Here is a 57,671-nt window from a genome sequence, read left to right on the forward strand (position 1 = left end):
TTGGTTTGAGTTAAGCAACGAAAATGATGATGAAGAAATAGAAGAAGTCACAGCCGACGACATTGATTGGCTGTGATTTTTATTTTTGCCAAGAAGGCGGTGAGAATGAATGGCGGAAATAGGTTCGTTAGAGGTCAGTCTTAGCCTCAATGCTAGCAATTTTAACGGTACTGTTGCACAAGTTGACCGAAATTTAAAATCTATGGGTAGCGAACTTCAAGTGCTGAAAAGTAAAGGTTCTGATTATGAAAAATCTATTGATGGTATAGCTAAAAAGAAAGATATTTTAGCACGATCAACAGAAGCTGCATCTTTAAAGTTACAAGAGCAACGTAAAAAATATGACGAACTTGTTGCAAGTGGTACAGCAACAGAAGCGCAAATTGAGAGACAAGCAACTGCAGTTAACAAGGCGCAAACTCAATACAACAACTTAGAACGACAGCTTTCAGAAGTAACAAGACAACTACAAGTACAATCTTCTCAATGGACACAGGCGGGGCAACAACTCCAGGATGTAGGCAATAAAATGCAGTCTATAGGTGGTAGCATGACATCTGTTGGTAAGAATTTATCGATGACAGTTACGGCACCTATAGCTGCACTAGGAGCTGGTGCATTTAAAGCAGCAGTTGATTTTGAATCAGCCTTTGCTGGAGTAAGAAAAACTGTAGATGCCTCAGAACAGGAATTTGCAGCACTTGAAAAAGGTATTCGTGATATGGCCAAACAAATGCCTGTTGCTGCAACAGAAATAGCAGTTGTCGCTGAAGCAGCTGGACAGCTTGGGATTAAAAAGGAAAATATTCTTGGGTTTTCGGAAACGATGATTAAGCTTGGAACAGCTACAAATATGAGTAGTGACCAAGCAGCGACAGCATTAGCGAGACTTGCAAATATCACAAAAATGAATCAAGGCGATTTCGATAAACTCGGTAGTGCAATTGTTGCTTTAGGGAATAACTTTGCTACAACTGAATCCGAAATCACTGACATGGCACTACGACTTGCCGGAGCAGGTGCACAAGTTGGGATGAGCGAAGCTGATATTTTAGGTCTATCTGCAGCTCTGACAAGCGTAGGTATTCAAGCTGAAATGGGTGGTAGTGCCTTTTCTAGGGTTATGGTAAACATGCAAATGGCCGTCTCTGGAACTGATAAATTTAAAATGGTGACAGAAGCTACAGGACTGACATTGCGAGAATTACAACTTGCTGCTGGTAGTGGCGGGAAAGCATTTGGTACATTTGCAGAAAGTTTGGGATTAACACGCAAAGAGTTAGGCGACATCATCTCCACACAAGCAGATTTAGAGAACTTCGCAAAAATCTCTGGTATGACGGCTGATGAGTTTAAAAAGGCATTTGCGGAGGATGCAGTAGGAGCTATCGGGGCATTTGTTGACGGTTTAGGTAATGCCGAAGCATCAGGAACTACAGCTATTAACATGCTACAAGAAATGGGCATAACCGAAATACAATTACGTGATGCTTTGTTACGTGCTGGTGGAGCAGCTGAATTATTTGGTGATGCTGTTAAAACATCCAACGAAGGATGGACAGAGAACAATGCATTAAATAACGAAGCTGCTGAACGGTATAAAACAACTGCATCTCAATTAGCTATGATGAAAAATCAGATTGTAGATATAGGTATTACTTTAGGTGGCGTTTTAATTCCAATGGTTATTGATTTATTAAAAACAATAGAACCTTGGATTAAAAAGTTCTCTGAGCTAAGTGAAGGTACTCAAAAATTGATAGTTGTTACAGCTGGTATTGCTGCAGCAATTGGGCCGATCATCGTTATTATAGGGACATTAATCTCTAGCATAGGCACTATCGCTTCTGCAATTGGAGGAGTGGCACTGGCAATTGGAGAAGCAGGTGGTATAGTAGCGTTTCTTACTGCCAATTTAGGCTTTTTAGGTACAGTTTTTACAGCACTTACCGGTCCAATTGGTCTTACGGTAGCAGCATTAGTAGCAGGAGCCGTGTTGATTTTTAAATACTGGGAGCCTATCAGTAATTTCTTTATAGAATTCGGCGCGAAAACGATGTCAGTGTTCAATAGTGTTATAGGTGCTGTTACAGCATTTGGTGCAAAAATGAGTGAAGTACCAAGTATGATGATGTCAACTTGGTCAGGGGCGTTAAGTTCAGTTACAGGATTACTTGGAAACCTAAAAGAAAAGCTATCATTTGTTGCTGATATTTTAAATGTAAGTAGTGCAATGGATGTATTAAAAATAGCGTTGGAGGCAGTTGTATCAGCAGTACTGATGATGTTAGGACCATGGGGCCTTGTAGCTAATGTTATATTAAAAATATTTAATTATACGACATTGCTACAAGATTTGTTTTCGATGCTCAAGGGTGAGATGTCTCTTGACGATGTTGCAAATAATTTTTCAAAATCTATAAGTGGCATTATAGATAATATATCAAAACTTATATCTAGTTTTGTAGAGGTGCTACCTAGCATTATTGATACAGTTGCGATGATAATGCCTCAATTATTACTTTTGGCAGCTGATATTGTCACGAAATTAGCAGATGGAATCACGAAAAATTTACCATTGATTGTAAAAACGATTACTAATTTGATTGAAATACTCACGACAACAATGTCTACTTTAATACCACAACTTGTGGAGGTCGGAATATCAATATTAACGACTCTTATAAACGGTATTGTTACAGCATTGCCAATGATCATAGAAGTAGTGACTCAATTAATAGAGACATTAGTAAGTACTTTGACAACAGTTCTACCTTTATTAATAGAAACAGGTTTAACAATAGTAGAGACATTGCTGAATGGTATTGTAACAGCTTTACCACTAATCATCGAAAGTGCTCTAAATATAATAATGTCTCTTGTGGAAGGCATAACAAATGCTTTACCTCAATTAATTGAAGTTGGTTTATCAGTTATTTCTACTCTCTTAGAAGGGATTGTTGCAGCTTTACCAACAATAATAGAGGCTGCATTAACTGTTATTATCGCATTGGTAGGTGCTTTAATCTTACTTTTACCTAAAATCATAGAGGCCGGAATACAAATTATCAAAGCTTTAGTGGATGGTTTAATAAAGGCTATCCCAGCAATTATAGAGGCAGCATTAACTTTAATTATGGCTCTCGTAAAAGCTTTTATTGATTTACTACCTCAATTAATCGATGCTGGTATAAAAATTGTAGAAGCGCTTGTAGAAGGACTTATGCAAGTTTTACCGCAGCTTTTAGAGGCTGGCATTACACTGATCACTGCATTAGTGAAAGCCATCATTGATTTACTACCGGAATTACTAAGTGCAGGTGCGCAATTAATAGTTGCTTTAGTAAAAGGGGTACTATCGATTTTAGGACAACTTTTAGCAGCAGGCGGTAAATTAATCCTTGGGTTGTTAGGTAAGATTCTAAGTTTTACTGGTCAATTGTTATCTGCAGGTGGCACTCTAATAGGTAAACTGATATCTGGAATAATTTCTTTACTTGGCGATGTTATAGGTGCAGGTGCAAAACTAATCACTGGACTCATTGATAAGATTTTAAGTTTTATAGAAGATTTATCATCTGCTGGTAAATCCTTAATCAATGAATTAATTACAGGCGTGAAAAGCAAAATTACTGATATGTTTAATATTGGTGTAGATATTGTTCAAGGGTTACTTAATGGTATAACTTCTAAGATTAGTGATGTAGGCAAAAAAGCAATAGAACTTGGACAAATCGTAATTGATAAAGTATCTGGTGTCCTTCAACGTCGTTCACCATCTAGGGTGATGATTGCTATTGGTAAGGATGTTGGGCGTGGTTTAGCAATTGGTATTGATTCTACGAAAGATTTAAATGAATCAACTATGAAAGAACTTGGTCAACTTCTAATTGATGTAACAAAGGACAACCAATCAGCTGTAACAGAAATTGCTAATCAAGCAGAGAAGGAACGTACACAAATTCAAAAAGAATCCGCAAGTAAAAAGGCAGAAATTGAAAAGAAATTAGCTAGCGACATTCAAGCTATTGAATCCAAAGCCGCAGCTAAAAAGCGAAAACTAACTGCAGATGAAAACAATCGCATTGTAAAACTAAAAGAAACAGCAAATGATAAGATTTTAAAACTAGAGCAAGAGAACCAAAAGAAATTTGAAAAAATCAATTCCAAAGCTTGGTCCGATATGGTTAAAAAAGAGGAAGAATCGGCAAGTGAACGTTTAAAAGTTGTCAAGCAATATATCGATGATAAGAAGTCTGCAAATGAACTTGATTTAGCAACTGAGGAATACATCTTAGAACAATCTCTGAAGTTATTTAAAGATGGTACAAAAGAGAAAATCGAAGTTCGAAAGATGTATAAAAAGGTTACTGATGAAATCAACAAAGAATCTGAATCGATTAATAAAACTTATGTAGATAACGTCAAGAAACTTAACGATGATTATATCGCTGGTGAACAAAAGCTGACAAAAGAGTATAAGGATGAATTCAATAAACGTAGAAATGTATATTATTCATTTGCCGGATTGTTTGATGAAGTAGTTAAGAAAGATGATGTAACAGGTAGTGGATTGATAAATGCTCTACAATCTCAAATAACGGCTTTTGAGGACTGGCAAAAGAATATTACAGAACTAGCTGCTAAAGGCATTGACCAGGGTCTGCTTGGCGAACTACGCGAGATGGGTCCTAAAGCTGGCGCTGAGATCGCAGCACTAAACACTCTTACAGATGAACAGTTACAACAATATGTAGCACTGTGGAAGGAGAAAAATGAAAAAGCTCGTACTCAAGCTGAAGCAGAGCTTACAGGGCTTAAACAAAATACTGAAAAACAGATAAATGAGTTAAAAACAAAGACTGTAGAGCAACTTAGGATATATCAAAACGAGTGGCGTAATAGCATGATTGCACTTAAAGGTAATGTCAAAAATGAAATGGATGAAATGCCGAATATCGGGCAGTTCGCTGTAAGTGGATTAATTGACGGTATGCTGTCCAAGCAAGGCGAATTAGAAAGTGCAGCAACGATGCTTGCAAATATTGTTTCAAGTGCATTTACATCTGCTTTAGATATTCATAGTCCATCTCGTGTTATGAGAGGATACGGTGTGAATATTGGTGAAGGGCTTATTTTAGGCATCAATGACATGGTTGGTAAAGTTGCTGGAGCTACTAGACGATTAGCCAACGTTGTAGCTGATAGATCAAATAACTCAGTTCCAGGTAATACAACGCCTTCCACAACAACAAATCATACAGAAAACAATTACAACTTAACTGTGAATAGCCCTAAACCACTTGATCCTTATGAGACATCAAGATTAAGTAGAAATGGGTGGAAAGAGATGACGCTTGGAATGCGATAGTGAGGTGAAGACGTGCGTACATCATTCGGCTTTAATGAAAAATTAATATTCCATAATAATAGAGGACAGTCGCTTGAAATATCAGTGACTAGTCCTTTTTTCTTGCAATCAGCAGATGGTATAGATTCTTTAGAAAATGAATTTTATAACGTTAAAAACTACAACGAGGATGGCACAAACGTTAAAGGCTCTAGTATACGTGAAAGAAATATCGTTGTAGGCGGTCAGCTTAGACGACAGGATAAAGAAATGAATCGACAAAAGATAATTCGTTTTTTTAATCCGAAACACCGATTCACTTTAGAGTACACAAATGGTGACATCACTCGCTTTATAAATTGTTATGTCGAGAAATCACCTGTAGTGAGTAAACATATTTGGCCAGAGTTTATGATCTCATTTCTGTGTCCTAATCCATGGTGGTATACCGAAGAACAGAAATATGAAATTGCTATGTGGGTACCATCATTTGAATTTGAGCTTGAAATTGACGCAGATGGTGATGGTATTGAAATGGGCTATCGTGAGCCTAACAATGTAGTCAATGTCTTTAATGATAGTGATACAGCTTCACCTTTACGTATCCAATTTAAAGCGATAGGAAGTGTTGTCAATCCACAAATAGAAGTTGTGGACACAGGTAGGATTGTTAAGATTGAAGCTACTTTAAAAGGTGGGGATATTGTTACCGTCAATACAAAACGCGGTGATGAGTCTGTCATCCTTGAAAGAAATGGTTCTAATATAAATTATTTCAACTACCTATCACACGACTCTGATCTACAACTGAGCGTAGATGTTGGTGACAATTTGATTCGTTATGGTGCGGCGGAATTTGTATCAAATTTAGAGGTGTCTATTTACTTTACACCTCAATTTGTGGGGGTGTAGTAAATGCTATTTGTATGTAATGAGGACTTTGAACGACTGGGGTACGTTGGCAAATTTTCATATCTTCTGTGGAGGAAAAAATACGGACCTTTTGCTGAAGCAGAGTTACATGTTGACGTCACCCATAAAAATATTGAACTACTAAAGAAAGGTAATATCCTATATCGACAAGATGATGATGAGGCAATGTACATCTATTACCGTAATTTTAATGATAGTAATGGTGTTGAACAGCTTGTTGTTAAATGCTTTTCGTTGTTTCGATGGACGGACAGGCGTTCCTTATGGAGGCAATATGACTTTGATACAACCCCTGAAATGATAATGAGACAATTAATAAATGATACGATGATTAATCCAATTGATCCTAATCAAAAAATTGCACAAGTGAAACTAGCTCCTTCAAAGAATTTTGGTGTTAACGTCCAACATCAAATGACATATAAAAATGTGCACGAAAGTATTGAAAAGTTATGCGATACTCATGAGATAGGTGCGCGTTGTATTTTCAATAGCAGTGAATTGTTCTATGACTTCTATGAGGGCGTTAATCGTACAATAAATCAATCTGTTCATCCGCGGATAATATTGTCTAAAAGTCGAGCTAATTTGCTTCAACGTACTTATGAGGACGCGGATAACGACTTAAAGACCACGGCGTTAATAGCTGGAGCTGGTGAAGGTTCTGAACGAAAGCTAGCTAGTTTAGGAACTGAATTTAAAGGTTTAGCTCGACGTGAAATCTTTATTGATGCAAGAGAAGTATCAGACAAAAAAGATGTGAATGGTGAACAAGTGGATATTCCTCCTGAAGAGTATCAGCAATTATTATTAGCTAAAGGTAAAGAAAAACTAAGCGAATACACCGAGTTTATTGGCTTTGAAGCCGAGCTAGACGTTACAAAAGAGAACACAAAATATAATGAAGATTTCTTTTTAGGTGATCTTGTCACGATTAAAGATGACGAGTTAGGAATCTTAATGAATAGTCGTGTGATGCAGGCGGACGAAGTTTTCAAGGAAGACGGCAAATCAATCTTTGTTACTGTTGGAAAATCTGTACCTACCCTTCCACAGGCGATAAAAAGGATGGTGAATTAATAATGTTTAAATTCGGAATGATGAACTCTATAAATGGGGATAGACGATATAAGGCGGAGGATTTCGCTCAGTATTTCGCAACATTCATAGGGAACGGTATTTTCGTTAAACCTTCAGATTGTTTACAAGTAATGGCTGTTACGAATGCCATGAAAGTAGTAATCAGACCAGGTAAAGCATGGATTAATGGATATTATTTAATAAACGATGCTGACCACACACTCAGTATTGATCCATCAGATACTGGATTAAATCGAATTGATCGTATTGTTATACGATTAGATTTCCTACAAAGAAAAATGAGTGTGGAAGTCAAAAAAGGAACACTATCTGCATCCCCAGTTGCACCAACATTAAAACGAGATGCCGATGCTTACGAGTTAGCTCTAGCTGATATTTATATCGCTAAAGGAGTCTTAACAATTACGCAAGCATCTATTACAGATACACGCTTAAATAATAATTTATGCGGATATATGCACAATCCGATTTATCAAGTCGATACAACTTCAATCTTTAATCAATATCAATCTTGGTTTAACAATTACAGTGTAACAAAAGCTACTGAATTCGCTAAATGGCAGACTGATGTAACCACAGCATTAGAAGCTTGGATTGATGGTCAAGAGGCTGATTTTGAAGCATGGATGAATAAAGAACAAGGATTATTCCTCGCTTGGTTTGAAACCATAAGAGGCATTCTTGATGAAGATGCTGCAGGTAATTTATTTAACATGATTGAGGACCATAAAAATGATGCACTACCTCACAAGTTTCTAGATACAACAGACAAAAAAATATATAAATATGGATTTAAGACCAATCAAGCTAAGGATGGTCTTATTTTTGTTTATGAGGAGGTTAAATAATGCCTGAAATAAATTTACCTACTAAGGCAACGCAAGATGCTATAAAAACAAATGTAGATAACGTAAATACGAACGTTACAAGCGTTAAAACTGATGTTGCCACAGTTAAAAGTAATGTCGCTACAGTAGACACAAATGTGAAAACAGTTAATACAAATCTAGGGACTCCTACTTCTTCAGCAAGTAGTTCAACTAGTGGTAATGCTCACGCCAAACTCAACTGGTTAATGAATAACGGAAGTACAAAAACAGTATTAAAAGTAAGTGGACTTGATGCGAACTATGCTAGTCAATCGCTAACTAATCAACTAGGTACTATAGTGCCATATAGTGGGGATGCGAATCTGTATTTAAATGTATATGGTAGTGGACGTTTATTATATTTAATAAATGGTACAAATCATTATGCTCTCTATGTCAAAATAGATGGTAAATCATTTTCGTTAGGCTACGAAGGCATATTTGATATACCGTTCTCTACTAGTTTAAGAATCGAACATGGTGGCAGTCCAGATAATGCACCTAGATTAATATATTACGAACTAAACCAATAATTGAGAAGAGGTGATATTGTGACTATCTTACGCGAATATGAAGAGAATGGTTTTAAAATAACTGAATACACAAGTGATGGAGAGACAGTATCAGCAAGAGTTGAAGAAAAGATATTGAAGGATGATGATATTTTTCCATCAGAACCAGTTGAAGTACAACCAAAGCCTACTTTAGAAGAAATGCAAGCACAAACGCTATTGAATACAGAAGTATTAATTGCAATGAAAAATATCGGAGTATAGGGAGGAACAAACATGAACATTGTTTATCGTGCTGCTGAGTTATTAATCACTAGTCCAGGATGTAATTACGGTGTGATGGCAACAAATTTAAGTTTACTTATGTTAAATAAACAGGTTAGCCAAGATGAATATTCGAAGTTATGTACCTTAATGAACGAACAGCAAAATAAAGTATCAAACAAAACGCAAGCAGAAGCTTAGCGTTATTTTTTATGCTTCATAATAAGGAGTGAATTGCATGGAACACTATGTAAAAGATGCTGATGAATATGTAGATAAAAACTTATTTGGTGATTGTGAGAAAACGTTAGAAAAGCTTGCTGAGAATAGAGTTTTTAACATTCTTTATGTTGAAGAAAAAGAGGTATTTTCACTTTATGAAATGTGTGATGAATATTTCGGTACAAATCTAACTGTTGAAATGTGTGAAGACTTATCAGAACTCTTTGCTAAAATAGCTAGTAAGCTTAAAGAAAGTAATTCAACTAAATGACAATTTGCCTTCCGCAATAATCTGTGGAGGGCTTTTATTATGCAGAAATAAGGAGTGACAATATGGGAGGAATGGATTTGGATTATTTAGAAGTAGCGCATTTATATTTATTTGGTGGAGTGAAATTTCTACACCTATTGTTATTGTTAATGGGGCTAGATATTATTACTGGTATTTTTAAAGCCATTAAAAATGGAAACCTGTGGAGTCGTAAATCACTATTTGGATATGCCCGTAAGTTACTAGTTTTAATCGTTGTAATCACAGCAAATATAATCGATCAAGTATTGTCGTTAAATGGGACACTCACATTTGCGACGGTACTTTTTTATATCGCAAATGAGGCTTTGTCCATTGTAGAGAACATGGCGCAACTTGGAGTATTAGTGCCTCAACAGTTAGCAGAGAAGTTAAAAGTCATTGAGAATCAATCAGAAGAGAAATTTTCGAATGAAGTTCTAAATGAATTAGCTGGTAAAAACGTTGATAAAGAATTAGAAAATAAAAAGGACGGTGAAAAGTAATGGTTAGCGTAACGGAAACATGTCGAGATTTAAGCGAATTAACTGTAGCTGCACAATTAGCATGTAGACTTTTATTCCAAGAGTGTGTGAAAGCCGGAATTGACGATATCTTCATTACAGAAACATATCGCTCGCAAGAACGACAAAACTATTTATATGGACAAGGTCGAACACGTCCAGGTTCCGTTGTTACTTGGACACTTACGAGCAATCATACATCACGAAGAGCGTGGGATATTGCGGTAGCACCTCCGAAAAATCTATATGATATTAAGACTCTTTCTAGAGTAGGGGCAATTGCTAAAAAGTTAGGCATCACATGGGGAGGGTATTGGACAGCAAGTACCTATGATGCACCTCATTTTGAAATACCTACTACTTGGAAAGCACCTTCAGGTTACAAATTAGAAGGTACTGTTATTGTGCCAAGTAATAGCAAAATAAAAGTCCAACTAATCGTTAAAGATAAAGAACAAGCTGTGGAAGGCGTTAATGATGGGAAGTTGTATCGAGTTCAATCAGGAACATATACTACACAAGCTCAAGCGAATGCAGCTAAGCAAGCGTTAGGTAAATACAACATTGCTAAATCTGATTATGTACGAGTTGTTCAGGATGATAACAAGTGGCGATTTATTACTGGCACATATGCTACACAGGCAATTGCCAATAATGCTATCCTCGAAATGAAGCGTCTTGGTATTCTATCGTATGCTGAGCCAATTCAAGAATAATTATAAATCCCAGGTACTCAATTAATTTTGAGCCTGGGCATTTTTTTATTTCCAAAAACTTTTTCTTGCCAAAACACAAACATCTGTTCTAATATAATTACAAACAAACGTTCTTATTTAGAGGAGTGTAGATGATGAAAGAGCAACTGATTAAAGCAATGCAACGCAATCAATTTGTTAATATGATGTATTTGGCTAAGTCGGGCGAAGTATCAAAAAGACGAATCAAAATCATAAAAATTGTGGGCGACACATTCCAAGCATATTGTTTTACAAGGCAAGCCAAGCGTACATTTATGATTGATAGCGTATTGGCAGTTGTTCCAGTCTTCCACAAGGAGCGAGAGGTTGTATGATTAGCTTTGAACAAAGGCGACTAATGCACAAATATGTGGTTTATGATATGGCTGTTCAGTCGTTACAGCGTGATTATAAAGTGATTGAAAACCTTAAATTGAGCAAAGTGTATTTGCCAATCCTTGATAAGCTTTTAGACGACATTTCACAAGAATGTTACAACGCTAAAAGGCTGTTGGCCAAAGATAAAATTAGAGTCGTGAAGTGGGAAAAGAAAGATGAATACTTTAGTGATTTAATTATTGCCACCGCTGGTGAGGACCAAGTGTTTACTTATGCTAATATGGCTCTTAAAACACAGGTAGAGAAATTACTTTTAAGCCATACAAACGAAGGCACTGATTAACATAGTGCCTATTTTTTGTGCAATGAAAAAAGCCACTCGTTTGAGTGACTAAAATTTCATTATTGTTTAATTTGATAATCTTGTTTACCTAATTCTTTACCGCCAAGACCTTGATTCGCTACTAATGTAACTGGTGTTTCTAAATCATCAAGTTCATAAGCAATAGCATTTTCTACAGTTCCATCTTTTTTAATCTTTTCTAATTGTGTATCTCTAAATCTCTCATCAGGTAATGTACCAACTTCCAATTTATTGATAGCATTTGGATTGTTATCTTGAATTACTGTGAAGACAACAAACCATGCATCCGTTGGATCAATACCATCATCAATTAAATTTGTTGCTTCATACCAGATTGCGAATACAGGTTTTTCCCCGTGTTCGTTCCCTTTTTCTCCTGGTTTAATTACTTTTGTTTCAGTGATTTTTATTTTTAAACTCTCTAATTTTGCCTCGTTATCTTTGAAATAAACATCGTCGCTTTTGGCTTCTTTATCTGCTGTTTTATCAGTAGAAGCAGTTGTTTTTGTTTCCTCTTTCGGTTTATCTTCCTTTGATGAATCTGCTCCACAACCAGCCAACCCTAAACTCAATACTAATGCTGCACTAAAAATTAATTTTTTGTTCATATATAAAATCCTCCCTCTATATTTCCATTTTAGGAAATTATGATTGAAAAGTACATACTAAAAAACAGACAACATTATTTAGTTATCTGTTACTTGATCTCAAACATTCCATTCATATCTGTAATTTCAAGGGCTTGTAATACTTTAGTGATGTGTTCGCGATTAATTGAAGTTCTTCGATTAGTTGCAAGTTCGCTAATTACTGTACGCGTTAGTCCTGTCTTTTCTGCTAATTCCACTTGTGACATTCCTCGTTCGTTTAACACTTCTTTTAATTTGACTTTTAGTTCCATGATTTCACCTCTTTAATTATATTCTTCTTAAATTCCATTATACACAAATCCATAAATTTAATAAATAATTTTTATGAAATACTTGAATTATTAAATTTAATAATTTATACTCAAATAAATAAATAATTAAATTATTATATTTATGTATTTTAGGAGGGTTTCAACATGCATATTTACGTAATCCATTTAAACACAAAGAACGGAAACAAAAGTAAAGGTACAGCAATAGTAGTGGACACAGGTTATAAAAATCTAGAACGTGCTCAAAGTGTTTTAAAGAATATTGGATTTGAAATGGTTGATGAAACCAATTTCAAAAAGACGACAGAAACGGGTAGTGAGCAAAAGGCTCAAATTGTTGAAGTTCATTTTTATGACTAGGAACAACAGAAGGTGAGGTGAATAACGGTGGCATTCGAATACTTAGCACAATACACAACATTTAACTCAGTAACAGATATGGATAAGAGTGTGGAAGACCATATAGCAACACGTTACTATGACTTAACAGAATCAGAACGAGCTATCGTTTTCAAACTTGCTTCACACAGTTTAGAGCATCCTGGAGTGTGCCACTTAAAGGCTGCAACTATTGCTACATCATTGGAGATCAGTACAAAAACTGTTTATCGTTCGATGAAAAAATTAGTTGAGTTAGGCATCATCGAAAAGTTACCTGGCACTAAATTAAATGGCATCAAAGGGGCTAGTATTTATCGCATTTTACCTTATGTCCCATCGAGCGTGTCCCAACGAGAGACAGTCGATGAAGCTAGTAATGACGCGGTTTGCAGTCCACAATCAGAAAACCAAGCATCTAAATCTTTTAATCTTTTAAGTTCTAAACAAGAAAATAATAATTTATGTGAATTAGAAAATGAATTGGCTTTGCAAGCTGAAGAGAAAAAAGAATACATGAATGATTATCAAATGATGCTGTTTGATTTTATGCACTCGCTGCCATTAGCAGATAACTTGAAAGAAGAATTGCACAAAGTTGTATTAGCTACTCAGGTTCAAAGTGCACCTGACTTCATTAAAGCTAAGAATGTTCTATTCAAAATTGCTATGGATATTAAAGATGGTGTTCTTACAGTAACAAGTACATTAAGAGCCGTATTTGTAGGGGCTTATAGCAAGGCTATTGGCCGTTTAAATAACAAGTCGGATAAATCACAATCTATAGAAGAAACTCCATCTAAAGAACGTCCAGTACCTTTCTACAATTGGTTAGAGGAACGTGATAGTCTTTCACAATCTAATAGTAGTAGAAGACCTAATTTAGAAAACTGGCTTGAATGGTAGAAGGGAGATAGGAGAAATGCTTTGTTATGTATGCGATAAGAAAATTATTAATGATGGAGAATTTATTATTAAATCTTTTGCTGGTGGAGCTATAAATTATGTTCATACGGAATGTCATTATCAACACTTATTAAATAGTTGTACAGATGAATATTTAGAGTATGAGGATTTTAAGAAGGAGATGGATAAATGACTCATTATGAATATATGGAACAACATGGCCAAATGAATATGTATGATTTTCTTCGGGTCCAAGAATCGGACCATGAAATAAATGTGGACCGATTGCCATCCTCAACTGTTAGGAAAGCTGTTGTTAAAAAGAATTACATTGTACCTCGAAAGGTTGGTTATATTGTTAGGTGATTTTTATGCTCACTTTAATACCCGATGTTGTGCCTGATTGAATGCCACACAAGTATTTGAACGGGCATATATGAAATGTTGTTATATCAATGGTTTAATGGCCTTTTTGAAATACTCGATTCAAGCAACTCTTACTACGTAAGAGAACCGTGACGCTAATGAAAATGAAGAAAGGATGAAAGGGTGCTGTTTGAAATTTTAACAACTGGATTAATGGGTGGGATTGCTTTAAAAGCATTCTCGAAACATAAAGGACTTTCTTCTAATGATTCCGGAAAGATTCAGCGGATCATGTCACTGTCCGGATTAAATGTCCGAGATGGAAAGGACACATTAACCACGCAACTTGTTAAGAAGAAACAGTTTGAATGGGGATGGGAATACAAGTACCGCATTCCACTTGGTCGTTCGTTCAGCGACTATGAAGCAAAGCTTAAGGTCTTTGAGGATGGATTGAATAATCGAAAGAAAAATATTACGTTCAGCGATTTGAAACATCTAGATTTAAATAAAGACCTTCTTCTGCAGATACAACAATTGTGGAAGACAAAGCTAACTGAGCAAAAAGAAATTGAACTATCCTATGATGGTTTATTAATAGTTAGAGTGTACGATAAGCCATTAGCAAAAGAAGTGTCGTTCGTTTCAGGAGAAGGTTGGATAGTACCTGTAGGCGTTACTAGGGCTAAGAACGAGTTTAAGTATCATGACTTTGAATTGGTGCCTCATCTAGTCCTTGGCGGTGCTACACGATACGGCAAAAGTAATTTTATTAATTCTACGGTTTGTAGTTTGATTGATTCGCAATATGAACATGTTCACTTTTATTTAATCGATCTAAAAGGAGGAGTGGAACTGTGTGATTATGAAAATATCAAACAGACGGTTTCCATTGCATACGAGCCGCATGAGGCCCTCCACACTTTACAGATGGCCTATGACAAGATGCGCGATATTCAATGTCAATTAAAGCGATTAGGCAAGAAAAACGTACAGCAGGCAGGAATCAAAGAACGTTACTTTGTTGTCATTGACGAGGTAGGAGAATTAAACGCTTCTGAATCTGTTACACGAGATGAAAAATTATTAAAGCAAGAATGCCAAACAATCATGAGTCAAATAGCTAGGCTAGGTGCAGGACTTGGATTCCGTCTAATCGTAGCTACTCAATATCCAGTGGGTGACGTTATTCCACGACAGGTTAAGCAGAATGCAGATTCAAAGCTATGCTTTAGAGTACAGTCGGCAGTTGCTTCAAGAGTTGTACTGGATGCAGAAGGAGCAGAGGCGTTACCTATGATTAAAGGCCGCGCTATTTACCAAACAGCAGATAAACGAGAAATACTACAAACACCACTAATAACACCACAAATAATCCACGATACTATTCAACCTCACGTTATTGAGAAAGGGGAGCGCGTTGAAGAAACAGCTATCATCGAGAGACGAGAGCATACTGTTACTTTTGAAGAAGTTTGATTTTATGACGCGTGATCAACTCAGTAGATATTTCAATCTAGGAAAGAAGCGAAATGCAAATAGGGTCCTCCACAATTTATCAGAATATCTATCCTCTATACGAGATGGTTATGAAACAATTTATTACCTCAACAATTTTGGCCGTCTATATGTTGACTGCGATAAGATCCGGAAAAAAGGTGGGCATGTACAACACACCATTATGCGTAATGAGTTTTGGTTGTTTTATAAATGTCCAAGGGATTGGAAGAATGAAGTCAAAATATCCGACGGCACTACAAGTATTGTTGTGGATGGCATGTTTACACGCAATGGATTTCAGCATTTTCTTGAAGTAGATAATTTTCAAACTATGAAGGAAAACCGTGAAAAGATTAAACGGTACAAATTGTTAATGGATAGCCTGGTTAAACAGATGGGCTATTACCCAACGATCGTATGGCTCACAACCACTGAATTAAGACGTAAGCAACTAGAAGAATCCTGTGGAGGGCTAAAATGCAAGGTATACACAATAAACGATATTCAATAAGAGGAGGATTAAAATGTTTAAAAGACGTATTAAAACTGAGGTAGTACCTGTAAGTGAATACACTGATTTCAGCGATCGATTCCAAGGTGATGAAAAATATGCAACATTAAAACATGTGGCCATTGCTGCATCAGTTCCTACAATCACAGCTGTTGGCACAGGATTATTTATGTTCAATAAATTCAATGCTACTTATTCCTCCGCAAACATACCTGTAAACGTCCCTATCCAACAACCTGTATTAGAACCAGTAATGGCCCAAATGCCTTCCACAATCCCTATTACTGCTATTCCTCAACAGACTGGAATAATTGCAGATAAATCCTTAGAAATGTTAGCTACAATTTTAGATCCTATGATTCAAGTAATGGTTGCAATTTCTTTTCCGGTTGCTTCAGTGATTATGATTGGAGCTTGTTTCTTCTTTATGTTCGGAAACAGTGAACGTGCTTGGAATACAATTATGAACGCTGGATTAGGTTATGTATTGATTCAGATGTCACCTTTATTTTTGGAGATACTTAGAACAATTGGTAAGGCTATTTAATAGAAAAAGACCAACTTTGATGCTGGGCTTTCTAATTTTTCCCCACCATATCCCCACCATGTGTATAAAATAAAGCTAGATAAAATCAAATATTAACAGAATAAAATAAGATAAAAAATAGCCGGCAAATCCATATACACCAAAGGATTGTCGGCTATATAAAAATATAAATAGATACACTTGAATATAACATCTCTACAAGAAGCATTCATGGCTGTTCTGAAGATGGATGATTCGAAGTAACGTTGATATAACAGCGTTTATAAGGATTTGAATTGAGTGTTTTTATATTAATATGGTGGAAGTTGCCACCGATTTGCCACCGCTTTTAAATTGTGCCAGCATTTTATAAATCTTTTGCGATGGAATCAAAAATATCGGCAGCATCTCTTGCCATCTTTTGAGTTAAATGGACATAGCGGTCTTCAGTAGTTGCTGATCTGCTGTGTCCTAATCTTTTTTGTACAGTTTTAATAGGTGTACCATTCTCTATTTATGTTGTTGCATGTGTGTGACGTAAGGAATGATAATTGAAACTAATATTTAATTTTATTCTATTCTAGTATTATATTTGATGACACTTGGCGTACAATGTTCACGATTTTCTTTTTATCATACATAATCATGTTCTGAATCCTTTTTATAAAACTCACTGCACTTTTAACGATTTTCAAGTTGTCTTTTATAGTGCTCTTAAAATTTTGGTTAGAGCATTACCAAAGGGAATAGTTCGATAATCAGCCTTTGATTTTGGAGGTCTAGATTGCCAATTTATTTTTCGTTTTTCATCTTCGATACCGACTAGTTGCTGCTCAATTTCCAACGTCATTTCCTCGAAATTTATATGTTTCCATTCAAGCCCACAAATTTCGCCTACACGCACCCCACAATGTAAGCCAATATGAAATGGTAAATAAAAAGGGTGATCCTCATTTATAACACTATTAATACGTCTTAGGTTTTCTTTTGATTGAATTTTTAATTCTTCACGAGATACTAGTTGTTTTGAATACATTGAACCTATTGAAGAGGAAGAAGCGAATGTGGTGATGCAAAATAATGGCGCGGAAAAAGGTGAAACGGTGCACGACATGTCTAAAATGGTGAACGCACCTGTTAAAAAACAAAAATATGAGCAGATGAGCTTATTTTAAGATAACAGTGATGAGCACATGAAAGATTTTTTGTTCAGTAGAAAAGGTTAGATTTTCCATTTATGTATACTATTTATCTAGCTTGTTGGATATATTTCTTAGAATTTCGTTTTGTTCCTCCAGCAAGCTAATGAACTTAATTAAAAACCAAATTACAAAGGCTAATGGGGCAAGAAAAAACAATAATGACATAATTCTTACAAACCTCCTTTTGGGTAATTGTACCACAAAAGTCAAGTGTTTTAGAAAAAAGGGGGAATCAATCGTGGCAGAAAGAAATTACTCATTTGAAAAGGTGTATTAAGATGACTCAAAAATAAGTGATGGTGCTGAAATTTTAGCTGCTAATAATGCCAAAGAGCGAATATGTATTATTTCACTGGTTATAGGAATGATATACAAACAGATGATATTTGTAGACATAGTGGAATCAACTAAAAGAGTTAGTTGACGCTGACTTTGAAACAAAACATAAAATTTATGATAAGGATAGTAATGAAAGTGTTGAGCAAAGTCGTTAGATATTGCTAACGAATGTTTTGAGAGTAAACCGAGTATTGGTAACATCAAACTACTGAACGCTATGAGGATTATATGAAATATAAGATTTGGAGGACCGTTATGAGATTTATTGGTTTAATACTGGGCTTTTGTATGTCTAAACGTCCTACACTTGATTTCGTAATAGACTCATTGAAACAAGCACTCCCAATTATTCAAGAACATGCCCTATCACGGGTAGGTTTTCTACTTTTATCCTTTATGAGCTCTACATAATGCATAGAATTTTCTTTAATGTATTTGTATGTTTACACTGCGTGATTAAAAAGATAAATTAATAAACCATTGTAAGAAACGAGTAGTTAAAGATTTTACTTTATATTTACCTAGGTGAGCAAGATGTGATTCATTATTACATCTTCATAATTGTACTACTATTCGGTTCGAGTTTAAGGTCAACATATTCCTCTATCCAAAAACTTAAGTTCTGTAATCTTGTGGTATAAAACACGGTTCCAGCATTTTCGTACACTAAAATCTTTCTTCGTAATTGTTTCTGCTTTTGACTATTATTTTCTTGAAATTCTTCAATCAAAAAAGGTAACTAAACATAAAACTAGATTAACTATGGTGAGTATCTAGCATTTTGATGTACATGCTAAAAAAATCCCTTTTTTAAAATAAGAAGAAACTAGTATACACGTCTATACATAGAATTAATCGCTACATATTCTAGCAATATAGAGAGCGCTCTCTAATACTAAAAAAATGAAAAGAGGGAATTTTTTGAGTGATCAATTAGATTTTCAAGTTAATCAAGTCGAACCTTGTCCAGTAACATCAACAGAACAAATACCATTAACTACTGAGGTTACTCCAGTAGTTGCTACACCGTTAGTGACGCCAACTGTTAAAGTTCCGGTTGTACTTGCAGAACCAACACTTCAAATTGCTGTGGAGGCGGATATTACGCTTACTCCTGCAGCAACTGAAATCAAAAGAGTGAAAAAAAATGTATTCCTAAATCAAGTGAAACTAGTACCTGTTGCTTTTGCACGTATTGGCACAACTGACTTTTTTGCGGTAACAAGAGCTAAATTATTTGTAGCAGGAAATATTCGCAAAAATATAGAATATGCTACAGCAGCATGTAACGCGGCACTCCAAGATAGAATTGCCGATGTTCCGTTTTCAGGTTTTACAGACCTTACTTTCCCACAAACACTTGGAGGCCCTACTCCGATTTTAGGAATTTCCGAGTTTGCCGAAGCGAACTTCCTTAATGAAACTACGCAAATGGATGCTCGATTGGATAAAGCATTCTTCCAAAATCTAGTTAAATACAATGAACAACCATTTGGCGAGTTAGTAGCTGCAAACTTCTTTGAACTTGATTTTTCACCGGTTATGGCAGAACCAGAGGGCACTTTCGACACATTACGTGAAAAAATCGTGCTAGAGCTTACTGTAAAAGTACTGCAAGTTCAACAAATTCGCCTTGGAGCAGGCACTAGTGTTATAACTCCTGTTCTTACAGGGCTTACTCCTCCAGTTAGTCCTTAATAATCTCTAGTTTATAGAGGAGCAGAACAAATAAAAAACGCAGTTCACTGCAACAAAATGCAATCGAAAAAACAACCCTATAAATTTAATGGGTACTAATAAAAATCAAATATTTGAGTTGGCAGTTGAAAATGCGGCTGGATCTGATTTTCAACTGCCTTTTTGTAATTTAATAACGGAGATGTAATAGCTGGTGTGTAATTTAGGGAAGGCTAGAGGGTTGCAAAAGGGCATTTTTCAACAGTTTTCCGAAAAAAACTTACAGAACGCACAATAAAAAGATTTCTTCATCAATTATTAGAACAATTGATTTAAAAAGCCTTACATAGATGTATCGATTTCAACTACCATTTATACGCAACAATGTTGATTGAAAGTGGACAACCTATAAAAACTGTCCAAAAAAAGATTAGGACAAAGCAGATAGCAACTACTGAAGACCGCTATGTCCATTTAACTCACAAGATGGCAAGAGATGCTGCCGATATTTTTGATTCCATTGCAAAAGATTTATAAATTGCTAGCACAATTTTAAAACGGTGGCAATCACCACCATACTAGAAACGAAGTCAAATGAGCTCATTGTCTTATTTTTGACTCCGCAATATATATTTAATATCACTGTAAAGGCTTAAGTAACGGGTGAGTAATAAAAATCTGAAATGATTTATTTGAGTCATTCTACTTGTGAAATTTTTAAACTGTATTCCCTCTTAAAAGTTTCAATAAATTTAACAGCACTTTTTGAAATGTAACGGTCCTTCAACCAGATAACGGCCGAATCTGATTGAATACTAAGTTCTTCAAGCTCCAATATTTTCAGGCCATTCATAGAAAAAGAACGTAAGACAGACCTTGGAAGTAAAGAAGCACCTACACCTTCTCTTACTAGGGACATTATCATATCAGCGTCTGAACATTGACAGACAATATTTGGTTCATAGTGATATTTTCTACAAGCTTCTATAACCAATTCGTATTGACCAACACCCTTAACACGTTGTAGCAACATTAGTGGCATACTTGAAAGTTCTTCTAGTCTTATTGTATTTTCATAATTCCACGTCTCAGGGATAACGGCTACAAAATGATCTGGAGGTAATGGTAGTGAAGATAAGTCATCTAATTCTGATTCAAAAGGTAACCGGACTATAGCAACCTCAATATGCCTATTCCTTAAATCTTGTAATAATCGATAGGTATCCCCTTCGTATAAACGAAATGTAACGTTTGAATACTTTTCTCGGAAAAAACGAATGCGTTCAGGTAGGTAAGAAAAGCATGTTTTTACAGATCCAATTGATAAAGTACCCTTAAGACCTTCTCCCACTTCTTTCACTTCCATAATTGTTTCATCAATCTGACTTAAAAGATTGGTAGCTCTCTTATACAAAACTTTTCCTGCTGCTGTTAGTTCTATATTCTTTCCATTTCGTACGATCAAAAGAGTACTAAGTTCTTCCTCCAGCGCTTTTAGCTGTTGACTAAGGGGGGGTTGGGCCATATGTAATTTCTTTGCTGCTCTAGTGATTTGCCCTTCTTCAACAATAGTGGCAAAGTATCGCAATTGTCTTATATCCATGAAACTCCTCCTTAGAAAGCATATTTATTTTATATACGTTACAAACATTTTAAATATTTTAAATATTTCAAACTTAATGATACATTATTTTTGAAAACGATTCCATGAAAAGGTAGAAAAGGAGAAGATAAAATGTCTAGAATTCGAAAAGCTAAAGAAAGTATAAAAGGTTCGATAGCACCAGTTATTACACCATTCAAGGAAGATGAAAGCTTAGATTTACAGACATTTAAAAGTTTAATTAACTGGCAAATAGAAAGTGGGAGCCATGGTATTTCGGTAACCGGGACTTCTGGGGAACCTAGTTCTCTAACAATCGAAGAAAGAGAGCTTGTGATGGAAACAGCAAGTAAAACGATTAACGGACGAGTTCCATTTATACCAGCAACGGGATCTGTTAATCATAATGAAGCGCTTCGACTAACAAAGGCTGCTCAAGAAATGGGAGCAGATGCTGCGATGGTCATTGTTCCATACTATAACAAGCCTTCCCAGCAGGCATTATATAAACACTATAAAGCTATTGCCGATACCGTGGATATTCCCATTATTATCTATAACATTCCTGGAAGAACAGGGGTCAATATGGAAGTAACAACAATGGCTCGACTCGTTGAAGATTGCCCGAACATTATTGGTGCCAAAGAGTCAAATAAAGATTTTGAACATGTCAATCGAGTGCTGTTGAATTGTGGTAGAGATTTCAGTCTATTCTCGGGAATTGAACTTCTTTGCTACCCAATGTTAACAATCGGTGGAAAAGGTTCTATTAGCGCCACAGCAAACGTTGCGCCAGCGAAAGTAGCAGAAATGCACAATGCTTGGGAGGAAGGCGACGCTGAAAAAGCTTTAAATCTTCATTATGAATTGATGACATTAAATGATGTGTTATTCAAAGAAACTAACCCTGGACCAGTAAAAGCAGCGCTGGGCATGATGGGTAAAATTACGCCAGTTTTACGTAAGCCAATGGATTTACCATCTGAGGCACTTCAAAACGAAATTCGTGAAGTTTTAAATCAATATGGTATTTTATCAAATGCGATTGTCACTAAATAATCATTCAAAATCTAAAAAATTCTCTTACTCCTCGTGACAGGAGTAAGAGAAGAATGGGGAGTGTAATAACATGCAAGTTCAAGTATCTGAGACTCAAAAAAATCACGAACACAAGCAAGTAGCAAATGTAAAACTCTATATTAATGGACAGTTTGTCGACAGTCAATCAGGTGCTACTTTTGAAAATAAAAATCCATTTACCAATGAAATAAACAACTATATCGCTGAGGGGCGTGAAGCGGATATAAATCAAGCTGTTCTTTCAGCAAAAGAAGCGTTTGTGAATGGTCCGTGGGGCAAGATGAAATTGAAAGAAAGAATGAAATATATTAATAGAATTGCAGATATCATCGATGAGGAGATTGAAGAAATTGCTTTCTTAGAATCATTAGACACAGGTTTGCCAATTAGCCAAACAAGAAATCAAACCGCACGTGCTGCAGAGAATTTCCGTTTCTACGCACGAATGGTTGAGACAAAATTGCATGGCGAATCTTATCCAATGGATGATGAATTCATTAATTATACAGTTTATAAACCATTAGGTGTTATAGGGTTAATTACTCCATGGAATGCCCCATTCATGTTAGAGACTTGGAAAGTAGCGCCTGCATTAGCAACTGGAAATACGGTTGTCCTAAAACCAGCTGAACTTTCACCATTGACTGCAAATAAATTAGCTGAAATTATTCAAAAAGCTCAAGTTCCGGATGGCGTCTTTAATATCGTGCATGGCTTTGGAGAAACAGCAGGGGCCGCACTTGTTGCTCACCCAGATGTGAAAGCGGTTTCATTTACAGGTGAAACGACTACAGGCTCCACTATTATTAAAAACGCTGCGGATACTTTAAAGAAAACATCGATGGAGCTTGGTGGGAAATCACCTTTAATTGTCTTTGATGATGCAGATCTTGAACGAGCTCTAGATGCAGCTATATGGGGGATTTTCTCATTTAATGGGGAACGTTGTACATCCAATTCTCGCGTATTCTTGCATAAAAATATTAAAGATCAATTTGTTGGAAAATTAAAAGCACGTGTCGCTAACATTAAAATCGGTGACCCAATGGATTCAGCAACTGAGCTTGGTCCGCTAATTGAAAAAGGTCACTACAACAAAGTAAAAAAATATATAGAAATCGCTAAACAAGAAGGTTGTGAAGTAGTTCAGGGAGTGGTTCCGGAAAAGGTAAAGGCAGGTAATTTTGTACCACCGACACTTTTATTGAATGCAAAAAATGACATGAGAGTATGTCAGGAAGAAATTTTTGGTCCCGTTATGGCCGTAATCGAATTTGAAACAGATGAAGAAGTACTTCATATGGCAAATGACGTATCTTACGGACTAGCTGGTTTTGTATGGACAAAAGATTTAAAACGAGCACATCGTATGGCGGATGCTATTGAAGCAGGTATGCTTTGGATTAACGCTCAAAACGTACGAGATCTTCGAATTCCATTTGGCGGTATGAAAGATAGTGGAATTGGAAGAGAGGGTGGTCATTACGCAATGTTTGAATTCTATACAGAACCAAAGGTAATCCATGTTGCTATAGGTGACCATCATATTCCGCAATTTGGGAAGTAAACAACTATTTTTTTAGGGGGAAACAATAATGCCAGCAAAAACAGGAGAGCAATATATTGAAAGAGTTGATCATGCACAGGCAAATATATGGATTGATGGCAAACGAGTAGAAGGGAAGATTTCTGAACATCCAGCTTTTAAAGGAGTTATGAAAACTCAGGCAGAACTTTACGATTTGCAACATGATCCAGACAAAAAGGATTACATGACATATGAATCTCCGACAACTCGTGAACGGGTAGGTACATCTTTTATTCAGCCAAAAACAAAAGAAGATTTGGTGACACGTCGCAAAATGATGCAAGAATGGGCGAAATATAATGGTGGCATGATGGGGCGTTCCCCTGATTACATTAATGTCGGGATGATGGCGTATGGTTCAGCTGCAGAAATGTTTGGGAAACAGGACTCCATCTATGCCGAAAATATGACCAACTACTACGAGTATTGCCGTGAAAATGATTTATCTTTAACACATACGTTGATTCAGCCTCAAGTCAATAGGGGAGTTAACTCAGCACAGCTTCCAGATCCGTATATTGCAGCAAGGATTAAAGAGAAAACATCTGAAGGGGTCGTTATTAAAGGGGCAAGATTACTTGCTACTCAAGGTGGTATTACCGATGAAATCATGGTATTCCCATCTACTTTGTTAAAACAATCAGCTGAAGAAAATCCATATGCGTTTGCATTTTCTATTCCTAATAACACACCGGGCTTGAAATTTATTTGTCGAGAATCTTTTGATTATGGTAAGTCTCATTTCGACCATCCGTTAGGATCTCGCTTTGAAGAAATGGATACCATTGTTGTGTTTGATGATGTTGTCGTTCCGTGGAATCGAGTCTTTGCCCTTGGTGATGTTAATGTGTGCAACCAGGCCTACAATGAAAGTAATGCAGTTGTTCATATGACACATCAAGTTGTAGCAAAAAATATCGCGAAAACAGAGTTTGTACTTGGTATTCTTCAATTAATGGCAGAGACAATTAATATTGGCCAATACCAACATATACAGGAGAAAATCTCTGAGGTAATTATTGCACTTGAAACGATGAAAGCATATGTCGTTGCTGCCGAAGCAAATGCAAAAGTGGATAGATGGGGAACTATGACACCAGATTTTGCACCGTTAAATGCAGCACGTCATTACTTCCCAAAAATTTACCCTCGCTTTACAGAAATTATGCAATTAATGGGTGCAAGTGGCTTAATGGCGATTCCTTCAGAATCAGACTTCAATTCTGAAATTCGTCCGGATCTTGATAAGTATTTACAATCAGCCACTGGAGATGCCTATGATCGTGTGAAACTTTATCGTTTGGCATGGGATGTGTGTATAAGTTCATTCGGTACACGACAAACACTTTATGAGCGCTTCTTCTTTGGTGATCCAATTAGAATGGCAAGTACGCTTTATAACGGGTATGACAAACAGGAATATGTTGATCGTGTGAAGGAATTTTTGAATCGATCAGAAGCTTTAGTTAAAAATAACTAATTAATCGACTAAGGGAGATGAGGAGTATGGATTTCAATATTATTCGTATTGCCAGAACGGTTATAAACGTGCAGGATTTAGACCGTTCAAAAGATTTTTATGTAAAAGCGCTCGGCATGATTGAAACGGAAACAAAGGATGACTGTGTTTATTTGAGAGGGCTTGAAGAACACACACACCACAGCTTGGTTCTTAAAAAGTCCGAGACGTTAGGGGTACACGCACTCGGTTACAAAGTAGAAAAAGAAGAAGATCTTGACCGTCTAGCTGGATTGTTTCAAGCAAAAGGCTTAAAAACAAAGTGGCTTAAGGAAGGTACTCAGCATGCTCTTGGACGTGCACTGCATGTACATGATATTTCAGGGATGCCCCTTGAATTTTTCTGCAAGATTGAAAAAGTAGAGCGCTTACTTCAGCGCTACGATTTATACAGCGGTGCCCGCATTCAGCGGATTGACCACGTAAACTGTGCTGTACCGGATGTAGAAAAAGCTTACAACTTCTTTATCAACGAGTTAGGTTTTGCATGTTCTGAATATACAACGATAGAAGATGGAAGTATCTGGGCTGCGTGGCTCCACCGCAAACAGACTGTGCATGATCAAGCCTTTATGAACGGAGATGGTCCGCGTCTTCATCACTTTGCTTACTGGCTACCTGATCCACTTGCTCTAATTCACTGCTGCGATGTTTTAGCTTCTCTTGGCTATTCACAGAACATTGAAAGAGGGCCAGCACGACACGGCTTATCCAATGCGTTCTTCTTGTATTTAAGAGATCCAGATGGATACCGCATTGAGCTGTATAACGGAGATTACTTAACAAGTGACAATGACTTCGAGCCAATTCGATGGGATTTAAACGACCCACGTCGTCAAACATTGTGGGGTGCAAAAGCACCGGACAGTTGGTTTAATGAAACATCTCCGTTTTTAGATATTGAAACCAATGAACAAATTCAATCCAAGGCACCAAACCTTGCACAGCGCAAACCAGAACTTGTTATTTAAATAAAAAGAATGGAGGAATTTTAATGGATGATCGTACATTTCGAGATGCGATGGGTAAATTTGCAACCGGCGTAACAGTTATTACAACGGACATTGATGGAGAGCCTCATGGCATGACAGCAAATGCCTTCATGTCAGTGTCGCTAAATCCAAAACTCGTACTAATATCGATTAAAGAAAATGCAAAAATGCTCGATAAAATTAACCGCTCCGGTAAATTTGCGGTAAATATTTTATCGGAAGACCAGCAAGAAGTTTCTATGTTATTCGCTGGTCAAATCAAAGAAAAGCGTGAACCTGAATTTGACCGCCTAAACGAAATCTCGGTAGTAAAGGATGCGCTAGCAAATATTGTGTGCAATGTATATGGAAAGCAAGTAGCTGGTGACCATACGCTGTTCCTTGGAGAAGTAGAAAATATTGTCCTTCGTGAAGGAAATCCTCTGACATTCTTTGCAGGAAAATATGGCCAGATCACTGCACCGCAACTAACTTAACATAAAAGGGGAGGGCAAACGATGCAGACAATTACTATTAAAAGTTCAATTGATAAATCAACATTCACTGAAATGGAAGCTTGTGTTTTGGCTCTCGGTTTTTTTGATGGCGTTCACATCGGGCATCAAAAAATTCTTGAAACAGCGAAACAAATTGCTTTGCAAAAACAATGCGCCTTTGGTGTTATGACGTTTTATCCGCACCCAAAAGATATACTCTTTCCTCATATGGAGCCAATGACTTATTTAACTCCGCTTCCTTTGAAAGAAGATCGATTTGAAAAGCTGGGTGTTGAGAAGTTATTTGTTGTTGAGTTTAGCCCTGAGTTTGCCCGTCTTTCTCCTAACGATTTTGTTGAACAATACATTATTGGACTTGGATGTATACATGTTGTAGCCGGCTTTGATTATCATTATGGCTATAAAGGACTCGGTAATATGAAAACGTTAACAGAGTATAATCCCGGAAGTTTGGACGTAACGACTGTTCCAAAAATCCAACATTCTGATGAAAAAATTAGTTCAACAGCAATCCGAAAATTGCTTGATGAAGGTCATGTGCAAATGATTCCTATGTACCTTGGTGATTTTTATGAAATTAATGGGGAAATGAATCAAAGTTCTCTTTTTCACAAAAAACATCAGTTTCTTAACTTAATAGTAAAAAAGAGATACCGAATGCCTAAACCTGGTATTTACCATATTCAAGTTGAAATAGATGGTAATAATTATGATGGAACTTGCCACCAAATATCTAGTAATGAGCATCACGCTTCATTGTTAATACAATTAAAAGATTGTTCTGTATTCCCATACAAGAAGCGGATGAAGGTAAAGTGGCTAGATTATAAATATGGCAAGCAGAATGAGGCATACGGCATGAATGAATACATGAAAAAAGATGAGCTAGTGATCTAATTAATAGTAGGCTATAACAGAAAGGAGTAGACTATGAATTTAAAAGTACAAGTAAGAAAGAAAAACTTATACATTGATGGTCAATGGCAAGAAGCCACTGAACAGGCAGCAATAACATCTCCATATTCTGGAGATGTTATTGCATATATTCCTAAGGCTAATGAAAAAGAAGTGAATGAGGCAATTGAAGCTGCAGTTCGTGCAAAAACAGTAATGGCGAAAATGCCAGCTCACGAACGTGCAGCTATTTTGGAACGTTTGGTAGCTTTGTTAGAGAAGCGTTTAGATGAAGCGGCAGAAATTATCGCTTTAGAGGCAGCTAAACCAATTGCTACTGCAATCGAAGAAGTGAAACGGACAATACAAACGTATAAGTTTGCAGCTGAAGAAGCAAAGCGAATTCATGGAGAAACGCTTCCATTGGATGCTGCACCAGGTGGAGAAAAACGAGTAGCATATACGGTGCGTGAACCTATTGGGGTTATTGGAGCGATTACTCCATTTAATTTTCCGATGAATTTAGTTGCCCATAAAGTAGGTCCTGCCATTGCCGCAGGAAATACAATTGTATTAAAACCAGCAAGTCAAACGCCACTATCTTCTTTCTTTTTAGCAGAGTTGTTACAGGAGGCTGGTTTGCCGAATGGAGCTCTTAATATTATTACTGGAAGCGGAAGAGTCGTGGGGGATAAAATCGTGACCGATGATAGAATTGCAGCCATTACATTTACGGGAAGCCCAGCTGTTGGGATTGGTATTCGAAACAAAGCAGGACTGAAGCGTGTGACATTAGAACTGGGTTCAAATGCAGCCGTTATTATTGATAAAGGGATCGATATAGATTCAATTATTAATCGTTGTGTGAAGGGAGCCTTTTCTTTCCAAGGTCAAGTATGTATATCATTACAACGAATTTATATTCATGAAAGTTTATACGAAACATTTGTGCAAAAATTCGTTGAAGCAACTCAACAACTCAAAATTGGTGACCCTTTAGATCCACGTACAGATGTTTCAGCGCTTATTTCAAAAGAAGATGTGGAACGTACTTTAGATTGGATTCATGAGGCGACACAACATGGTGCAGAAGTAGCAACTGGGGGAATCGCCAAAGGAAATATTCTATTGCCAACGGTCATATTAAATGCAGCGTCTTCTTTAAAAGTTTCGTGTCAAGAAGTGTTTGCTCCAATTGTTATCATCAATAAAGTTCAAGCAGTAGAGGAAGCAATTGAGCAAGTAAATGATTCGCGATATGGTCTTCAAGCGGGGATTTACACGGATAATGTTCATACAGCGTTAACTGCAGCAGAAAACCTTCATGTTGGAGGCGTAATGATTAATGATATTCCAACGTTTCGTGTAGATAACATGCCTTATGGAGGTGTGAAGGAAAGTGGAATGGGAAGAGAAGGAATAAAATATGCTGTAGAAGAAATGACAGAGCTAAAACTAGTGGTTTTTAATAGAAATTAAAAATCAAAGAATTAGAAGCATTTAAGAACCCTATTGAATTATTAGGAGAGAGGTGCTATCAATTTGGAGCTAGTAAAAGAACAGAATAGTGTAATAAAAGACATCGAACAACAAGATAACAAACAAATAGATTATGACAAAATTTCCACTTCAGAGGATTTTAAACAACTACTTTCGGATAAGAAAAAGTTTATTATTTCATACACAATTTTTTATTTGGCTTATTCACTAGCTTTACCATTCCTAGCCTTGTTTACAAATATATTAAACGTTCAAGTAATAGGAGACATTACGTTGGCGTGGATTTACGGTATTTCAATTATCTTTATGTCATTTGGGGTATGCAGTGTTTATGTAAAGAAGTCTGCTGAATTTGACGAAAAAGTAAAGCAAATCCTAGTAAAAGAGGGGCTGTAGACATATGGGATGGGATATTATTCTTCTTTTTGTACTCATGTCAATAGGGGTACTTTTCATTACGTACTATGCTTCCAAAAAAACAAAAACGGCAGGTTCTTTTTATACAGCTGGAGGTGGTCTGACTGCTAGGCAAAATGGACTTGCTTTAGCTGGAGACTTTATGTCTGCATCTACCTTTTTGGGGTTAATTGGAGCCTTTTCTTTAACGGGATATGACGGATTTTTCCTCATGTATGGTGCCCTAGTTTCGTTTCTTGTCATTTTATTTTTAGTTGCAGAACCATTAAGAAATCTTGGAAAATATACGTTAGGTGATATGATTACTGCTCGATTTAAGTTTAAACAAGTACGAGGTGTAACTGCCTTCAATACAATAATCATTTCAGTTTTTTATATGCTTGCACAGCTCGTTGCTGCAGGAGCTTTATTCAAATTATTATTAGGTATTCCGTATAATATTTCAGTCCTTATTGTTGGTGTTGCTATGTTAGCTTTTGTTTTATTTGGAGGAATGACCGCAACAAGCTGGGTTCAAATTATTAAAGCAGTTCTTTTAGTAGGTGGAACCTTTATTTTGTTTGTCATGGTTATGTGGAAATTTAATTTTAATTTTATTGGCATTTTTACTGATATGAAAACCGCTACTCCTTTTGGAATTGATTTCTTAAATCCAGGTTTAAAATATAAAAACGGTTGGGATGCAGCTTCTTTAACACTTGGGCTCATTCTTGGGACAGCGGGTCTACCCCATGTATTAGTTCGCTTTTTAACTGTACCTAATGCTCAGGTTGCCAGAAAGTCAGTTGTTTGGCTTATGTGGATTATGGGCATGTTCCATATTATGGTCATTTTCCTTGGGTTTGGCGCAGCGAAACTAGTTGGAACTTCAAGTATTATAGAGGCTAACCCAGCAGGGAATATGGCAGCGCCATTATTAGCAAAGTATATTGGCGGAGATTTTATGTTTGCTTTCATTTCTGCGGTTTCTTTTGCTACTATTCTCGCAGTGGTTGCTGGAATTGTAGTTACGGGAGCAACAGCATTTTCCCATGACTTTTATAACGAAATTTTAAAAGACGGGAAAGCAACCGAAAAACAGCAAATGTTTATGGTACGTCTTGCATCGATTGTCATCACTGCTATCGCCATTGCCTTATCACTATTTTTGCAAAATTTTAATGTTGCCTTTGTAGCATCAATCGCTCTTACATTAGCAGCGAGTTCGAATTTACCAGTTATTTTATTAACTATTTTTTGGAGAAAGTTCAACAAAACTGGAGCAATCTTTGGGATGCTTGTAGGATTAATTAGCACGATTGGTCTAGTAATGTTAAGTCCAAATGTTTGGAATCCAGAACCAGGTGTAGCCTTATTTACTGGTAAACCTATTTTCCCTCTAGCATCACCAGGAATTCTTTCAATACCATTAGGTTTCTTAGGTTGCTATATTGGCACATTAATAGGGGCCAGTAAGTCAAAAAATGTAGAGGATAATTTTTCAGAAATTATCGTTAAGGCAAATATAGGTAATGATGTTAAAGGTGTAGCTAATCATTAAGAATTTACGAATTTAAGAGAGGAGTGAATCGTTATGAGTAAGGCAATTATTAAATTTAGTGAAACCCTTCATACAAAAGAAGTGGAAGTAGATCCTCAAAGCAATACAATTATTCTCGGTGATAGAAATTTAACCTTAGAGCAGTCCTCTTTGGAGACGCCAATTTCGGGTACAGTATATGGGGCTTTATTAAATTATAGTGGCGAGCTTAAGGCATTAGGTTCATCGTTAACTAAAGAACCTTATAACCAGCCTCCCAAAGCGCCTATCTTATATATAAAACCGGTGAACACTATTACTGGATTTAAATCTTCAATTCCATTACCCAAGGATACATCACATCTGCAAATAGGTGCCTCATTAGGAATTGTCATTGGGAAAAAGACTACTCGTGTAACAGAAGAAAAAGCTTTAGATCATGTATTAGGATACACCATTGTAAATGATGTGAGTATTCCGCATGAGAATTTTTATCGACCAGCTGTTAAACAAAAAGCGAGAGATAACTTTTGCCCTGTAGGTCCATGGATTATTGAACGCGATGCAATCTCTGACCCTAATAACTTGACGATTACTGTATTCGTTAACGATGAATTAAAACAAAAAAATACAACGGCCAATTTAATTCGTCCTGTATCACAATTAATTTCTGAAATTTCGGAATTTATGACGCTATATGGGGGAGATGTTTTACTGGTTGGGGTACCTGAAAATCCCCCGCTTGTGAAAGAGGGAGACCTGGTACGAATTGAAATCGATGGAATCGGTTATTTAGAAAATACAGTTAAATGAGAATCTCATTGTTTGGTAAAGGAGCGCGATTATTATGAAACATGCACGTGTAGTATTTCAGGATGTTATTCATCACGCAATTGAAACAAATGATGGTCACCTGAAACTAGATAATGGACAAATTGTTTCTGAAGAGGAAGTTGTCTGGCTACCACCTGTCCAACCTAGAACCATTTTTGCTTTAGGACTAAATTATGCAGATCATGCAAAGGAACTTGCTTTTCAAGCACCAACAGAACCTTTAGTTTTTCTAAAAGGTCCTAATACTTTTATTGGTCATCGAGGTCAGACTTACCGACCGGCTGAGGCTACCAATATGCATTATGAATGTGAACTTGCAGTTGTCATTGGTCGTTCCGGGACAAACATTAAACAAGAAGATGCTTATGATTATGTAGCAGGATATACCGTTGCAAATGACTATGCCATCCGTGATTATTTAGAAAACTATTATCGTCCGAACTTAAAAGTAAAGAATAGAGATACTTGTACACCGATCGGTCCATGGCTAGTCGATGCAAAAGATATTGAAGATCCTATGAAGCTTACATTGCGTACTTATGTAAATGGAAAAGTGACGCAGGAAGGCACAACGAAAGATATGATTTTTAGTATTCCGCAATTGATTGCGTATTTAAGTAGTTTTATGACATTAAATAAAAACGACATTATCCTTACTGGAACGCCTGAGGGCTTAGTTGATACAAAGGAAGGAGATGAAGTCATTACTGAAATTGAAGGGGTAGGACGACTAGTAAATACCATTATTAGTGAAAAACATTTCTTAAGAACTGAAAGTGATAACGCCATTTTTAGTCAGTGAAAGGGATGAAAACATGCCGCATTTTATTGTTGAGTATACCGATAACATAAAGAAAGAAGCAGACATTCCAAATTTGCTAAAAAAAGTGAATGATGTTTTGATTAGCCGTAGTAATCTTTTTCCGACTGGAGGGATTCGATCAAGAGCAATTGAACTTCAAGATTACCGAGTAGCAGATGGAGCAGAAGATGATGCATTTGTTCATGCTATATTAAAAATTGGGGCGGGAAGATCGACTGAACATAAGAAAGAAACTTGTGACGAACTTTTCGAAGTAATCAAGGATCACTTTGCTGATCTATTTACTAGTCGATATCTGGCATTATCTATGGAGTTGATTGAATTCAGTGAGGAAGGAACTTACAAGTATAACAATATTCATAAGCGTTTTAAAAAGTAAGAAGGCTGTTAGCCCTATCTGTAATTCGTTCCCATTCTTTTGTTTTTTTCTATTAGCAATGTTCATCCTGATAAGGGTAGTTCCGCTTTTTACAATAAAAAACAATTAACACCACCTACAATTTAGATTACATCGCGTTAAGTATAGATTTTCGTTTCTGGAAGGGGACTTTAAATGACAAAGAACCAGGTTTTAGATGTGAACTGCATTGAATGGGCAAGTAAACTAAACAAAAGTTATATTGGAGGTCAATGGGTAGAGGGGGGGAGTAAAAGAACGTATTCAATAAAGGATCCATATGATCAGTCAACTATTACATCTGTAGAATTAGCGAATGTAGAGCAAATAAAAGAAGCTTATCACAAAGCAAAAGCAGCACAAAAGAAATGGGCTAAATTTACTTCAGAACAAAGAAGAGAGGTTTTAACGAAAGCATTAGACTATTTAGAGAAAAATAAAGAGTATATTTTGGAATTAATTACACGAGAAACAGGTGGAACACTACTTAAAGCTCATATTGAGTATGGCTTTGGGGTTAGTGACATTAAAGATTCTATTAAGATGGTTGATGAAATATACACACCCAAAAATTATGCATCTACTACACCTGGAAAGGTTAGCCGTGTATATCGATTACCTTTAGGTGTTATTACGTCCATCACACCTTTTAATTTTCCATTTAACATGGCAACAAGAACAATTTTCCCTGACATTGCTCTCGGGAACAGTGTTGTTCATAAGCCAGATCTCCAAGTTGGAATAGTTGGTGGGCAAGTTTTTGCAAAGGCTTTCGAAGAAGCCGGACTTCCTGCTGGAGTGTTTAATTCAATTTTAACCGATCTTCAAGAATCAGGAGATGAATTCCTGTTAAATACGAATTCTTCGTTTATCAGTTTTACAGGATCAACTGCAGTAGGAAAACATATTAATAAGGTAACAGGCGGAACATTAAAACAAATGGCATTAGAACTAGGAGGCAATAATCCTTTAGTAGTTTTAGGAGATGCCGACGTAGAACAAGCAGTGAGAGTCGCCATCTTCGGGAAATTTTTGCATAGTGGCCAAATCTGTGCGATTACAAACCGAATTATTGTTAATCGAAATATTTATGATGAATTTGTTGCTAGATACGTAGAAAAAGTAAAGGGATTAACAGTAGGAGACCCCAAGGACCCTAACACAATTATTGGACCTGTTATAAATGAAAAACAAGCTGATAAAATTATGGATTTAGTTAATAAAGCAAAGGAAAGTGGATTAAAAGTTGCCGTAGAAGGTGAACGTACAGGGAATGTTATTTCTCCATTTGTATTTGTTGATGTACCTAATGATGCATGTCTTGCATCTTGTGAGATCTTCGGTCCTGTTGCACAAATTATTCCGGCTGAAAATGATGAAGAGGCCATTCGTTTTGCTAATGACACGGAATATGGATTATCCTCTGCCATTATAACTAGTGACTTAGAAAGAGGGGAAAGATTAGCCCTTGAGATCGAATCTGGTACAACACATATAAATGATATGCCTGCAGTGTTAGAAGGAAATGTGCCATTTGGTGGAGTGAAACAAAGTGGAATTGGGCGTTTTGGATATGAATGGATTGTAGATGAGTTTACTGTTGCGAAATGGGTATCTGTACAGACGAGTAAATTAGATTATCCGTTTTAGGATGGCACGAACTTCAAATTACTTACAGCTCGAATTAAAGATTTGAAGATATTTCTCAATAAATTATAGAACCGTTAATAAACCTGTTGTTAGAAAAGCCTGTAACCTTGAGTTGATAAGGAATACAGGCTTTTAAATTAGTGATCGATAATGTTTATGAATGGGAAAGCGCTCTTAATGGCTGTTTTAAAATTTTCCTGCTATTTGTTTTTGGATATTCATCTAAAGAATTTAGGAATTTTATATGGAGTCAAATGTAATTTACAATATCTATTGGATTTTTTATCGAATAAAAGGCCTTTAATTGGAACAGGAACTCCAAAACACTTGCTTCAAATACAATGGGGTATGAAGAAAGAACTTCTTCAATTATTGAGTCTACCTCTAGATTTACAATAAAGAAATAGCCATCTTCATCAAATAAAAAATTAGAAACAATGAGGGGGGATGATTAATTATCGAAATTTTCTAAAAGTCCTGTTGATTATTTTCCTTTTTTTATTACACTAATTTTTACGAACGTTCGTAAAGAGGTTTTTTCTTCAAGTTATGAATTAGGTAATCCAAGAAGAAATTTCTTTTCTGAAAGAAATCTTTCAACAACATCAGCAACTTTCATTCAAAGTAAACCGTTGATTTAGCTGTTATTCGATTAACCGAGGAAATTATCACATATTAAGCATCGATTTGTAAGCGTTTACTAATTTGTGTTAAAGGTGGTATAAAGTTGATGAATCCTTTAAATTCGAAAATAATTAGTTACTTGCCGTCTCAGCCTGACTTTGAATTTCAGACAGATTACTATACTGAACAAAAAGTTAGAATTAAACCAAATCAACCATCTATTCTGTTTTACCAATTTAAAATAGGAGGGGTAATTAATCAAATTTCTGTTATCCCGGATGGGTGTATCGATATTCTCATTAATTGTGATCAGCATTACGGTAATATTTGTGGAAGCGTTACTAAAAGTAGAGTGATTAACCTTCTCCCAAACAGTACATACTTTGGTATTCGTTTTCTGCCATGCCTAGATATTAAGAAACTAAAATTCGGTATAAAAGACCTTACAGATAAAGAAATTTCCTTAAATGAAATGTTTCCTGTAAATACGAATATTTTAGAACGGGTAGTAACCGGCGAAAGTTTTATGGAGAGAGTCAATATATTCAATGAAATATTGGGAAGTCAAATTTTTGAGATTGATAAATCATCAAAACTAATAAAACAAGCATTATATAATATATACGCGACAAGAGGTAATATTACTATAACTCAACTTGCAGAAGAAGTAGGATATTCAACTAGATATTTAAGAAAACAATTCGAAGACCATATTGGTATTTCCCCAAAATTATTTAGCCAAATAGTAAGATTTCAATCATCCCTAAATATGCTTTTGAGGACAACCCACTTTACGTTAAATGATGTTATTCATGAGAATGGTTATTATGACCAAGCCCATTTAATTCATGAGTTTCGAAACTTTGGATGCATGACACCTTATCAATTAACTGGGCAAAAAAGTTGCCTGAAAACCAGCTAAATAATGTTTGTAAAGCTAAAGCAATTACTTATGTAGTAATTGCTTTTTTTAGTGCACCCGGTATGCGCATAGTTGAAGAATTGGCGGATAAAAATTTGGAATGTTCCGATTTTTACAATATCAAATTATCTTAATCTGATAATCTGTAATTAATATAAAGAGTGCTTATTTTTCCTACTACAGTTCAAAGGAGAAATTGGCAATCAACCAAACAAAAGAGGGGAGTCAGATAAATGACGAAATACGAACTGTTTATAAGTGGTAATTGGGTTGAGGTTGTATTAGGCAGAACGTAAATGCCGTATTACCCGAGTCCTAACCAGAAGTTGTGGACCTTACAGAGCTCCTAGGAAGGCTTTAGGCCGAGATGAAGCGGATGCCCTGGAAAAAGCAAATGACACTTTTTATGGGTGCTAGCATCTGGGGTTTGGATCAATGATTTAAAGCGTGCCATCGAATGGCCCGTGTTATAAAAGTAGAAACAGTTTGGGTAAATATATACAGTTTTTTAAACAATGCAACATCTTTCGAAGGGATAAAACAAAATGGTTTCGGACGTGAATTAGGAGTGCCGGCTATGGGAATGTACAGTTAGACAAAGCAACCTAGGTTGATGTGAATAAAAAAGTTTTGAATTGGTATGGAGGGTAACGCTTTGTATAAATAACAAAATTATAATAATGCCAATGGGGGTAGGGATTATAGAAACACAAAAATCAATAGAGAACATTCAAATTTTATCAGATGGGCAAAGTCTAAAAAGAAGTTTAAAGATGCGAGATTTAGTTATTTTTGGTCTTGGCTTTATGGCACCAGTTGCAGCGATGTCAATGTTTGGAATTATCACATTGGTATCTCAGGGCCATTCTGTCCTCTCATATGTTCTTGGTTTTGTTGCAATGTTATTTACGGCGTACAGTTTCGGTAAAATGGTTGAAGCTTACCCAGTTGCGGGCTCAACCTATACCTACGCCCATCAAGCGTTACACCCTAAAATAGGATTTATAGCTGGATGGGGAATGCTCCTTGATTATTTGTTGATACCCATGCTAACTTTTTTGATCAGTGCAAGTTTTGCAAACGCCCTTGTACCAAGCATCCCGGTTTGGGGTTGGGTTCTTATCTTCGCTATCCCAATCACGATTGTAAATATAATTGGAATTGATATAGCAACTAAGTTGAATTCAGTTTTAGTGCTCTTCATGATTATCGCGGTGATTGCCTTCGTTTTCAGCGCAAGTCACTTTATTATAACGGGTGATTTATCGTTCATAAACTATAAGGCAATTTATGATGGTGATACATTTTCCATAGGAGCAGTTATTGGCGGGGCAGCTATAGTTATTGTCGCTTACTTAGGTTTTGATGCTATTACAACCTTGGCTGAAGAGACGAACGTAGAGGGAAATAAAATTGGTTTGGCCATTATGTTTACCTGTGTCATTCAAACGGTATTTTATGTTTCCGTCACTTATTTAGCAGTGATTCTTGTAGGAAACTATTTAGCTATTGATAATCCCGACACAGCCTTCTTCAACGTTTTAGAGACGATAGGGGGAGGGTTCCTCCAAACTTATATTACACTTACGATTATCGCATCTGGAATTGCAAGCGCTTTAGCTAGCCAATCAGCTTCAAGTCGTCTGCTTTTGGGGATGGGACGTGACAATGTCATCCCTCAAAAATTTTTTAGCTTTATCCATCCAAAGTATAAAACACCGATTAATAATATTTTATTAATGTCAATAATCGGAATTATTGGTGCAGTATCTTTGAATTTGCAAATTGTATCCGACTTAGTTGCATTTGGTGGATTATTAGGATTTGCTTTCGTGAATATTTGTGTAATTAATCATTACTATTTAAAAAATAAGCAAAAAAATATCGTTAAATATTTGATTATTCCGTTAATTGGGATGTCGGTTTGTCTTTATATCTTGTGGGGGCTTTCAACAGCTGGAAAATGGTCGGATTTATCTGGATGGGAATTGGTGTTTGTTATTTAGCGATACGATCTATGTATTCAAAAGAATCCAAGAAACTCATAACAGATATAGAAGGGCAGAATATTAGTTAAATAAAATAACAATCTTTATACCCATTCAGAAAATATCGTGAGCAAGGAGAGAGACAAATAATTATTGGTGTACCAAAGGAAATAAAAAAATGTGGCTATTTATATATCCCTATTCTTGGAAAGGTTTGTTGATATCGCAACTTAGGAAAGCTTTATTATATTTGTCTATTAAAGGAGGAATAAAATATGCAATACGTTACAAAGCGAAAAAACCTAAGCAAATTGGAATTATCAGAACTTGATAAAAAACATTATTTGCATCCAACTACACCACCGAGAGCTCATTATTTATCAGGGCCTTCAACAATCTTTACAGAAGGTAAAGGAATTTATCTGAAAGACATAGAGGGGAAAGAGCGTATTGATGGGGTTTCTATGCTTTGGAATGTTAACCTTGGCTATGGGAATGAAGAGCTTGCTGAGGCAGCAAAACAGCAAATGTTAAAACTTTCTTACAGCTCTTCATTCAGCGGACAATCCAATGAGCCCGCTATCCTTTTAGCACAAAAAGTGGCCTCATTAGCACCTGGTGATTTGAATGTTTGCTTCTTCACATCGGGAGGCTCGGAATCTAATGATACAGCATTTAAATTGGCCCGTTTTTATTGGAAAGTAAAAGGCCAGCCAGAGAAAACTAAAATTATTTCTCTTGAACAATCATTCCATGGGGTTACAGTAGGTGCCACAAGTGCTACCGGAATCGAGGGATTCAACAAATTTACAACTTCCAATGCTCCGAACTTCCTTACAGCTGCAGCGCATGTTTTGAATGCAGAACTTGGTGACAAAAGTGATCCAAATTACTCGCGTTCTATTCGTGGGATAATTGAATTAGAAGGATCCGACACTATAGCCGCTGTCATTCTGGAGCCAATCCAAGGTGCAGGCGGGGTAAGGTTCCCTCCTGACGGATACCTTCAAGCTGTTCGCAAACTTTGTGACGAACACAACATTTTGCTTATTGCAGATGAGGTGATTTGTGGGTTTGGAAGAACCGGAAAGACCTTTGGTGTTGATAATTGGAACATTGTTCCGGACCTTCTGTGTGTTGCAAAAGGAATCTCAAGTGGCTACGCCCACCTGGGTGCCGTAATTATGAGAGAGCATGTAAGAGAAGCATTTATTCAATCAGATGAAATGATGTTCCATGGATTCACATATAGTGGACATCCGATGGCTTGCTCGGTTGGCTTGAAGACACTTGAGATATTAGAAAGAGATCAAATTGTTGAGAATAGTAGGCTTCGCGGTGAAGAGTTATTAAAAGGACTTAAGTATCTCGAAAGCAATCATAAACATATAACGAATGTAAGAGGTCTTGGTCTACTGGCCGGTATTGAGCTAATTAAAGATCCTGAAAACGGCATCCCATTTGACCCTTCGGTACATGCCGCAGCTCTGTATACTGATATATGCATGGACTTAGGGCTGCAATTACGTTACTTTGATTGGAAGGGAACAAATACGGTTGCTCTTGCTCCACCGCTAATTATTACAAGCCAACAGGTTGAAGAGATTATTAACAGAATGTCTGAGGCTCTTAAAAGGTTCGAAAAACAAATTTAATTCACCCTAGCAAAATCTATTAAGACTATTGATAGTAAAGTACTATATCTAACTTACTGAAGAGTTCAATGCTCATTTCATCAATGTTATTAATTAACAGATAATAGAAGTTGATCATTATTCAATTATAGGACGCTTTCCCTAAGTATAGGAAGTGTCCTTTTTCATGTATTTTAATAATTACATGATTCAGTAATTTATTATTACCCATGATCCGATCCTTGAATATCCGCGTATGAGAAAGACTCTCCTCGAACAGAATAGATTCTAGATTAATAGAATTCCACAGCCGAACGCCAGTAATGGTCATATAAACATCGACTATGTTAATGCATAGATCATAAAAAGTAACTGCACAAGATGAGGAAAGAAACGATTAAAGGGTCACTAGGCAGGAAGCGACCCTTTAAAGAGGTGAGAAAGACTGATAGTTTTGTACGGATATGCTAACAGTTTTCATTATTTATGAAAGTAGCGCCGATAATAATTAGAAGAATGAATAGAACAACAATCAGCGTAAATGATGAACCGTTGCCACGGCTATAGCCACCATAACAGCCACAGGAGTAAGTATTAAAATTACCTACGTTTCCATAGTATCCCATAAAAAATCCTCCTTTCTACAATATATAGTATGTAGGCTGTAGAGAAGGAGTGGGGTATTCATCCAGTCAACAATAGGCATTAAAAATTTATCAAGCCAGTAATGTTTTTGTGGGATAAGACAATAAAAAAGGTCACTTGGGATTGGAGTGACCCTTTATACAAAAGGAGGATAATTGCTTTACATTACTATTACTATGAAGTAAAAGTTATTTTGCATAGTGAATAGCCTGTGAAATATATTAAAAATAAACACTGTAATGAAATAAGATACTGTAGCTTAGCTTCTGCTGAAAGAAGTTAAATTTCTTGTTTATAGTATCTGAAATCGCAGCACCCAAGCTACTAATATAGGAATGGGGATAGCATGTTCATTTGTAAAACTTCCACTTCATCCAATTTGAAGCTTTAAACAATATTAATTCCTGCACTTGCAGTACCAAGAATAAGGTCAACTGTAGTATCTCCTGGTAACGATGAAATATAAAATACCATTAATAATTGGTCACCTGGAGCTACTGGTACTGGTGGAATATTAGCGGATGCAAATACTAAAAGACCTAAAGGTACAGGTTCTGTAATTGTTGGAGCTAAATCAACGCTAGCACTTGTACCTGTAAAACTATTACTTCCTATAGGGGCACGAAAAATTTGAGCACGGATTGTTACAGATCCTGATTCAACCTGTCCCCCTAATGCAGTATATGAAGCTGAAATAGCAGTAATATTTCCTTCACGTGGGACGGTGAAGGCTTCATTTAAAAGTCCAGTTAAATTAATTGTATTATTTGCAATAGGTACAAGGTCTATAGCAGTACCAAACCCTATAAGACTAGCAAGATTATTGCCGAGTATATTTTCAACTACAGTTTGTGTATTTCCGGAGGAAAAGGGAATTATTGAACCGCCGTTGTTTTCTTCGTTGTTCTCTATTTCCGAATTTATACAATTTAAATTTTTAGCCACAAATGGTCCAAAGTTATCACATTCTTTTCTCGTTGATAAACAATTACAATTATCTTTATTAATACACATAAATTTTTCTCCTTTCATCGCTATGATATGTCCGAGAAAGTAAGGGAGGAGGGCTATTAACTTGATAATAATATTCTTGTAATGCATCTCTTGCGGTAGGCGTTTATCGAACTAAATGAACAAGAAGATGCCACTGTAGTTGTATTAATCGTTTATAGAAATAGTTAAAGCATCTACTTTTTCTACTATAGCTACTTTAATATTAAGAGCTATATTTGTTATTTGTAGGGGCATAAGAATGTTGAGCGATTCTGTGGAGAATAAAGCGCACAGTGAACGTCCAGTACGGTTTTAAACTGGCTGAATGAGCGAAATACACAGACATATAAAACCCCTTATAGGATTTTCATGAGCTAGTTCCAAACACTAAGAGCGTCTTAGCCATTTTCTAATTGCCATATTGAAATTAGTGTGATGGTCTTCCACAATCTAAAAATAAAAGACAGGTACTTTAGATAATTGGCTACTTGGGTAAAGTATCTTTATACTGAGAATTAGTATTTATGTAGAAAGGTTTGGTTTTATGATAAAGATACTTCCTGCTAAAGAAATTTACCTAAAAGGCAATAATCACGCTGTATTACTTTTACATTCGTTTACAAGCCATACTAGAGATATGAAAAAGGTTGCTATTGAAATTCATAAAAAAGGTTACACATGCTATTCACCACTTTACCGAGGACATGGGTGTGCTCCAGAACAGTTACTACAATATAATGTAAATGACTGGTGGCAAGATGTTGTGAATGCATATCAATTTTTAATTAGCGAGGGATGCCAAAAAATTTCTGTTATAGGTTTGTCTATTGGCGGGATATTTACATTGAAACTTGCCGAGATAGAAAAAATAGAGCGAGCAATTGTATTATCAGTACCGATCGATAGAGAGCCAGAACGACTAAAAAAAAGAATTATAAATTACGCATACAATTACAAAAAAGTAGAGGGGAAGTCTACATTTCAAATTTCTCAAGAAATTGATATGTTTAATCAAATGCCCTTAGATACATTAATTGTATTTCAACAATTCATTAAGTCTACCATTCAAAATCTTGATAAAATATCAGTTCCAATTGCAATTTTTTATGGTGAACAAGACGATGAATTGTACTCACATAGCGCTAATGTTATTTATAATAATGTCAATTCAAATGTAAAAAAGATAAAAGGTTATAAAGAATCCAAGCATTTAATGACATTAGGTAAAGATCAAGAAGAACTAGTAAAGGATATTTTGGAATTTTTTAATTGTTGAAGTGTAATCTCTATAAAAAGACCACTTCAAATGATGTCATATCCCAAGCTATATATAGAAAATACAGCTCGATGTTATTACTGAAGAGGGGGCTGTAGCGTCTTTGAACGGTATTTCCACTAAAAAAGATCCCTTCGTGGCGCAGTTTTTCGTAAATAAAATGAAGACCCCCTTTTTCCATTTTTTAATAATTATTTGCACCGAATTTTACTTGCACATTGGCATCCTCGCATTCTTTTTTTACCAGATAAATAATTCCATTTGCTCGAGATTTTGATAATTTATTTGCCACCACAGTTACGGAAATGTTTTCTCCTTCTATTCGTACTAAAGCATCGGGAAAGCCTAATGATTTGATTTGCATCTCAAGTATTGCCTCTGTAGATTCTTCCTTATGGAGAGTATCGATTTCCATAGACGCAGTATTTTGTTCGTCAACAAAATACTCACCTGACGTTATTTTTTGCGTTAACTTTTGGCGAAGTTGATTTCTTTCGTTACTAACTTGTAGGCGAGTTTCTTCAAATAAAGGGCTAGAAGAAGATACTTCCTTCGAAACAGTCTGTATTGCAGCTTTTTGATCAGCTTCTTCTGTCAAGGTAATAGCCTCTTTTGATTGTTTTGGTGAATCCAACAAAGAAAACACTGAAATAACCGCTACTAGAGTTAATAATGCAAGAAACCAAGACGATTTTTTTTGTAAGTGCATTCACTGTCACTCCCTCAATAATCTAGTTAAACACCACTATGCAACTTTTCAATGTCTGTTTTATGAGAAATTTATTTATAAATATGCTGACAGTTAAATGAAAACAACTCATTTTGTCTATCCAATTTGTCGAAGCAGTTTAAATTATCGAAATGAAGCTTGGTCTTCGCATTAAAATAGGTGTTATGTACGAAAGTATTGTTACATGTCCTATTTATGGCTACAGGAGGAAAACATCTACTGTCAACGACAAATAAAAGGGTACTAGAAATTACAATTCAGTACCCTTTATTGATCATTTTTTTATTTAACTATAAGAATAATAAGCCAAATAAAGAAAGGAGTAGAGAAATTCCAAGAATTGTCCCAACAATTTTCATATGTCTTTTCCGCCCCATTACAATAATTGCAACATATTCACGAACCATTGCGTTGGGCCAATAATAAAATGCTGTTTTTGAGCCGATACCTTGGCTATTCAAGCCAGCTTGTCTAGCGTATAGACCAGAACGGAAAAGGTGGAAATTATTCGTTGTAAAGATGCTGTTGTATTTACCATCTGGTTTTAACGTATCCATAATCCGTTTCGAAAATAACATATTTTGATAGGTGTTTACAGAACGATTTTCTTGCACAGTATGCTCAAGAGGAATGCCTTTTTCAACAGCGTATTTTTGCATCGCTTCCGCTTCAGGCAGATTTTCATCGGGACCTTGTCCTCCAGAGAAAATAATTGTTGGTGGTGCGTTAACCGCTGATTGTTTCTGATAAAAATCAATAGCTTTATTAATTCTACTTGCAAGAAGTGGTGGTACTTTATCGTTAATTAAACCACTGCCTAGCACGATGATAAAATCTTGGTTATACTTTGGTTTATTAAACTGATAGAGAAAATATGCAGATAGAAAGTTGGATAAATGAATCAAGAAATAACAAGCAATAAGCGATATTCCTCCAAAAACAGGCTGAAATATATTAGATAACAAACTGGATGGACTAATAATAGGCATGACAATAAATAATAAAATAATAATAGCTACAATTAATGTTAAGGAATTTGCTAAGCGTCTTCCTTCTCTTTTCATTAAAATTCTTGCATTAAGAAATAGGCCGAACATTAAAGCTACAATTCCAAAAGGTATCATAAAGAAAAGTGCTATTAAAGGAATAATAACTAAAAGCTTTATAGTATTGTTTTCAGATGCTAAAGAAACAATCGTACAAAATAAAAGAAATGAACAGAAAAAAATATTAAATAAAAAGCCATTTACTATCTTTCTGGGATCTTTCAAGTAAGAATACAAAAAAATAAAAAATAGGATAAGCGGAATAATCCCAAAATACATAAAAAACCTACACCTCGCCTATATAGTATTGATCGTTTTATTTTTAAACTCCTATATATTAGCATAGATTTTTGAAATTACATTCTTTTTTCGTAATCCTTACATAAATCTTAAAAAATATTGTTAATTGACAGATTGGAATAAATATATATTTTTGTAAAAATGGAATGATTATCATAAACTAGAATAGGGATGGTTCATCACCAAAAGTTGAGGATGACTTTTGTTAAAACGTCTACTATGTAAATAGTTGATTGGAGTGGAGACTGGGCGACTCCTCGGGGATCAGCGATAGAGGAACGAAGGCTAAAAGCATCACATCCTGTGATAACGCCTTCGTGACCAACATCGTGTTGGCCCGAGACCCTGCAGCGCAGCGGCAGCAACAAATGTTTTCTGTAGCGAAAGCGAAGCGTCAGCTACAAATGTTTTTTCTGTGCGAAAGCGAAGCGGCAGCAACAAATGTTTTTTCTGTGCGAAAGCGAAGCGGCAGCAACAAAGCGCCCAGTCGGAACGGAAATCAATCACATGTTTTGGTGATAATTCATAGGGATCAATAATTTACATATTTAAGGAGTGAACTAAATTGATAATTATGGAAATAGAAAGGTTAGAATTGCGAGAATATTACATGATGACAATATTTCTGTCCTTTACTCCATTTTTTCTAATGCTGAAACAATGAAGTATAATCCGTCTCCATTTAATTTAGAACAAACAAAAAATTGGATTTTAAAAAATAAACAAAGGATATCAAGAAGATGGATATGGCTTATGGGCAGTATATTTAAAAGAATCGAATGAATTAATTGGAGATTGTGGCCTCGTTAAACAAGTAGTAGATGGAAAAACTGAAGTTGAAGTGGGCTACCATATTCATAAAAAATATTGGTCTAAAGGATACGCAACTGAGGCAGCTAAAAGTTGTGTGGAATATGGATTTTCACAGTTAGGACAAGATAAATTAATAAGTATTATTGATCCTAAAAATGGACCATCAATTCGTGTGGCTGAAAAAAATGGTTTTATGAAGGAAAAGGAGACATTTATTTTTAATAAAACTCATCATATATATTCAGTACAACGATCAGAAATTTAACTTCCCTTCAGCAAATTTTTTTTGTAACGTAAGTGAAATGACAGTTACAATTATTTTCTGTATCGAAAGCGAAGCGACAGCAACACACGAATCGCTTCTCTCCTTGGCTTTCCAAATCCCATTGTAAAGTAAATAATGCTTTTTTTATTTCCCAGTCGTCTTTTTGTCCATCATAGAGCCCCGCAAGACCTTCTTTTGCAAAAGTATATGTAATCAACTCATGCAACTCTTCAGTGTCTGTTGGTAGGGGACGTCTTACGTTAATTCTCTCCAAATAGCCTCGTCCTTTTAATAAAAGAAAAAAGTGAAATGTATTTAGCGATAAAACAAATAACCAGGTACTTTTAAAAAAACCTGGTTATTGGCATCATTCATTTACTTTTTCATTCTCCGGTTCTAGGTGAATCAGAATATTGGCTTGATGAAAGTGGGTATTAATCTTTTCTTCAATACGATCACATAAATTATGAACGGTTTCAATGCTTTCATTTGATGCTACAACTAAATGGAAATCGATGTATTCTTCCGCCCCAGAACGTCTAGTTCGAAAATCGTGATACTCAATATATTCCTCTTTAAATGATTCAATAATTTGAATAATTTGTTCTTCCTCTTCCATAGATAATCGTGCATCCATTAAAGGAGGAAATGTTTCTTTCATCAGTTTGAAAGCTTCCATCATAATATAACTTGCTAATAATATTCCGATGATCGGATCTAAAATGTACCAACCAGTTAAATGGACAATCAATAAACTCAATGCAACACCCAATGATGTATAGACATCTGTAAGTAGATGCAGTGCATTTGATTTCATGGCAACAGAGTTAGTATTCTTTGCAGTTCTATAAACAATTTTTGATACAAAAAAATTAATCAAGGCGCCAAATAACATGACCAGTATTCCTAAAACTGGGAGTTTTATTGGTGTGGGAGCGATAATTTTATGAATACACTCGTAAATAATCCAAATCCCAGCAACAAAAATTAAAAGTGTTTCAATTGTTCCTGAAATATTTTCAACCTTTCCATGTCCGTAGGGGTGTTCTTTATCGGCTGGTTTACTGGAAATCCGTACGGAGAGAAAGGCAATAAAAGAGGCGAGTAAGTCTAGAAGTGAATGGATTGCCTCCGATACAATTGCAACTGATCCTGTGAACAATCCAACGATAATTTTTAATATGACAACAGTAGAATTACTTAAAACTGATAAAAATGCAATTTTTGATGAATTCACCAGAAATCACCTCCTGATAATATGATACCAAGTAAACTTTGAGTGGGTCTATAGCAACGTTTTTTCCTAACTCCGATTAAATGACTAGTGTGAAAAAAAGTTGTATAAAGGAAAAATATATAACCATCTTTTTAATGCATCATACAACCGTGTTTGGGTTAAAATCGTATGCTAATAAAGCGAGAAAAGAATAATGACTATATTATGTGAAGATGCGATAAAGTTTACTTAAGAAATTAAAGTGATAAATTTAATTCCAAGGATTAAATATCAATATAGATAATTGTTCGTTTTTGGTCGTGAAATCCAGATAATAGATAATAAAAAAGAAAAGAAATTGCTATCCATTTTCTACCTTCGATATACTAAAATAGTAGTATCAAATTAGATTAGTAAAGAGGCGGATAGTAAAGTGGATTATATTCAAATTACTAGAAACAATATTGAACAGGAACATATATGTTGCGCACTCGGTTCAAAGCAATACGAAGAAGCGGTAAAGAAAAAGAAAGAATGGTTGATGAACCGTATGGATGAGGGGCTAGTTTTTTATCGTTTAAACGCCCGGGCAAAAGTGTTTATTGAATATTTACCGGCAAATCAAGCTTGGGTTCCTATCGATGCACCGAATTATATGTATATCAATTGCCTATGGGTTTCAGGGAAATTCAAAAATCAAAACCATGCAAGACAATTGATTGAAAAGTGTAAGGAAGATGCATTAGCGCAAAGGATGGATGGCATCGTCCATATAGTAGGAGAGAAAAAGCTTCCATTTCTAAGTGATAAGCGTTTTTTTGAACATTTGGGATTTGAAATGGTAGATCAAGCAGCACCTTATTTTCAGCTAGCGGTCTATAAATTTAACGATTGTGCTGACGATCCTTCCTTTAAACTGCAGGTGAAAAATGCTTTATCTAATAACAGTGGTATTGTGATATACTTCACTGCCCAATGCCCTTTTGCAGTTGGCGTTATAGATGATTTGAAAAAATTGGCTGAGAAAAAGGGCATTCCTTTTCATGCATATCAACTAAGAACGAAAGATGAAGCACAGAATGCACCTATCATATGGACAACCTTTGGATTGTTTTACAATGGTTATTTTATAACACATGAAATACTGAGTGCAAAGAAGTTCGAAAAAATTTTAAATACTTTATGAAAAGGGGATTTATCTCCTTTTCATGAACATTAAAATTAGCGCAAATAAACAAATGCCTACAATAGAACCTAGAGTAAACGACCAGGAAAAATAATCGAAAAAGATATAGGCAATTAATAATGCCAGCACATAGCCGAGAGCAGTGCCCAGCAATTGTTTTTTGATAGTCAACGATCCCACTCCCTACTGGGTAATAGTTAAAATACTTATTTTATATTTTATAGAAATATTAGGAAAATATCCATAATAATCAAAATAAAAGGAAGGTGATATCAGTTTTGAAAATTAGCAAACAGTATGCAGAACATTACAGCTGGGGAGAACAAGGTGATGGTTGGCATTTAGTGAAGAATAATGATCTCAGTATTATTCATGAGCGTATGCCTGCTAAAACAGTAGAGGTAAATCATTATCACCATCATGCACATCAATTTTTCTTTGTACTATCTGGAACAGCAACAATGGATATCGCCGGAGAACGAATGGTGTTACAAAAGAATGAAGGAATTGAAGTGCCGCCCCTTAAACCGCACCAGATGCGTAATGATTCGGAAGAAGAGGTAGAGTTTTTAGTCATTTCACAACCAAATAGCAGAGGGGATCGTATCCAACTATAAAGTAATTTTCATTATTTTGCATGAGGTGGATATTTATTTTAGTAAGTATAGTAAATGCTAACAATTGCAAAGGAGATGTTTTACGAATGAAGATTACAAAGGTGACACTATATGTGTATGATGTACATAAAATGAAGGAATTTTACTGCAATCATTTAGGATTTTCATTAATACAGAATACGGATAATTTTTTTGATATAGCTGTTGGTGAAAGTGTTATCACTTTTGAAAAAATACCGTATTTGGTAAAAAAACAATATCATTTTGCGTTAAATATTCCATGTAATTTATTTAAACAAGCGAAAAGATGGGTAAAAGAATATGCAGAATTATTATTTTCAGAGGGACAGGATGAAGTATATTTTGATACATTAAAGGCTCATTCTTGTTATTTTTATGATCCGGAAGGAAATATTATTGAGCTCATTTCAAGGCAGGAAGTAAATCCAAAACAAGATGTAGAGTATTTTTCACCCGAGAATGTACTAAATATTGCCGAAATGAATTTAACGACGGATGCTATTTATTCAGTAGCTGATCGTTTAAAAGAATACGGTATAATTCCAATGAATCATAACAAAATTCGCTCAAATGCTCTCACGTTTATGGGGAATTATGAGGGTGGAGCAAATTTACTTTTAGGACCAAGTAAACGTGTTTGGTATTTTTCTAACAAAACAGCAATTGTTAGTCCTATTAAGATAGAAATCAATAAAAGCTTGCAAATATATATGACCGAAGACGGTGATTTTACCATTTCACAGCTTTAAAACACCATCAGACCATTAAATCTCCTTATAATTGTCATTGAATAAAAAAGTATATTTATTCGAAAAGTGATTAGGGGGAATATTTAATATTCGCAATAGCTAAGAAATTAAGCGGGAGAAAAACCGCTCATAAAAGCCCGATTGCTGAAGACGAATAATCGGTGAGGATAAGGAAAACCCCTCCGGAAGGTTTCATGTTGGAGTAGTTGAAAAAAATGCTAGTAATCAATGATAAAGGAGTTAATTTTTTGAAAGCAAAAAGCATTAAATTATATGAATTTGGAAGCCCTCGGGAAGTTTTAAAGTTTGAAAATAAAACGATTCACCCCCCTCAAGAACAAGAAATTCTTGTTCGAATGCTGGCGCGACCTATTAACCCTTCAGATTTAATACCAATATGGGGGAGTTATGCTCATCGAATTTCTTTACCAACTATTCCAGGCTATGAAGGGGTTGGTATTGTAGAGGATGTAGGTCCGTATGTTTCTCAGGATCTTATTGGAAAGCGTGTATTACCTTTACGAGGAGAAGGAACTTGGCAGGAGATTGTAAAAACAAGTGCAGAATTTGCAGTGCTTATTCCATATTCTATAGATGATTTTACTGCAGCGCAAATGTATATCAATCCAATGACAGCTTGGGTAATTTGTACGGATATATTACAATTGCAGCCAAATGATGTTTTATTAGTGAATGCTTGTGGGTCCGCAATTGGACACATATTTGCCCAGCTAGCAAAATTGTTAGGTTTTCAACTAATCGCGATAACGAGAAATAATAGACATACGGACGATTTAATTCAGCTTGGCGCTTCCTATGTAATAGATACTTCAGTAGCACCGCTCTATGAGACAGTAATGGAACTAACAAATGGCAATGGGGCCAATGCCGCTATTGATTCTATTGGGGGAACAGCAGGCAACGATCTTGCCTTCTGTCTGAAAGCTGGAGGGAATTTTTTAGCGATTGGTCTTTTATCAGGTGTACAAGTGAATTGGCAAAGAATCGTTAAAGAGGCAAATATAAAGGCAAATATGTTCCATTTACGTCATTGGAACAAGCAAGTCTCGATAGAAAGATGGCAAAGTACATTTCATCACTTAATTAATCTAGTTAATAGTGGTAAGTTAAAAATGATGGCAGTGGATTCTCATTATGATTTGTTAGACATTAAAAATGCGATAACGGCCGTTGAATCGTCTAACAATACTAAAGGAAAGATATTTTTAACAAGTTATTGATATGAACGAAGGGTAATGCATTTTACCCTTCTTTTTTTATAGGGTGTCTAAGCTACTGCGTATTCTTCGATGCGCTTGTTTCTGAAATAAATCTGTAGATAAATATCGTAGACCAGTATCGGGTAGGATAACGACAATCCGTTTCCCTTTGTTCTCTGGACGTTTTGCAAGGGCTGTGGCGGCAAATAAAGCAGCACCTGATGAAGTCCCTACTAATATACCATCTGACTTCGCAACAGCACGTGCCGCCTCATAAGCTTGTGCAGTTTCCACTTCGAGTACTTCATCAATTATTTCTAAATGAACATTCGATGGCACGCGAGCCCCGTCAGCATCGGAGAAGCGGTGAACACCTGTGATTTCAATGATATCTGGATTATCAACTGTTGCAATGGAATTAACAGCAGGCTCTACACCAATAATCTGAATAGCTGGATTTTTAGATTTTAAATATGCACCAGCACCACTTATCGTACCACCTGTGCCAATTGCTGCTACAAAAATATCAATTTGTCCGTCTGTATCCTCCCAGACTTCAGGACCAGTTGTTACCTTATGAATATTTGGGTTGGCCTCATTATCAAGCTGATTTAAAAATACAACATTTTCTTCGTGTTCAACGACTGTTTCTCGAAATACTTTAATCGTTTCAACAAAGTCACCATCTGTTTCCTCAAAGGCAGCTACCATTTCTGGGACATCTGAAAATGGTACAACCTCCGTTCCGTATGCCTTAACTACCTTTGTTCGCTCTTCACTTACACCATCCTGCATGTAAATTCGAAGCTTATAGCCTTTTGCAGCTGCAATTGCTGCTAGACCAATACCTGTATTGCCACTAGTTGTTTCAATTATTGTTTTATCCTTTGTCAACACGCCACGAGCTTCAGCATCCTCAATCAGCGCTTTAGCAACACGGTCCTTCACACTATTAGCAGGATTAAAATACTCTAGCTTTACAATGATTTCGGTTTCTAGCTGTTGCTCTTTTACATACTGATTTAATGCTAAAAGTGGTGTATGACCGATTAATTCTGTAATAGATTGTTTAATCTTATTCGTTACAATTTGACCCATCCCAATCAACCCCTTAAATTTAACCTACTTAACAAACTTGTTTTGTAGGAATTGGTGGAATCATATCAATATAAATCCATATAAGCAATAAAATCACTAATAGAAGTATTAAATGTAGCAATAGAAAAAAGTAATTAATCAAATCTACAAAATCTTGGTTTAGTACTGCGAGAAATACGGATTATTCTTGACTATGCTCCTATGCGAAAGCGAGTAACCCGAAATACAAATTGATGTCTTCACAGAAAGTAATAGTGCATGATTATATGTATATTTGGAGGAATTTACTTTAAATTTGCTAATTAACGATATTTTGGAATAATAATTTGTTAAAATGTAAGCCTTGTATAAAAGTTGGTTAGAGTGGAAACCGATGACTACTTGAGACCAGCGTTAAAAATGAGTTATTAAATTAGCTTGATGTTATTTGGGAGATGAAAGTATGAAAGAGACAATTTCTTCAGTTTGTATAACAGCTGAAACAAAAATTAACATGATGAAGCAAAAGCCTGCTAATTATTTATTGTTAGCTATTTTTGGTGGACTTTTTATCGGATTTGGAATTTTGCTCATCACTACTATAGGGGGCTTATTAAGTCCGGCTGGGGTACCGAGTATGAAGATCGTACAAGGGTTATCATTTGGTGTGGCACTTAGTATGGTCATGATGGCTGGAGCCAATTTATTTACCGGTGATAATCTAGTTTTAACGGTTAGTACACTATCAAAAAAATCATCACCATTAGAGATGTTGGGCATTTGGACATTTAGTTACATAGGAAACTTCTTTGGTTCGCTGTTAGCGGCCGCATTATTTTTTTACTCGGGGCTAGCAGGCGGAGACATAGCAGCTTACATTGAAAAACTAGCTACAGCTAAGATGAGTGGTAGCTTCGTTGAACTTTTATGTCGAGGCATTTTATGTAATTTGCTAGTATGCTTGGGCGTATGGTGCACCTATAAATTAAAAACAGAGACTGGAAAATTAGTGATGATTTTCTGCTGTATTTTCCCATTTGTCACAATTGGATTTGAGCATTGTATAGCAAATATGACATTGTTTTCTCTTGCGCTCCTCATACCTCATGGTGAACTAGTATCGTTTAGTGGAGCCATGTCAAATTTATTACCTGTTACAATAGGTAATATTATTGGTGGAGCTGTTATTGGTTTTGTTTATTGGGTAAATGGCAGAGATTAATAAATCACTAGATATTGCTAATGCAGTCAGTTTCATTGGAGTAAAATACTGGTGCCATGGCAATTTGAGAAGTGATTGTAAGGACCTGTTTATATAACAGGAATATAATAGTGATTCGATTATATCAAGTGAAATTAACGGATGAATACTTGACAAATTCCATCTCTTAATACTTTGACTTTAAGATAAATCGTAGATAGAATGATAGGTAGAGTTGCTTATGTAACTCTACCTATTTTTATTGTGATTAATGCGTGAAATTAATAGATAATGTAATGAATATAAAAGAGCGGAGGAACTCAAAAATGGAACAAGAAGTCAACCAACATACGATTCTTCAAGCAATTTTAGAGCTTTCAAAGCAAATGCAAGACATGAAATCGGATCTTCAACAACAAATCGAAGCAGTTGAGAAGAGATTAGAAGAAAAAATTGATGTAGCTGAGAAACGACTGGAAGAAAAAAACGAAGCGTTGGAAAAAAGATTAGACAAAGTTGAACAAAATTTAAGTCGAAAAATTGATCTTGTAGATGCCAAATTTGATATTATATCATCGGATTTAATAACGACGAAAGCTGAAGTATCTATGCTTAAACAAGTAAAATAGTATTAATTATGCCTCAGCATAATTTCGTGACACACGCTACCGTATCCCTAAAGGTTACGGTATTTTTTTATGGTATAATGATGTCACGAAGGAGTGAAAACATTGTTAAAAACAGAGGTATTTGAACAATTAAAACAGGCAATGAGAGAAAAGAATGTATTAGCAAAAGGCGTATTATCGCTTTTGAAGTCTGCTCTAGATTTAGCTGAAAAAGAAAAGGGGGAGGTTTTATCGTCTGAAGAGGAAATGACTATTATAAATCGTGAAGTGAAGCAAACAAATCAGGCTTTAGAGGGTGCTCAAAATGCAGGGCGAGCTGACTTAATTGAAAAAGAGGAAGCAAAATTAGCACTTTTAAAATCATTTTTACCGAAGCAATTAACTGAAGAAGAAATTGCAGAAAAACTTGTGGCAGCAGGCATTGCAAAAGGAATGAACATGGGGGAAGCAATGAAAATTGCAAAACCTTTGTTAACTGGTCAGGCTGAAGGCGCTGTTATTTCAAAAGTTGTGAAGAGTTTAATTTAAAGTTGTTCAATAACAATCTCCTACTCTCAAGTGGTAAGAGATTGTTATTGAACAAAAATGAAAACAACTATATACTATTTATTAACCACTGGTCAATAAGGGGGATAATTATGTCGCCACGTAAGCCGTCAACAAAAGATTTGACGAAAGAAATGATTATAAATGAGGCTCATAAGCAATTTATCACGAAGGACTTTCATCAAGTATCAATGCGTAGTATTGCGAAAGGGCTTGGTTGTAGTCATGGGGCTATTTACTATCATTTTAAAAATAAAGCAGAAATATTTTATGCAATAGTAAGTGACTATTTTTCTGAACTAAATAATACTTTAGATGAAAATATGAACGGTCCTGAAGATCATAACATTAAACTACTGAATGTTTTTGTAGGCTATATGGCGTTTGGTTTAAATAATCAAAGTCAGTATGAATTAATGTTTATAATGAGGGATAGTGAAATTGATGGGCTTTCGCAAGAGGCAGCGAACCTTAGTTACGAAAAATTTGCACAAGCTGTACAGTCCTTATCAATGACAGAACTGCTGATTTCAGATATACATTCTACATTCATTGCTCTTCATGGATTTGTTACACATTATCGTCATTATGTAAAAAATTATGAGGAAGCGAAAGAAGCAGTGGATATACATGCAAAATTTCTTATCAAGGCTTTAATACATATTGAAAGTAGCTCTAGTAAAAAAATCTAGAGCTTCATTTAGTAGTTATTTGACCGCTGGTTAATTAATAGGGGAGGTAATTTAATTTGCAAACAGCATTGGTTATTGGGGCATCTGGTGGTATGGGATATGCACTAGTAAATGAACTAGTAAGTCGAAATATACAGGTGAAGGCATTTGCTAGAAATAAAGAAAAGTTAGTTGCACTTTTTCAGCATCACAAAAATGTAGAAATCATTTCGGGTGATGTATTTAATGAACAGGATTTGATGAAAGCTTCAAATGGTGTGGATATTATTTTTCATGCTATTAGCTTTCCATATCAAGATTGGGAAAAACTCCATATGCGATGTGTAGACATGGTGATTAACATAGCAGAAAGGAGAGGAGCGAAAATTGCACTAGTAGATAATATTTATGCCTATGGAAGACAATCAACAAACCCTGTAATAGAGCAAGCTAAAAAGGAACCACAAACGAAAAAAGGGAAAATTCGTTTAATGATGGAAAATAAATTAAAAAACAGTAATGTACCCTCGTTAATTGTACATTTCCCGGATTTATACGGACCAAATGCAGAGAATACAATACTCTATGAAACGTTAAAAAATGTAGCGCAAGGTAAAAAAGCCAATTTTGTAGGAAATATGCAGGTGAAAAGGGAATTCCTTTATACAGTTGATGGCGCAAAGGCTATGGTTGAGCTTGCTTTACGTGACGACACATATAATCAGAATTGGAACGTGCCAGCCGTTCATCCAATTACAGGGGAAGAACTAGTAAAAATTTTACGTGAAATTACAGGTTTCAAAAAAGGCATTCGTACAGTTTCTAAAGGCATGATCCAATTTATTGGAATATTTACCCCTGATATGAGGGAAGTGGTCGAAATGTTGTATTTAACCGAAGAACCAGTCATTTTAAGTGGAGAAAGATACGAAAAGGAAATAGGCGCTTTACCACGTACTTCATATCGAGTAGGGCTAGAAGAAACGCTTGCCTGGATGAACAAGAGGACATTAAAATTAGAGAAGAACTTTTAAGAGTTAATGAAAAAATCCGCATAATCTTCTAAAGGTAAAACTAAAACTTACCTTTAGAAAATATAGCGGATTTTTGTTATTAGTTATTCTTATAATTTGAATTTTTGTATGATATTACGAAGTTCCTGTGCCATCTCAGCTAAATTATTTGAAGACGCCGTAATCTCCTCAATACTAGCTGACTGCTCCTCGGAAGCAGCAGCTACATTTTGAATGTTTCCTGATGCTTGAACGGCAATTACACCAACTTCCTCTACAGAAATTGCAATGTTGCTAACCCCGTCATTAATATTGGAAATGATATTATTGACAGAATCCATTTCTTGAGTAAGAGAAGTAATATGCGAATATATTTCTTTAAAGGCTTCACCTGATTCATTAAACGTAATTGAGCTTTCTTCAAGGTTACTGTTACTAATTGCCATAGATTTTACAGCTTGCACAGACTCTTCCTTAATCGTTTCAATACGTGTTCGAATACTGTTGGTTGCCGCTAATGATTGGTCAGCAAGTTTACGTACTTCTTCAGCTACAACCGCGAAGCCTTTACCATGCTCACCAGCACGTGCTGCTTCAATAGAAGCATTTAGAGCGAGTAAATTTGTTTGATCTGTAATCTCATTAATTAAGGTTACAATGTCGCCAATCTCATTTGAGTATGTGCTTAAACGTTCCACAACTTTTGAAGCCTCTTGAATAGCATTAGATGTGACAACCATCTTTTCTGTAGCACTTTGAATCGTCGTATTGCCTTTTTCTGAAATAGAAGAGGCACTAAATGCTTTAGTAGTGACATCATTCACGCTCGATACAACTTCTGACATCTTTGTGGAGATTGTCGTAATATGACTTTCTACTTCTTCAAGAGAGGAAGTTTGTTTATCTGATCCTGCAGCTACATCTTGCATTGAAGATGTAATTTGTTGAATTGAGGCACTTGTTTGCTCAGAACCTGCCGATAATTCTTCAGACATAGCAGCTACTTGCTCAGCATTTTCAGCAATTTGTTGAATAAGTGAGCGTAAGTCTTCTGTCATATTTTCAATGCCTTCAGAAAGCTGTGCAATTTCATTAGAACCCTTTATTTGAAGAGGTTCAACAGCTAAGTCTCCTTGTGCCACCTT

Annotated in this window: 61 protein-coding genes and 1 pseudogene (1 of these 62 running past the window's edge); 49 read left to right on the forward strand and 13 right to left on the reverse strand. The window is 35.8% G+C overall.

The window, feature by feature from the left end:
* The first annotated feature begins 109 nt into the window (after nucleotides 1-109).
* From ACIQZA_RS06545 to ACIQZA_RS06600, 12 genes are all read left to right on the forward strand, one after another.
* A complete protein-coding gene (locus ACIQZA_RS06545; RefSeq protein WP_402881039.1) occupies nucleotides 110-5,371 on the forward strand; it encodes a phage tail tape measure protein in 5,262 nt (1,753 codons plus the stop codon).
* Nucleotides 5,372-5,383: 12 nt separating this feature from the next.
* The gene (locus ACIQZA_RS06550; RefSeq protein WP_402881037.1) at nucleotides 5,384-6,262 is read left to right on the forward strand and encodes a phage tail domain-containing protein; all 879 of its coding nucleotides are present in this window, start codon (nucleotides 5,384-5,386) and stop codon (nucleotides 6,260-6,262) included.
* Between the two features lie 3 nt (nucleotides 6,263-6,265).
* The gene (locus tag ACIQZA_RS06555; protein WP_402881034.1) at nucleotides 6,266-7,363 is read left to right on the forward strand and encodes a siphovirus ReqiPepy6 Gp37-like family protein; all 1,098 of its coding nucleotides are present in this window, start codon (nucleotides 6,266-6,268) and stop codon (nucleotides 7,361-7,363) included.
* A 2-nt stretch (nucleotides 7,364-7,365) separates the two neighbouring features.
* Complete coding sequence (locus tag ACIQZA_RS06560; protein ID WP_402881031.1) at nucleotides 7,366-8,232, forward strand: hypothetical protein; 867 nt, start codon at nucleotides 7,366-7,368, stop codon at nucleotides 8,230-8,232.
* Entirely contained in the window at nucleotides 8,232-8,786 is a 555-nt protein-coding gene (locus tag ACIQZA_RS06565) for a hypothetical protein (RefSeq protein WP_402881029.1), read from the forward strand. Before ACIQZA_RS06560 ends, ACIQZA_RS06565 begins: the two co-directional genes overlap by 1 nt.
* Nucleotides 8,787-8,804: 18 nt before the next feature.
* Entirely contained in the window at nucleotides 8,805-9,029 is a 225-nt protein-coding gene (locus ACIQZA_RS06570; protein ID WP_402881026.1) for a hypothetical protein, read from the forward strand.
* A 12-nt stretch (nucleotides 9,030-9,041) separates the two neighbouring features.
* The gene (locus tag ACIQZA_RS06575) at nucleotides 9,042-9,230 is read left to right on the forward strand and encodes a hypothetical protein (RefSeq protein ID WP_402881023.1); all 189 of its coding nucleotides are present in this window, start codon (nucleotides 9,042-9,044) and stop codon (nucleotides 9,228-9,230) included.
* A 37-nt stretch (nucleotides 9,231-9,267) separates the two neighbouring features.
* Nucleotides 9,268-9,522, forward strand: coding sequence for a hypothetical protein (locus ACIQZA_RS06580; RefSeq protein ID WP_402873079.1), 255 nt, complete (start codon nucleotides 9,268-9,270; stop codon nucleotides 9,520-9,522).
* 71 nt (nucleotides 9,523-9,593) lie between these two features.
* Nucleotides 9,594-10,046 carry a phage holin family protein gene (locus ACIQZA_RS06585; protein WP_402881205.1) on the forward strand — a complete coding sequence of 151 codons (453 nt, stop codon included), beginning with the start codon at nucleotides 9,594-9,596 and terminating at the stop codon, nucleotides 10,044-10,046.
* Entirely contained in the window at nucleotides 10,046-10,780 is a 735-nt protein-coding gene (locus ACIQZA_RS06590) for a M15 family metallopeptidase (protein ID WP_402881020.1), read from the forward strand. Before ACIQZA_RS06585 ends, ACIQZA_RS06590 begins: the two co-directional genes overlap by 1 nt.
* A 134-nt stretch (nucleotides 10,781-10,914) precedes the next feature.
* A complete protein-coding gene (locus ACIQZA_RS06595) occupies nucleotides 10,915-11,136 on the forward strand; it encodes a transcriptional regulator (protein WP_402881203.1) in 222 nt (73 codons plus the stop codon).
* A complete protein-coding gene (locus tag ACIQZA_RS06600; RefSeq protein ID WP_402881017.1) occupies nucleotides 11,133-11,483 on the forward strand; it encodes a YhjD family protein in 351 nt (116 codons plus the stop codon). The genes ACIQZA_RS06595 and ACIQZA_RS06600 overlap by 4 nt, the downstream gene beginning before the upstream one ends.
* 59 nt (nucleotides 11,484-11,542) lie before the next feature.
* Here the strand turns inward: ACIQZA_RS06600 and ACIQZA_RS06605 are convergent, their stop codons facing one another.
* Complete coding sequence (locus ACIQZA_RS06605) at nucleotides 11,543-12,112, reverse strand: DUF5067 domain-containing protein (RefSeq protein WP_402881015.1); 570 nt, start codon at nucleotides 12,110-12,112, stop codon at nucleotides 11,543-11,545.
* Between the two features lie 89 nt (nucleotides 12,113-12,201).
* Entirely contained in the window at nucleotides 12,202-12,405 is a 204-nt protein-coding gene (locus tag ACIQZA_RS06610) for a helix-turn-helix domain-containing protein (RefSeq protein WP_402881012.1), read from the reverse strand.
* 165 nt (nucleotides 12,406-12,570) lie between these two features.
* Between ACIQZA_RS06610 and ACIQZA_RS06615 the strand changes: the two genes are divergently transcribed.
* The 7 genes from ACIQZA_RS06615 (at nucleotide 12,571) to ACIQZA_RS06645 (ending at nucleotide 16,634) form a co-directional block, all read left to right on the forward strand.
* On the forward strand, nucleotides 12,571-12,786 hold the full coding sequence (locus ACIQZA_RS06615; RefSeq protein ID WP_402881009.1) for a hypothetical protein: 216 nt from the start codon (nucleotides 12,571-12,573) through the stop codon (nucleotides 12,784-12,786).
* Between the two features lie 27 nt (nucleotides 12,787-12,813).
* The gene (locus tag ACIQZA_RS06620) at nucleotides 12,814-13,710 is read left to right on the forward strand and encodes a helix-turn-helix domain-containing protein (protein ID WP_402881007.1); all 897 of its coding nucleotides are present in this window, start codon (nucleotides 12,814-12,816) and stop codon (nucleotides 13,708-13,710) included.
* 16 nt (nucleotides 13,711-13,726) lie between these two features.
* Nucleotides 13,727-13,903: a hypothetical protein gene (locus ACIQZA_RS06625; protein WP_402881005.1), complete on the forward strand. Its 177-nt coding sequence runs from the start codon at nucleotides 13,727-13,729 to the stop codon at nucleotides 13,901-13,903.
* The gene (locus ACIQZA_RS06630; protein WP_402881002.1) at nucleotides 13,900-14,076 is read left to right on the forward strand and encodes a hypothetical protein; all 177 of its coding nucleotides are present in this window, start codon (nucleotides 13,900-13,902) and stop codon (nucleotides 14,074-14,076) included. Before ACIQZA_RS06625 ends, ACIQZA_RS06630 begins: the two co-directional genes overlap by 4 nt.
* Nucleotides 14,077-14,259: 183 nt before the next feature.
* Nucleotides 14,260-15,555 carry an FtsK/SpoIIIE domain-containing protein gene (locus ACIQZA_RS06635; RefSeq protein WP_402880999.1) on the forward strand — a complete coding sequence of 432 codons (1,296 nt, stop codon included), beginning with the start codon at nucleotides 14,260-14,262 and terminating at the stop codon, nucleotides 15,553-15,555.
* Between the two features lie 4 nt (nucleotides 15,556-15,559).
* Nucleotides 15,560-16,087: a replication-relaxation family protein gene (locus ACIQZA_RS06640; protein ID WP_402880996.1), complete on the forward strand. Its 528-nt coding sequence runs from the start codon at nucleotides 15,560-15,562 to the stop codon at nucleotides 16,085-16,087.
* A gap of 13 nt (nucleotides 16,088-16,100) precedes the next feature.
* Complete coding sequence (locus ACIQZA_RS06645; RefSeq protein WP_402880993.1) at nucleotides 16,101-16,634, forward strand: hypothetical protein; 534 nt, start codon at nucleotides 16,101-16,103, stop codon at nucleotides 16,632-16,634.
* Nucleotides 16,635-17,316: 682 nt separating this feature from the next.
* Here ACIQZA_RS06645 and ACIQZA_RS06650 read toward each other — a convergent pair.
* Entirely contained in the window at nucleotides 17,317-17,649 is a 333-nt protein-coding gene (locus tag ACIQZA_RS06650; protein WP_400933108.1) for a tyrosine-type recombinase/integrase, read from the reverse strand.
* Between the two features lie 760 nt (nucleotides 17,650-18,409).
* Here ACIQZA_RS06650 and ACIQZA_RS06655 point away from each other — a divergent pair.
* Together ACIQZA_RS06655 and ACIQZA_RS06660 are read left to right on the forward strand one after the other, a co-directional pair.
* A complete protein-coding gene (locus ACIQZA_RS06655; RefSeq protein WP_400933110.1) occupies nucleotides 18,410-18,565 on the forward strand; it encodes a hypothetical protein in 156 nt (51 codons plus the stop codon).
* A gap of 510 nt (nucleotides 18,566-19,075) precedes the next feature.
* Nucleotides 19,076-19,852 (forward strand): CsxC family protein, encoded by a 777-nt coding sequence (locus ACIQZA_RS06660; RefSeq protein ID WP_400933112.1) that lies wholly within the window; start codon nucleotides 19,076-19,078, stop codon nucleotides 19,850-19,852.
* Between the two features lie 676 nt (nucleotides 19,853-20,528).
* Here the strand turns inward: ACIQZA_RS06660 and ACIQZA_RS06665 are convergent.
* Entirely contained in the window at nucleotides 20,529-21,434 is a 906-nt protein-coding gene (locus tag ACIQZA_RS06665) for a LysR family transcriptional regulator (RefSeq protein ID WP_400933114.1), read from the reverse strand.
* 132 nt (nucleotides 21,435-21,566) lie between these two features.
* Between ACIQZA_RS06665 and hpaI the strand changes: the two genes are divergently transcribed.
* The 17 genes from hpaI (at nucleotide 21,567) to ACIQZA_RS06750 (ending at nucleotide 40,333) form a co-directional block, all read left to right on the forward strand.
* Nucleotides 21,567-22,493, forward strand: a complete 927-nt coding sequence (gene hpaI / locus ACIQZA_RS06670; protein WP_400933116.1) for a 2,4-dihydroxyhept-2-ene-1,7-dioic acid aldolase — start codon at nucleotides 21,567-21,569, stop codon at nucleotides 22,491-22,493.
* A 70-nt stretch (nucleotides 22,494-22,563) separates the two neighbouring features.
* Nucleotides 22,564-24,081, forward strand: a complete 1,518-nt coding sequence (gene hpaE / locus ACIQZA_RS06675; RefSeq protein ID WP_400933118.1) for a 5-carboxymethyl-2-hydroxymuconate semialdehyde dehydrogenase — start codon at nucleotides 22,564-22,566, stop codon at nucleotides 24,079-24,081.
* Between the two features lie 28 nt (nucleotides 24,082-24,109).
* Nucleotides 24,110-25,582 carry a 4-hydroxyphenylacetate 3-monooxygenase, oxygenase component gene (gene hpaB / locus ACIQZA_RS06680; protein ID WP_400933120.1) on the forward strand — a complete coding sequence of 491 codons (1,473 nt, stop codon included), beginning with the start codon at nucleotides 24,110-24,112 and terminating at the stop codon, nucleotides 25,580-25,582.
* Between the two features lie 26 nt (nucleotides 25,583-25,608).
* Nucleotides 25,609-26,592, forward strand: a complete 984-nt coding sequence (gene hpaD, locus ACIQZA_RS06685; protein ID WP_400933122.1) for a 3,4-dihydroxyphenylacetate 2,3-dioxygenase — start codon at nucleotides 25,609-25,611, stop codon at nucleotides 26,590-26,592.
* Nucleotides 26,593-26,615: 23 nt separating this feature from the next.
* Nucleotides 26,616-27,089, forward strand: coding sequence for a flavin reductase family protein (locus tag ACIQZA_RS06690; RefSeq protein ID WP_402880985.1), 474 nt, complete (start codon nucleotides 26,616-26,618; stop codon nucleotides 27,087-27,089).
* 21 nt (nucleotides 27,090-27,110) lie between these two features.
* Nucleotides 27,111-28,007 carry a cytidyltransferase gene (locus tag ACIQZA_RS06695; RefSeq protein ID WP_402880983.1) on the forward strand — a complete coding sequence of 299 codons (897 nt, stop codon included), beginning with the start codon at nucleotides 27,111-27,113 and terminating at the stop codon, nucleotides 28,005-28,007.
* Nucleotides 28,008-28,040: 33 nt separating this feature from the next.
* Entirely contained in the window at nucleotides 28,041-29,483 is a 1,443-nt protein-coding gene (locus ACIQZA_RS06700) for an aldehyde dehydrogenase family protein (protein ID WP_402880980.1), read from the forward strand.
* Between the two features lie 63 nt (nucleotides 29,484-29,546).
* Entirely contained in the window at nucleotides 29,547-29,900 is a 354-nt protein-coding gene (locus ACIQZA_RS06705) for a DUF485 domain-containing protein (RefSeq protein ID WP_402880978.1), read from the forward strand.
* A gap of 4 nt (nucleotides 29,901-29,904) precedes the next feature.
* Entirely contained in the window at nucleotides 29,905-31,461 is a 1,557-nt protein-coding gene (locus ACIQZA_RS06710; RefSeq protein ID WP_402880976.1) for a solute symporter family protein, read from the forward strand.
* Nucleotides 31,462-31,494: 33 nt separating this feature from the next.
* Nucleotides 31,495-32,253, forward strand: coding sequence for a fumarylacetoacetate hydrolase family protein (locus tag ACIQZA_RS06715; protein WP_402880974.1), 759 nt, complete (start codon nucleotides 31,495-31,497; stop codon nucleotides 32,251-32,253).
* Between the two features lie 34 nt (nucleotides 32,254-32,287).
* Nucleotides 32,288-33,076 carry a fumarylacetoacetate hydrolase family protein gene (locus ACIQZA_RS06720; protein ID WP_142510387.1) on the forward strand — a complete coding sequence of 263 codons (789 nt, stop codon included), beginning with the start codon at nucleotides 32,288-32,290 and terminating at the stop codon, nucleotides 33,074-33,076.
* 13 nt (nucleotides 33,077-33,089) lie between these two features.
* On the forward strand, nucleotides 33,090-33,476 hold the full coding sequence (locus ACIQZA_RS06725) for a 5-carboxymethyl-2-hydroxymuconate Delta-isomerase (RefSeq protein ID WP_142510386.1): 387 nt from the start codon (nucleotides 33,090-33,092) through the stop codon (nucleotides 33,474-33,476).
* Nucleotides 33,477-33,650: 174 nt separating this feature from the next.
* A complete protein-coding gene (locus tag ACIQZA_RS06730; RefSeq protein ID WP_402880971.1) occupies nucleotides 33,651-35,144 on the forward strand; it encodes an aldehyde dehydrogenase family protein in 1,494 nt (497 codons plus the stop codon).
* Between the two features lie 730 nt (nucleotides 35,145-35,874).
* On the forward strand, nucleotides 35,875-36,690 hold the full coding sequence (locus ACIQZA_RS06735; RefSeq protein ID WP_402880969.1) for a helix-turn-helix domain-containing protein: 816 nt from the start codon (nucleotides 35,875-35,877) through the stop codon (nucleotides 36,688-36,690).
* Between the two features lie 457 nt (nucleotides 36,691-37,147).
* On the forward strand, nucleotides 37,148-37,285 hold the full coding sequence (locus tag ACIQZA_RS06740; RefSeq protein WP_400933140.1) for a hypothetical protein: 138 nt from the start codon (nucleotides 37,148-37,150) through the stop codon (nucleotides 37,283-37,285).
* 85 nt (nucleotides 37,286-37,370) lie between these two features.
* Nucleotides 37,371-38,696, forward strand: coding sequence for an APC family permease (locus ACIQZA_RS06745; protein ID WP_402880967.1), 1,326 nt, complete (start codon nucleotides 37,371-37,373; stop codon nucleotides 38,694-38,696).
* A 257-nt stretch (nucleotides 38,697-38,953) separates the two neighbouring features.
* On the forward strand, nucleotides 38,954-40,333 hold the full coding sequence (locus ACIQZA_RS06750) for an aminotransferase family protein (protein WP_400933144.1): 1,380 nt from the start codon (nucleotides 38,954-38,956) through the stop codon (nucleotides 40,331-40,333).
* A gap of 446 nt (nucleotides 40,334-40,779) precedes the next feature.
* Here ACIQZA_RS06750 and ACIQZA_RS06755 read toward each other — a convergent pair whose 3' ends face one another.
* The gene (locus ACIQZA_RS06755; protein WP_400933146.1) at nucleotides 40,780-40,938 is read right to left on the reverse strand and encodes a YjcZ family sporulation protein; all 159 of its coding nucleotides are present in this window, start codon (nucleotides 40,936-40,938) and stop codon (nucleotides 40,780-40,782) included.
* A gap of 406 nt (nucleotides 40,939-41,344) precedes the next feature.
* Entirely contained in the window at nucleotides 41,345-41,971 is a 627-nt protein-coding gene (locus tag ACIQZA_RS06760; RefSeq protein ID WP_400933149.1) for an exosporium glycoprotein BclB-related protein, read from the reverse strand.
* A gap of 523 nt (nucleotides 41,972-42,494) precedes the next feature.
* Between ACIQZA_RS06760 and ACIQZA_RS06765 the strand changes: the two genes are divergently transcribed.
* Nucleotides 42,495-43,226 (forward strand): alpha/beta hydrolase, encoded by a 732-nt coding sequence (locus ACIQZA_RS06765; RefSeq protein ID WP_402880964.1) that lies wholly within the window; start codon nucleotides 42,495-42,497, stop codon nucleotides 43,224-43,226.
* Between the two features lie 184 nt (nucleotides 43,227-43,410).
* Here the strand turns inward: ACIQZA_RS06765 and ACIQZA_RS06770 are convergent, their stop codons facing one another.
* Nucleotides 43,411-43,935: a SpoIIIAH-like family protein gene (locus tag ACIQZA_RS06770; RefSeq protein ID WP_400933153.1), complete on the reverse strand. Its 525-nt coding sequence runs from the start codon at nucleotides 43,933-43,935 to the stop codon at nucleotides 43,411-43,413.
* Nucleotides 43,936-44,246: 311 nt separating this feature from the next.
* On the reverse strand, nucleotides 44,247-45,281 hold the full coding sequence (locus ACIQZA_RS06775) for a YdcF family protein (RefSeq protein ID WP_400933156.1): 1,035 nt from the start codon (nucleotides 45,279-45,281) through the stop codon (nucleotides 44,247-44,249).
* A 586-nt stretch (nucleotides 45,282-45,867) separates the two neighbouring features.
* Between ACIQZA_RS06775 and ACIQZA_RS06780 the strand changes: the two are divergent.
* Nucleotides 45,868-46,380, forward strand: a pseudogene (locus ACIQZA_RS06780) (GNAT family N-acetyltransferase).
* Between the two features lie 7 nt (nucleotides 46,381-46,387).
* Here ACIQZA_RS06780 and ACIQZA_RS06785 read toward each other — a convergent pair.
* Nucleotides 46,388-46,654 carry a hypothetical protein gene (locus ACIQZA_RS06785; RefSeq protein WP_402880962.1) on the reverse strand — a complete coding sequence of 89 codons (267 nt, stop codon included), beginning with the start codon at nucleotides 46,652-46,654 and terminating at the stop codon, nucleotides 46,388-46,390.
* A 93-nt stretch (nucleotides 46,655-46,747) separates the two neighbouring features.
* A complete protein-coding gene (locus tag ACIQZA_RS06790; RefSeq protein WP_142510376.1) occupies nucleotides 46,748-47,620 on the reverse strand; it encodes a cation diffusion facilitator family transporter in 873 nt (290 codons plus the stop codon).
* A gap of 409 nt (nucleotides 47,621-48,029) precedes the next feature.
* Here ACIQZA_RS06790 and ACIQZA_RS06795 point away from each other — a divergent pair, with 409 nt between their 5' ends.
* A complete protein-coding gene (locus ACIQZA_RS06795; protein ID WP_402880960.1) occupies nucleotides 48,030-48,782 on the forward strand; it encodes a GNAT family N-acetyltransferase in 753 nt (250 codons plus the stop codon).
* A gap of 9 nt (nucleotides 48,783-48,791) precedes the next feature.
* On the opposite strand, the gene ACIQZA_RS06800 is transcribed toward ACIQZA_RS06795, so the two are convergent.
* Nucleotides 48,792-48,953 (reverse strand): hypothetical protein, encoded by a 162-nt coding sequence (locus tag ACIQZA_RS06800; RefSeq protein WP_185903546.1) that lies wholly within the window; start codon nucleotides 48,951-48,953, stop codon nucleotides 48,792-48,794.
* Nucleotides 48,954-49,060: 107 nt separating this feature from the next.
* Here ACIQZA_RS06800 and ACIQZA_RS06805 point away from each other — a divergent pair, with 107 nt between their 5' ends.
* The 3 genes from ACIQZA_RS06805 (at nucleotide 49,061) to ACIQZA_RS06815 (ending at nucleotide 51,410) form a co-directional block, all read left to right on the forward strand.
* A complete protein-coding gene (locus tag ACIQZA_RS06805; protein WP_400936491.1) occupies nucleotides 49,061-49,399 on the forward strand; it encodes a cupin domain-containing protein in 339 nt (112 codons plus the stop codon).
* 86 nt (nucleotides 49,400-49,485) lie between these two features.
* The gene (locus tag ACIQZA_RS06810; protein ID WP_402880958.1) at nucleotides 49,486-50,169 is read left to right on the forward strand and encodes a VOC family protein; all 684 of its coding nucleotides are present in this window, start codon (nucleotides 49,486-49,488) and stop codon (nucleotides 50,167-50,169) included.
* Nucleotides 50,170-50,417: 248 nt separating this feature from the next.
* Nucleotides 50,418-51,410, forward strand: a complete 993-nt coding sequence (locus tag ACIQZA_RS06815) for a zinc-dependent alcohol dehydrogenase family protein (RefSeq protein ID WP_402880956.1) — start codon at nucleotides 50,418-50,420, stop codon at nucleotides 51,408-51,410.
* A gap of 36 nt (nucleotides 51,411-51,446) precedes the next feature.
* On the opposite strand, the gene ACIQZA_RS06820 is transcribed toward ACIQZA_RS06815, so the two are convergent.
* A complete protein-coding gene (locus ACIQZA_RS06820; protein ID WP_402880955.1) occupies nucleotides 51,447-52,487 on the reverse strand; it encodes a PLP-dependent cysteine synthase family protein in 1,041 nt (346 codons plus the stop codon).
* A gap of 442 nt (nucleotides 52,488-52,929) precedes the next feature.
* Here ACIQZA_RS06820 and ACIQZA_RS06825 point away from each other — a divergent pair, with 442 nt between their 5' ends.
* The 5 genes from ACIQZA_RS06825 to ACIQZA_RS06845 all read left to right on the forward strand — a co-directional run bounded on the left by ACIQZA_RS06825 (nucleotide 52,930) and on the right by ACIQZA_RS06845 (nucleotide 56,547).
* Entirely contained in the window at nucleotides 52,930-53,688 is a 759-nt protein-coding gene (locus tag ACIQZA_RS06825; protein ID WP_400936483.1) for a formate/nitrite transporter family protein, read from the forward strand.
* Nucleotides 53,689-53,993: 305 nt separating this feature from the next.
* Nucleotides 53,994-54,296, forward strand: coding sequence for a hypothetical protein (locus ACIQZA_RS06830; RefSeq protein WP_400936481.1), 303 nt, complete (start codon nucleotides 53,994-53,996; stop codon nucleotides 54,294-54,296).
* A 102-nt stretch (nucleotides 54,297-54,398) separates the two neighbouring features.
* On the forward strand, nucleotides 54,399-54,824 hold the full coding sequence (locus ACIQZA_RS06835) for a GatB/YqeY domain-containing protein (RefSeq protein ID WP_400936479.1): 426 nt from the start codon (nucleotides 54,399-54,401) through the stop codon (nucleotides 54,822-54,824).
* Between the two features lie 110 nt (nucleotides 54,825-54,934).
* On the forward strand, nucleotides 54,935-55,534 hold the full coding sequence (locus tag ACIQZA_RS06840) for a TetR/AcrR family transcriptional regulator (RefSeq protein ID WP_400936477.1): 600 nt from the start codon (nucleotides 54,935-54,937) through the stop codon (nucleotides 55,532-55,534).
* A gap of 56 nt (nucleotides 55,535-55,590) precedes the next feature.
* A complete protein-coding gene (locus ACIQZA_RS06845) occupies nucleotides 55,591-56,547 on the forward strand; it encodes an SDR family NAD(P)-dependent oxidoreductase (RefSeq protein WP_400936475.1) in 957 nt (318 codons plus the stop codon).
* Nucleotides 56,548-56,636: 89 nt separating this feature from the next.
* Here the strand turns inward: ACIQZA_RS06845 and ACIQZA_RS06850 are convergent, their stop codons facing one another.
* On the reverse strand, nucleotides 56,637-57,671 hold the 3' portion of the coding sequence (locus tag ACIQZA_RS06850; protein ID WP_403009866.1) for a methyl-accepting chemotaxis protein. The gene runs 663 nt beyond the window's last position; 1,035 of the gene's 1,698 nt are visible here — the last part of the coding sequence; its start codon lies off the right edge, out of view; it ends in the stop codon at nucleotides 56,637-56,639.

The organism is Lysinibacillus sp. NPDC096382 (assembly GCF_044762845.1).
In the GTDB taxonomy this organism is placed as follows: domain Bacteria; phylum Bacillota; class Bacilli; order Bacillales_A; family Planococcaceae; genus Lysinibacillus.

Coding starts and splice junctions, on each gene's coding strand:
- ACIQZA_RS06545 (WP_402881039.1), top strand. CDS start 110: ATGGCGGAAATAGGTTCGTTAGAGGTCAGTCTTAGCCTCAATGCTAGC.
- ACIQZA_RS06555 (WP_402881034.1), top strand. CDS start 6,266: ATGCTATTTGTATGTAATGAGGACTTTGAACGACTGGGGTACGTTGGC.
- ACIQZA_RS06560 (WP_402881031.1), top strand. CDS start 7,366: ATGTTTAAATTCGGAATGATGAACTCTATAAATGGGGATAGACGATAT.
- ACIQZA_RS06565 (WP_402881029.1), top strand. CDS start 8,232: ATGCCTGAAATAAATTTACCTACTAAGGCAACGCAAGATGCTATAAAA.
- ACIQZA_RS06575 (WP_402881023.1), top strand. CDS start 9,042: ATGAACATTGTTTATCGTGCTGCTGAGTTATTAATCACTAGTCCAGGA.
- ACIQZA_RS06580 (WP_402873079.1), top strand. CDS start 9,268: ATGGAACACTATGTAAAAGATGCTGATGAATATGTAGATAAAAACTTA.
- ACIQZA_RS06585 (WP_402881205.1), top strand. CDS start 9,594: ATGGATTTGGATTATTTAGAAGTAGCGCATTTATATTTATTTGGTGGA.
- ACIQZA_RS06590 (WP_402881020.1), top strand. CDS start 10,046: ATGGTTAGCGTAACGGAAACATGTCGAGATTTAAGCGAATTAACTGTA.
- ACIQZA_RS06595 (WP_402881203.1), top strand. CDS start 10,915: ATGAAAGAGCAACTGATTAAAGCAATGCAACGCAATCAATTTGTTAAT.
- ACIQZA_RS06600 (WP_402881017.1), top strand. CDS start 11,133: ATGATTAGCTTTGAACAAAGGCGACTAATGCACAAATATGTGGTTTAT.
- ACIQZA_RS06605 (WP_402881015.1), bottom strand. CDS start 12,112: ATGAACAAAAAATTAATTTTTAGTGCAGCATTAGTATTGAGTTTAGGG.
- ACIQZA_RS06610 (WP_402881012.1), bottom strand. CDS start 12,405: ATGGAACTAAAAGTCAAATTAAAAGAAGTGTTAAACGAACGAGGAATG.
- ACIQZA_RS06615 (WP_402881009.1), top strand. CDS start 12,571: ATGCATATTTACGTAATCCATTTAAACACAAAGAACGGAAACAAAAGT.
- ACIQZA_RS06625 (WP_402881005.1), top strand. CDS start 13,727: ATGCTTTGTTATGTATGCGATAAGAAAATTATTAATGATGGAGAATTT.
- ACIQZA_RS06630 (WP_402881002.1), top strand. CDS start 13,900: ATGACTCATTATGAATATATGGAACAACATGGCCAAATGAATATGTAT.
- ACIQZA_RS06640 (WP_402880996.1), top strand. CDS start 15,560: ATGACGCGTGATCAACTCAGTAGATATTTCAATCTAGGAAAGAAGCGA.
- ACIQZA_RS06645 (WP_402880993.1), top strand. CDS start 16,101: ATGTTTAAAAGACGTATTAAAACTGAGGTAGTACCTGTAAGTGAATAC.
- ACIQZA_RS06650 (WP_400933108.1), bottom strand. CDS start 17,649: ATGTATTCAAAACAACTAGTATCTCGTGAAGAATTAAAAATTCAATCA.
- ACIQZA_RS06655 (WP_400933110.1), top strand. CDS start 18,410: ATGAGATTTATTGGTTTAATACTGGGCTTTTGTATGTCTAAACGTCCT.
- ACIQZA_RS06665 (WP_400933114.1), bottom strand. CDS start 21,434: ATGGATATAAGACAATTGCGATACTTTGCCACTATTGTTGAAGAAGGG.
- hpaI (WP_400933116.1), top strand. CDS start 21,567: ATGTCTAGAATTCGAAAAGCTAAAGAAAGTATAAAAGGTTCGATAGCA.
- hpaE (WP_400933118.1), top strand. CDS start 22,564: ATGCAAGTTCAAGTATCTGAGACTCAAAAAAATCACGAACACAAGCAA.
- hpaB (WP_400933120.1), top strand. CDS start 24,110: ATGCCAGCAAAAACAGGAGAGCAATATATTGAAAGAGTTGATCATGCA.
- hpaD (WP_400933122.1), top strand. CDS start 25,609: ATGGATTTCAATATTATTCGTATTGCCAGAACGGTTATAAACGTGCAG.
- ACIQZA_RS06690 (WP_402880985.1), top strand. CDS start 26,616: ATGGATGATCGTACATTTCGAGATGCGATGGGTAAATTTGCAACCGGC.
- ACIQZA_RS06695 (WP_402880983.1), top strand. CDS start 27,111: ATGCAGACAATTACTATTAAAAGTTCAATTGATAAATCAACATTCACT.
- ACIQZA_RS06700 (WP_402880980.1), top strand. CDS start 28,041: ATGAATTTAAAAGTACAAGTAAGAAAGAAAAACTTATACATTGATGGT.
- ACIQZA_RS06710 (WP_402880976.1), top strand. CDS start 29,905: ATGGGATGGGATATTATTCTTCTTTTTGTACTCATGTCAATAGGGGTA.
- ACIQZA_RS06715 (WP_402880974.1), top strand. CDS start 31,495: ATGAGTAAGGCAATTATTAAATTTAGTGAAACCCTTCATACAAAAGAA.
- ACIQZA_RS06720 (WP_142510387.1), top strand. CDS start 32,288: ATGAAACATGCACGTGTAGTATTTCAGGATGTTATTCATCACGCAATT.
- ACIQZA_RS06725 (WP_142510386.1), top strand. CDS start 33,090: ATGCCGCATTTTATTGTTGAGTATACCGATAACATAAAGAAAGAAGCA.
- ACIQZA_RS06730 (WP_402880971.1), top strand. CDS start 33,651: ATGACAAAGAACCAGGTTTTAGATGTGAACTGCATTGAATGGGCAAGT.
- ACIQZA_RS06735 (WP_402880969.1), top strand. CDS start 35,875: ATGAATCCTTTAAATTCGAAAATAATTAGTTACTTGCCGTCTCAGCCT.
- ACIQZA_RS06740 (WP_400933140.1), top strand. CDS start 37,148: ATGGCCCGTGTTATAAAAGTAGAAACAGTTTGGGTAAATATATACAGT.
- ACIQZA_RS06745 (WP_402880967.1), top strand. CDS start 37,371: ATGCCAATGGGGGTAGGGATTATAGAAACACAAAAATCAATAGAGAAC.
- ACIQZA_RS06750 (WP_400933144.1), top strand. CDS start 38,954: ATGCAATACGTTACAAAGCGAAAAAACCTAAGCAAATTGGAATTATCA.
- ACIQZA_RS06755 (WP_400933146.1), bottom strand. CDS start 40,938: ATGGGATACTATGGAAACGTAGGTAATTTTAATACTTACTCCTGTGGC.
- ACIQZA_RS06760 (WP_400933149.1), bottom strand. CDS start 41,971: ATGTGTATTAATAAAGATAATTGTAATTGTTTATCAACGAGAAAAGAA.
- ACIQZA_RS06765 (WP_402880964.1), top strand. CDS start 42,495: ATGATAAAGATACTTCCTGCTAAAGAAATTTACCTAAAAGGCAATAAT.
- ACIQZA_RS06770 (WP_400933153.1), bottom strand. CDS start 43,935: ATGCACTTACAAAAAAAATCGTCTTGGTTTCTTGCATTATTAACTCTA.
- ACIQZA_RS06775 (WP_400933156.1), bottom strand. CDS start 45,281: ATGTATTTTGGGATTATTCCGCTTATCCTATTTTTTATTTTTTTGTAT.
- ACIQZA_RS06810 (WP_402880958.1), top strand. CDS start 49,486: ATGAAGATTACAAAGGTGACACTATATGTGTATGATGTACATAAAATG.
- ACIQZA_RS06820 (WP_402880955.1), bottom strand. CDS start 52,487: ATGGGTCAAATTGTAACGAATAAGATTAAACAATCTATTACAGAATTA.
- ACIQZA_RS06825 (WP_400936483.1), top strand. CDS start 52,930: ATGAAAGAGACAATTTCTTCAGTTTGTATAACAGCTGAAACAAAAATT.
- ACIQZA_RS06830 (WP_400936481.1), top strand. CDS start 53,994: ATGGAACAAGAAGTCAACCAACATACGATTCTTCAAGCAATTTTAGAG.
- ACIQZA_RS06840 (WP_400936477.1), top strand. CDS start 54,935: ATGTCGCCACGTAAGCCGTCAACAAAAGATTTGACGAAAGAAATGATT.